54 protein-coding genes, 1 tRNA gene and 1 pseudogene (2 of these 56 only partly in view) are annotated in these 56,636 nt (G+C 56.8%); 31 read left to right on the top strand and 25 right to left on the bottom strand.

Going from position 1 to position 56,636, the window contains the following annotated elements:
• Positions 1-874, top strand: the 3' portion of a protein-coding gene (locus tag ACLEXF_RS13185; RefSeq protein WP_032455647.1) for an inosine/guanosine kinase. Its footprint begins 431 nt before the window's first position; only the last 874 of its 1,305 coding nucleotides appear in the window; the start codon falls outside the window, past its left edge; the stop codon is at positions 872-874.
• Between the two features lie 34 nt (positions 875-908).
• On the opposite strand, the gene ybaL is transcribed toward ACLEXF_RS13185, so the two are convergent.
• Both ybaL and ACLEXF_RS13175 read right to left on the bottom strand, forming a co-directional pair.
• Complete coding sequence (gene ybaL / locus ACLEXF_RS13180; RefSeq protein ID WP_004204732.1) at positions 909-2,585, bottom strand: YbaL family putative K(+) efflux transporter; 1,677 nt, start codon at positions 2,583-2,585, stop codon at positions 909-911.
• Between the two features lie 225 nt (positions 2,586-2,810).
• Positions 2,811-4,031, bottom strand: a complete 1,221-nt coding sequence (locus tag ACLEXF_RS13175) for an MFS transporter (protein ID WP_004204731.1) — start codon at positions 4,029-4,031, stop codon at positions 2,811-2,813.
• 268 nt (positions 4,032-4,299) lie between these two features.
• On the opposite strand from ACLEXF_RS13175, the gene ushA reads away from it, so the two are divergent.
• Positions 4,300-5,952 (top strand): bifunctional UDP-sugar hydrolase/5'-nucleotidase UshA, encoded by a 1,653-nt coding sequence (ushA, locus tag ACLEXF_RS13170; protein WP_135730535.1) that lies wholly within the window; start codon positions 4,300-4,302, stop codon positions 5,950-5,952.
• A 105-nt stretch (positions 5,953-6,057) separates the two neighbouring features.
• Here the strand turns inward: ushA and ybaK are convergent, their stop codons facing one another.
• From ybaK to copA, 3 genes are all read right to left on the bottom strand, one after another.
• On the bottom strand, positions 6,058-6,537 hold the full coding sequence (ybaK, locus tag ACLEXF_RS13165) for a Cys-tRNA(Pro)/Cys-tRNA(Cys) deacylase YbaK (RefSeq protein ID WP_080847332.1): 480 nt from the start codon (positions 6,535-6,537) through the stop codon (positions 6,058-6,060).
• 201 nt (positions 6,538-6,738) lie between these two features.
• A complete protein-coding gene (locus ACLEXF_RS13160) occupies positions 6,739-7,533 on the bottom strand; it encodes a TraB/GumN family protein (RefSeq protein WP_023319864.1) in 795 nt (264 codons plus the stop codon).
• 131 nt (positions 7,534-7,664) lie between these two features.
• The gene (gene copA, locus ACLEXF_RS13155; protein ID WP_407259907.1) at positions 7,665-10,166 is read right to left on the bottom strand and encodes a copper-exporting P-type ATPase CopA; all 2,502 of its coding nucleotides are present in this window, start codon (positions 10,164-10,166) and stop codon (positions 7,665-7,667) included.
• Positions 10,167-10,272: 106 nt separating this feature from the next.
• On the opposite strand from copA, the gene cueR reads away from it, so the two are divergent.
• Entirely contained in the window at positions 10,273-10,683 is a 411-nt protein-coding gene (gene cueR, locus ACLEXF_RS13150; RefSeq protein WP_004204725.1) for a Cu(I)-responsive transcriptional regulator, read from the top strand.
• Here cueR and ACLEXF_RS13145 read toward each other — a convergent pair.
• Together ACLEXF_RS13145 and ACLEXF_RS13140 are read right to left on the bottom strand one after the other, a co-directional pair.
• Entirely contained in the window at positions 10,680-11,138 is a 459-nt protein-coding gene (locus ACLEXF_RS13145) for an NfeD family protein (protein WP_151628475.1), read from the bottom strand. The genes cueR and ACLEXF_RS13145 overlap by 4 nt on opposite strands.
• The gene (locus ACLEXF_RS13140) at positions 11,135-12,052 is read right to left on the bottom strand and encodes an SPFH domain-containing protein (RefSeq protein ID WP_004204723.1); all 918 of its coding nucleotides are present in this window, start codon (positions 12,050-12,052) and stop codon (positions 11,135-11,137) included. The genes ACLEXF_RS13145 and ACLEXF_RS13140 overlap by 4 nt, the downstream gene beginning before the upstream one ends.
• 140 nt (positions 12,053-12,192) lie before the next feature.
• Here ACLEXF_RS13140 and fetA point away from each other — a divergent pair, with 140 nt between their 5' ends.
• Positions 12,193-12,870, top strand: coding sequence for an iron efflux ABC transporter ATP-binding subunit FetA (gene fetA / locus ACLEXF_RS13135; protein WP_004204722.1), 678 nt, complete (start codon positions 12,193-12,195; stop codon positions 12,868-12,870).
• A complete protein-coding gene (fetB, locus tag ACLEXF_RS13130; protein WP_004204721.1) occupies positions 12,857-13,639 on the top strand; it encodes an iron efflux ABC transporter permease subunit FetB in 783 nt (260 codons plus the stop codon). The genes fetA and fetB overlap by 14 nt, the downstream gene beginning before the upstream one ends.
• Positions 13,640-13,746: 107 nt before the next feature.
• Here the strand turns inward: fetB and ACLEXF_RS13125 are convergent, their stop codons facing one another.
• From ACLEXF_RS13125 to tesA, 3 genes are read right to left on the bottom strand one after another with little or no spacing between them, the layout of a single operon-like run.
• Complete coding sequence (locus ACLEXF_RS13125) at positions 13,747-14,601, bottom strand: co-chaperone YbbN (RefSeq protein WP_004204720.1); 855 nt, start codon at positions 14,599-14,601, stop codon at positions 13,747-13,749.
• A gap of 58 nt (positions 14,602-14,659) precedes the next feature.
• The gene (locus ACLEXF_RS13120; RefSeq protein WP_074186539.1) at positions 14,660-15,469 is read right to left on the bottom strand and encodes an SDR family oxidoreductase; all 810 of its coding nucleotides are present in this window, start codon (positions 15,467-15,469) and stop codon (positions 14,660-14,662) included.
• A complete protein-coding gene (gene tesA / locus ACLEXF_RS13115) occupies positions 15,459-16,082 on the bottom strand; it encodes a multifunctional acyl-CoA thioesterase I/protease I/lysophospholipase L1 (protein WP_025999119.1) in 624 nt (207 codons plus the stop codon). The genes ACLEXF_RS13120 and tesA overlap by 11 nt, the downstream gene beginning before the upstream one ends.
• Between tesA and ybbA the strand changes: the two genes are divergently transcribed.
• Together ybbA and ybbP are read left to right on the top strand one after the other, a co-directional pair.
• On the top strand, positions 16,053-16,739 hold the full coding sequence (gene ybbA, locus ACLEXF_RS13110) for a putative ABC transporter ATP-binding protein YbbA (RefSeq protein WP_004146399.1): 687 nt from the start codon (positions 16,053-16,055) through the stop codon (positions 16,737-16,739). The two genes, tesA and ybbA, sit on opposite strands and share 30 nt — an antisense overlap.
• On the top strand, positions 16,736-19,150 hold the full coding sequence (ybbP, locus tag ACLEXF_RS13105; protein ID WP_407259906.1) for a putative ABC transporter permease subunit YbbP: 2,415 nt from the start codon (positions 16,736-16,738) through the stop codon (positions 19,148-19,150). The genes ybbA and ybbP overlap by 4 nt, the downstream gene beginning before the upstream one ends.
• On the opposite strand, the gene ACLEXF_RS13100 is transcribed toward ybbP, so the two are convergent.
• On the bottom strand, positions 19,112-19,240 hold the full coding sequence (locus ACLEXF_RS13100; protein WP_032426074.1) for a hypothetical protein: 129 nt from the start codon (positions 19,238-19,240) through the stop codon (positions 19,112-19,114). The genes ybbP and ACLEXF_RS13100 overlap by 39 nt on opposite strands.
• Positions 19,241-19,331: 91 nt before the next feature.
• Here ACLEXF_RS13100 and ACLEXF_RS13095 point away from each other — a divergent pair, with 91 nt between their 5' ends.
• Positions 19,332-20,477, top strand: a complete 1,146-nt coding sequence (locus tag ACLEXF_RS13095; protein WP_049117067.1) for a porin — start codon at positions 19,332-19,334, stop codon at positions 20,475-20,477.
• Between the two features lie 108 nt (positions 20,478-20,585).
• Here ACLEXF_RS13095 and mnmH read toward each other — a convergent pair whose 3' ends face one another.
• Complete coding sequence (gene mnmH, locus ACLEXF_RS13090; protein ID WP_407260001.1) at positions 20,586-21,665, bottom strand: tRNA 2-selenouridine(34) synthase MnmH; 1,080 nt, start codon at positions 21,663-21,665, stop codon at positions 20,586-20,588.
• A gap of 87 nt (positions 21,666-21,752) precedes the next feature.
• Positions 21,753-22,676, bottom strand: coding sequence for an HTH-type transcriptional activator AllS (gene allS / locus ACLEXF_RS13085; protein WP_043521430.1), 924 nt, complete (start codon positions 22,674-22,676; stop codon positions 21,753-21,755).
• Positions 22,677-22,884: 208 nt separating this feature from the next.
• On the opposite strand from allS, the gene allA reads away from it, so the two are divergent.
• From allA to glxK, 10 genes are all read left to right on the top strand, one after another.
• A complete protein-coding gene (gene allA, locus ACLEXF_RS13080) occupies positions 22,885-23,367 on the top strand; it encodes an ureidoglycolate lyase (protein WP_025714052.1) in 483 nt (160 codons plus the stop codon).
• A 91-nt stretch (positions 23,368-23,458) separates the two neighbouring features.
• Positions 23,459-24,277 carry an HTH-type transcriptional repressor AllR gene (allR, locus tag ACLEXF_RS13075; RefSeq protein WP_012737529.1) on the top strand — a complete coding sequence of 273 codons (819 nt, stop codon included), beginning with the start codon at positions 23,459-23,461 and terminating at the stop codon, positions 24,275-24,277.
• An 87-nt stretch (positions 24,278-24,364) separates the two neighbouring features.
• Entirely contained in the window at positions 24,365-26,146 is a 1,782-nt protein-coding gene (gcl, locus tag ACLEXF_RS13070) for a glyoxylate carboligase (RefSeq protein WP_155009438.1), read from the top strand.
• A 13-nt stretch (positions 26,147-26,159) separates the two neighbouring features.
• Positions 26,160-26,936, top strand: a complete 777-nt coding sequence (gene hyi / locus ACLEXF_RS13065; RefSeq protein ID WP_155009439.1) for a hydroxypyruvate isomerase — start codon at positions 26,160-26,162, stop codon at positions 26,934-26,936.
• A 119-nt stretch (positions 26,937-27,055) separates the two neighbouring features.
• On the top strand, positions 27,056-27,934 hold the full coding sequence (glxR, locus tag ACLEXF_RS13060) for a 2-hydroxy-3-oxopropionate reductase (protein ID WP_025714214.1): 879 nt from the start codon (positions 27,056-27,058) through the stop codon (positions 27,932-27,934).
• A gap of 54 nt (positions 27,935-27,988) precedes the next feature.
• Positions 27,989-29,245, top strand: coding sequence for an MFS transporter (locus tag ACLEXF_RS13055; protein ID WP_407259905.1), 1,257 nt, complete (start codon positions 27,989-27,991; stop codon positions 29,243-29,245).
• 77 nt (positions 29,246-29,322) lie between these two features.
• The gene (locus ACLEXF_RS13050) at positions 29,323-30,777 is read left to right on the top strand and encodes an allantoin transporter (RefSeq protein ID WP_407259904.1); all 1,455 of its coding nucleotides are present in this window, start codon (positions 29,323-29,325) and stop codon (positions 30,775-30,777) included.
• 129 nt (positions 30,778-30,906) lie between these two features.
• Positions 30,907-32,268 carry an allantoinase AllB gene (allB, locus tag ACLEXF_RS13045; RefSeq protein ID WP_043521427.1) on the top strand — a complete coding sequence of 454 codons (1,362 nt, stop codon included), beginning with the start codon at positions 30,907-30,909 and terminating at the stop codon, positions 32,266-32,268.
• Between the two features lie 183 nt (positions 32,269-32,451).
• A complete protein-coding gene (locus ACLEXF_RS13040; RefSeq protein WP_043521426.1) occupies positions 32,452-33,762 on the top strand; it encodes a uracil/xanthine transporter in 1,311 nt (436 codons plus the stop codon).
• 17 nt (positions 33,763-33,779) lie between these two features.
• The gene (gene glxK, locus ACLEXF_RS13035; protein WP_043521425.1) at positions 33,780-34,925 is read left to right on the top strand and encodes a glycerate 3-kinase; all 1,146 of its coding nucleotides are present in this window, start codon (positions 33,780-33,782) and stop codon (positions 34,923-34,925) included.
• A gap of 219 nt (positions 34,926-35,144) precedes the next feature.
• Here glxK and allE read toward each other — a convergent pair whose 3' ends face one another.
• Genes allE through allD form a run of 3 tightly spaced genes read right to left on the bottom strand, consistent with a single transcriptional unit; the run spans position 35,145 to position 38,244 of the window.
• Positions 35,145-35,927, bottom strand: coding sequence for a (S)-ureidoglycine aminohydrolase (gene allE, locus ACLEXF_RS13030; protein ID WP_407259903.1), 783 nt, complete (start codon positions 35,925-35,927; stop codon positions 35,145-35,147).
• 10 nt (positions 35,928-35,937) lie between these two features.
• Positions 35,938-37,173 (bottom strand): allantoate deiminase, encoded by a 1,236-nt coding sequence (allC, locus tag ACLEXF_RS13025; RefSeq protein ID WP_062914527.1) that lies wholly within the window; start codon positions 37,171-37,173, stop codon positions 35,938-35,940.
• 21 nt (positions 37,174-37,194) lie between these two features.
• Positions 37,195-38,244 (bottom strand): ureidoglycolate dehydrogenase, encoded by a 1,050-nt coding sequence (gene allD / locus ACLEXF_RS13020; protein ID WP_043521422.1) that lies wholly within the window; start codon positions 38,242-38,244, stop codon positions 37,195-37,197.
• A 314-nt stretch (positions 38,245-38,558) separates the two neighbouring features.
• Between allD and ACLEXF_RS13015 the strand changes: the two genes are divergently transcribed.
• The 4 genes from ACLEXF_RS13015 to ACLEXF_RS13000 are packed head-to-tail and all read left to right on the top strand — an operon-like array spanning position 38,559 to position 43,209.
• Positions 38,559-40,226, top strand: coding sequence for an acyl-CoA synthetase FdrA (locus tag ACLEXF_RS13015; RefSeq protein ID WP_407259902.1), 1,668 nt, complete (start codon positions 38,559-38,561; stop codon positions 40,224-40,226).
• A gap of 9 nt (positions 40,227-40,235) precedes the next feature.
• Positions 40,236-41,495, top strand: a complete 1,260-nt coding sequence (locus ACLEXF_RS13010) for a DUF1116 domain-containing protein (RefSeq protein ID WP_057213745.1) — start codon at positions 40,236-40,238, stop codon at positions 41,493-41,495.
• An 8-nt stretch (positions 41,496-41,503) separates the two neighbouring features.
• A complete protein-coding gene (locus ACLEXF_RS13005; RefSeq protein WP_064794524.1) occupies positions 41,504-42,307 on the top strand; it encodes a DUF2877 domain-containing protein in 804 nt (267 codons plus the stop codon).
• Between the two features lie 8 nt (positions 42,308-42,315).
• On the top strand, positions 42,316-43,209 hold the full coding sequence (locus ACLEXF_RS13000; RefSeq protein ID WP_094311741.1) for a carbamate kinase: 894 nt from the start codon (positions 42,316-42,318) through the stop codon (positions 43,207-43,209).
• Between the two features lie 148 nt (positions 43,210-43,357).
• Here the strand turns inward: ACLEXF_RS13000 and purK are convergent, their stop codons facing one another.
• The 5 genes from purK to ppiB all read right to left on the bottom strand — a co-directional run bounded on the left by purK (position 43,358) and on the right by ppiB (position 46,694).
• Positions 43,358-44,425: a 5-(carboxyamino)imidazole ribonucleotide synthase gene (purK, locus tag ACLEXF_RS12995; protein ID WP_057213751.1), complete on the bottom strand. Its 1,068-nt coding sequence runs from the start codon at positions 44,423-44,425 to the stop codon at positions 43,358-43,360.
• The gene (gene purE, locus ACLEXF_RS12990; RefSeq protein WP_004204711.1) at positions 44,422-44,931 is read right to left on the bottom strand and encodes a 5-(carboxyamino)imidazole ribonucleotide mutase; all 510 of its coding nucleotides are present in this window, start codon (positions 44,929-44,931) and stop codon (positions 44,422-44,424) included. The genes purK and purE overlap by 4 nt, the downstream gene beginning before the upstream one ends.
• Before the next feature lie 96 nt (positions 44,932-45,027).
• Entirely contained in the window at positions 45,028-45,366 is a 339-nt protein-coding gene (locus tag ACLEXF_RS12985) for a hypothetical protein (RefSeq protein WP_407259901.1), read from the bottom strand.
• Positions 45,367-45,473: 107 nt separating this feature from the next.
• On the bottom strand, positions 45,474-46,196 hold the full coding sequence (lpxH, locus tag ACLEXF_RS12980; protein WP_004204708.1) for a UDP-2,3-diacylglucosamine diphosphatase: 723 nt from the start codon (positions 46,194-46,196) through the stop codon (positions 45,474-45,476).
• Between the two features lie 3 nt (positions 46,197-46,199).
• Positions 46,200-46,694, bottom strand: coding sequence for a peptidylprolyl isomerase B (ppiB, locus tag ACLEXF_RS12975; protein ID WP_004151319.1), 495 nt, complete (start codon positions 46,692-46,694; stop codon positions 46,200-46,202).
• A gap of 175 nt (positions 46,695-46,869) precedes the next feature.
• On the opposite strand from ppiB, the gene cysS reads away from it, so the two are divergent.
• Positions 46,870-48,255, top strand: a complete 1,386-nt coding sequence (cysS, locus tag ACLEXF_RS12970) for a cysteine--tRNA ligase (RefSeq protein WP_114506120.1) — start codon at positions 46,870-46,872, stop codon at positions 48,253-48,255.
• Positions 48,256-48,300: 45 nt separating this feature from the next.
• Here the strand turns inward: cysS and ybcJ are convergent, their stop codons facing one another.
• On the bottom strand, positions 48,301-48,513 hold the full coding sequence (gene ybcJ, locus ACLEXF_RS12965; protein WP_004143016.1) for a ribosome-associated protein YbcJ: 213 nt from the start codon (positions 48,511-48,513) through the stop codon (positions 48,301-48,303).
• A gap of 1 nt (position 48,514) precedes the next feature.
• A complete protein-coding gene (gene folD, locus ACLEXF_RS12960) occupies positions 48,515-49,381 on the bottom strand; it encodes a bifunctional methylenetetrahydrofolate dehydrogenase/methenyltetrahydrofolate cyclohydrolase FolD (RefSeq protein WP_004143017.1) in 867 nt (288 codons plus the stop codon).
• A 339-nt stretch (positions 49,382-49,720) separates the two neighbouring features.
• Here folD and ACLEXF_RS12955 point away from each other — a divergent pair.
• A tRNA-Arg gene (locus tag ACLEXF_RS12955) sits at positions 49,721-49,797 on the top strand.
• A gap of 11 nt (positions 49,798-49,808) precedes the next feature.
• Here ACLEXF_RS12955 and ACLEXF_RS12950 read toward each other — a convergent pair.
• Positions 49,809-49,961, bottom strand: a pseudogene (locus tag ACLEXF_RS12950) (hypothetical protein); the annotation flags it as partial.
• Between the two features lie 298 nt (positions 49,962-50,259).
• Here ACLEXF_RS12950 and ACLEXF_RS12945 point away from each other — a divergent pair.
• From ACLEXF_RS12945 to ACLEXF_RS12930, 4 genes are all read left to right on the top strand, one after another.
• Complete coding sequence (locus ACLEXF_RS12945) at positions 50,260-50,553, top strand: hypothetical protein (RefSeq protein ID WP_049092949.1); 294 nt, start codon at positions 50,260-50,262, stop codon at positions 50,551-50,553.
• Between the two features lie 392 nt (positions 50,554-50,945).
• Complete coding sequence (gene uraH / locus ACLEXF_RS12940) at positions 50,946-51,347, top strand: hydroxyisourate hydrolase (protein ID WP_002892366.1); 402 nt, start codon at positions 50,946-50,948, stop codon at positions 51,345-51,347.
• A gap of 368 nt (positions 51,348-51,715) precedes the next feature.
• Positions 51,716-51,856 carry a hypothetical protein gene (locus ACLEXF_RS12935; RefSeq protein WP_032446989.1) on the top strand — a complete coding sequence of 47 codons (141 nt, stop codon included), beginning with the start codon at positions 51,716-51,718 and terminating at the stop codon, positions 51,854-51,856.
• A gap of 45 nt (positions 51,857-51,901) precedes the next feature.
• Positions 51,902-53,206, top strand: a complete 1,305-nt coding sequence (locus tag ACLEXF_RS12930; RefSeq protein WP_032455652.1) for a citrate synthase — start codon at positions 51,902-51,904, stop codon at positions 53,204-53,206.
• A gap of 72 nt (positions 53,207-53,278) precedes the next feature.
• Here ACLEXF_RS12930 and ACLEXF_RS12925 read toward each other — a convergent pair whose 3' ends face one another.
• Positions 53,279-54,145, bottom strand: coding sequence for a GNAT family N-acetyltransferase (locus ACLEXF_RS12925; protein ID WP_004202384.1), 867 nt, complete (start codon positions 54,143-54,145; stop codon positions 53,279-53,281).
• A 508-nt stretch (positions 54,146-54,653) separates the two neighbouring features.
• On the opposite strand from ACLEXF_RS12925, the gene ACLEXF_RS12920 reads away from it, so the two are divergent.
• From ACLEXF_RS12920 to cadC, 3 genes are all read left to right on the top strand, one after another.
• Positions 54,654-55,574 (top strand): Kdo(2)-lipid IV(A) acyltransferase, encoded by a 921-nt coding sequence (locus tag ACLEXF_RS12920; RefSeq protein WP_017898813.1) that lies wholly within the window; start codon positions 54,654-54,656, stop codon positions 55,572-55,574.
• A gap of 100 nt (positions 55,575-55,674) precedes the next feature.
• Positions 55,675-55,947: a DUF1471 domain-containing protein gene (locus ACLEXF_RS12915; RefSeq protein ID WP_004202387.1), complete on the top strand. Its 273-nt coding sequence runs from the start codon at positions 55,675-55,677 to the stop codon at positions 55,945-55,947.
• 289 nt (positions 55,948-56,236) lie between these two features.
• Positions 56,237-56,636, top strand: partial view of a lysine decarboxylation/transport transcriptional activator CadC gene (gene cadC, locus ACLEXF_RS12910; RefSeq protein WP_017898812.1) — the 5' end (the start) only. The gene runs 1,169 nt beyond the window's last position; only the first 400 of its 1,569 coding nucleotides appear in the window; its start codon is at positions 56,237-56,239; its stop codon lies beyond the right edge, outside the window.

The following is a 56,636-nucleotide window of genomic DNA, read 5'->3' as shown; positions in this document are numbered from 1 at the left end:
CGTTGACGGCGCCATTGGCCGCTGCTTCACCCTGATCAGCGATAGCGGCGAGCGCACCTTCGCCATTAGCCCGGGTCATATGAACAAGCTGCGCCCGGAAAGCATTCCGGAAGCGGTGATCGCTGGCGCCTCGGCGCTGGTGCTGACCTCCTACCTGGTACGCTGCAAGCCGGGCGAGCCGATGCCGGACGCGACGATGAAAGCCATCGAGTATGCCAAAAAGCATGATGTGCCGGTGGTGTTAACTCTTGGTACCAAATACGTGATTGCCGATAACCCGGCGTGGTGGCAGCAGTTCCTGCAGGATCATGTCTCGATTCTGGCGATGAATGAAGAGGAAGGGGAAGCGCTGACCGGTTTTGCCGATCCGCTGTCGGCGGCGGACAAAGCGCTGGACTGGGTCGACCTGGTGCTGTGCACCGCCGGACCGGCGGGGCTATATATGGCGGGCTTCACCGAAGAAGAGGCGAAGCGTAAAACCCAGCATCCGCTGCTGCCGGGGGCGATCCCGGAATTTAACCAGTTTGAATTCAGTCGCGCGATGCGTCACCAGGACTGCGTCAATCCGCTGCGTATTTATTCGCACATCGCGCCGTATATGGGCGGCCCGGAGAAGATCATGAACACCAACGGCGCAGGCGACGGCGCGCTGGCGGCGCTGCTGCATGACATCACCGCCAATAACTACCATCGCAATAACGTACCCAACTCCAGCAAACACAAATGCAAATGGCTGACCTACTCCTCGCTGGCGCAGGTGTGTAAATATGCCAACCGCGTGAGCTATCAGGTGCTGAACCAGCACTCGCCGCGTTTAACCCGCGGCCTGCCGGAACGTGAGGACAGCCTGGAAGAGGCGTACTGGGATCGATAAGCGAGTCCCTCTCCCGATGGGAGAGGGCTGTACATCAGCCAGTGACCACTTCACCGGCGGGTGGCGTTTCCAGAAGCTGCAGCATGGCGCGGGCAATTTCCCGCTCGCCCATCACCACCTGATTGGCCCCACGGTCGATAATGTAATCCACTTCATCATCGTAATGGGCGCGGGCGATAATCTCGATATTCGGACATTTTTCCCGTGCGGAGGCGACAATCTCGCCGGCCTCATAGCCGTTGGGAATGGTCAGCAGCAGCCAGCGAGCGCAGTCGAGATGCGCCAGCTCCATGATCTCTTCATTGGCGGCATTGCCCAGCACCGCGCTGATCCCGCGCTCGCGTAGCTCATCCACGCGGGTGCGCGAGGTTTCAACCACCACCAGCGGGATCCCCTGGGCCATCAGCTTCTCGCCCAGCAGGCTGCCGACGCGGCCGAAGCCGACCAGCAGCGCGTGGTTGCAGATATCGACCGGCACCTGCTTCTCGTCTTCCAGCACCTCTTCCAGGGTCTGCTCGTCGAGGGTTTCGGTTTTATCGAGATATTTCTCCAGCAGGGTAAACAGCACCGGGTTGAGCATAATCGAGATGATCGCCCCGGCCAGCACCAGGTTTTGCCCGGCCTGCGGCAGCAGGTTAAGCGCCATCCCCAGGCCGGCGAGAATAAAGGCAAATTCACCAATCTGCGCCAGGCTGGCGGCAATCGTCAGTGCGGTACGCGGCGAGTGGCCAAACATACGCACGAGGAAAAAGGCGGCTGCGGATTTACCAAAGATAATGATCGCCAGCGTCGCCAGCACCGCCAGCGGCTGCTGGACCAGCACCATTGGGTCAAACAGCATGCCGACGGAGACAAAGAACAGCACCGCGAAGGCGTCGCGCAGCGGCAGGGTGTCATGGGCGGCGCGGTGGCTCAGCTCGGATTCATTAAGCACCATGCCGGCAAAGAAGGCGCCGAGGGCGAAGGAGACATCAAACAGCTCCACGGCGCCGAAGGCGATGCCCAGCGCCAGGGCCAGCACCGACAGGGTGAACAGCTCGCGCGAGCCGGTGGCCGCGCTGCGGGACATGATCCACGGCACCAGCCGACGGCCGACCAGCATCATGATGGCGATAAAGGCCACCACTTTGCCAATGGTGATCCCGAGGTCGAGGGCGAGGGAAGCGAAGCCGACGTTGCCTTTCTCCGCCATACCGGCCACTGCCGGCAGCAGGACCAGCGTCAGGACCATCACCAGGTCTTCCACAATCAGCCAGCCGATGGCGATCTGCCCGCGCTGACTGTCAATCAGCTGTCGTTCCTCCAGGGCGCGCAGCAGCACCACGGTACTGGCGGTGGAGAGACACAGGCCAAAGACGATGCCGGTCATCAGCGACCAGCCAAGGGCGGCGGAGAGCGCCATACCCAACAGCGTCGCCACAGCTATCTGGGCGATGGCCCCGGGAATGGCGATCGACTTTACCGCCATCAGATCCTTGAGGGAAAAATGCAGCCCGACGCCGAACATCAGCAGGATCACGCCGAGTTCCGCCAGTTCCGGAGCCAGTTTGGTGTCAGCAACAAAGCCAGGGGTGAAAGGTCCGGCCAGCACGCCCGCTAAGAGATATCCCACCAGAGGAGAAATACGTAGCTTATTGGCAATCATGCCGAGAATAAAGGCGAGCACGAGGCCGCCGACAATGGTGGTGATTAGCGGTGTTGCGTGGTGCATTCCGTCTCCTTTCCAGTGGTGAATCGGTCCATTTTGCTACCCTGTCCGCGTAATAGTTTATGACAAAAACGTTCACTTTGTTTATGAATAATTCTTGAATTGTGCAAAAAAATGCAATTAGGGGATGAAAAGGCACAGAAGGGAAAATCGAGGGAGGAATGCGCGCATCAGGCCGATGGCGCAAGGGGTAACGGCGGCCAACGTTACACTTTGGCCGCCGGATAATCAGGCTTTTTGCCGGTTATCAGGAAGAAATATCGTCAGGAATCCCAGCAGCGGCAGGAAGGCGCAGATTTTATACACCAGGTCGATACTGGTATGGTCCGCCAGCAGGCCCAGCACCGCGGCGCCAAGGCCGCCCATGCCAAAGGCGAAGCCGAAAAACAGACCAGAAACCATACCGATACGTCCCGGCAGCAGCTCCTGGGCATAGACCAGGATAGCGGAGAAGGCCGAGGCGAGGATAAAACCAATGATCACCGTTAAAATCCCGGTCCATTCAAGGCTGGCGTAGGGTAAAACAAGGGTGAAGGGCGCCACGCCGAGGATAGAGCCCCAAATAACGTATTTTCGCCCAATCTTATCGCCAACGGGCCCGCCAATCACCGTCCCGGCGGCCACCGCGAACAGGAAGGCAAACAGATGCAGCTGGGCATTTTGCACCGATAAGCCGAACTTATGCATCAGATAAAACGTGTAATAGCTGCTGATGCTCGCCATATAGAAATATTTCGAGAAAATCAGCATCAGCAGAATACCTACCGCCAGAATCACCTTATTGCGCGGCAGCGGATTGACGATCGCCGGCTTCGGTTTGCCCTTATTCATCCGGTGCTGTGCGGCGTACCAGCGGCTGATTTGCGACAGCACGACGATAGCCAGCAGGGCGGCCAGTACGAACCAGGCGACGTTGCCTTTACCATACGGGGCGATGATCACCGCCGCCAGCAGCGGACCAAGCGAACTGCCGAAGTTGCCGCCGACCTGGAACAGCGACTGGGCCAGGCCGTGACGGCCGCCGGAGGCCATCCGCGCTACGCGGGACGATTCCGGATGGAAAACCGAGGAACCGGTACCCACCAGCGCGGCGGCCAGCAGCACCATACCGAAGCTACCGGCCAGCGCCAGGAGGATCAAACCGCAGAGGGTAAAGCACATGCCCACCGGCAGCGACCACGGCATCGATCGTTTATCGGTAATATAGCCAATCACCGGCTGGAACAGCGATGAGGTGAGCTGGAAGGTGAGAGTGATCATCCCGATCTGCACAAAGGTAAGGGAGAACTCGGCCTGCAGCAGCGGGTAGATCGCGAGAATGAGCGACTGGATCATATCGTTAAGCAAATGGGACAGGCTGATCGCGCCTAAGATGCCAAACGAGGTGCGCGCTTTTTGCGGCGGCGCAGCGGGGCCGGACACGGGTTGAGCGGTCTGATTGATTGCCATAGGTTCACGTCACTTTTTTATATAGCTTTCGTTATTTGTACGCCATGCGACTGCCCTGATTTTCCCGGCTACTGCATGGGAAATATGACGAACGGGCTAACGCACTGCCATACAACGCGAAGGCGTATAGAGGATGCAGGTGGAATTATTATCCAACTAACATACCTGCTGACAAGGTTTGAAGGAAGTCGCAATTCTGAAAACATATTTGTCAATGCGGCTAACTCGCTATACTTTCGGCACTTGGGATTAAGTCAGGGAGTGAAGCATGCATTGTTTAAAACACAGCGTGGCGCTGGCGTTATTCGCCGCGTTATCGCTGGGCAGCCTGTCCGCGCAGGCCTATGAGCAGGATAAAACCTATAAAATTACCATCCTGCACACCAACGATCACCACGGCCATTTCTGGCGCAATGACTACGGCGAATATGGCCTCGCGGCGCAGAAAACGCTGGTGGACGGTATTCGTAAAGAGGTGGCGGCTGAAGGCGGTAGCGTTCTGCTGCTGTCCGGCGGGGATATCAATACCGGGGTGCCGGAGTCTGATTTACAGGATGCAGAGCCCGATTTTCGCGGCATGAACCTGATCGGCTACGACGCGATGGCGGTGGGGAACCACGAGTTTGATAATCCGCTGAGCGTGCTGCGCCAGCAGGAAAAGTGGGCGAAGTTCCCGTTCCTGTCGGCCAATATTTATCAGAAAAGCACCGGCGAACGGCTGTTCAAACCCTGGGCGCAGTTTAAGCGCGGCGGGTTAAAAATCGCGGTGATTGGCTTAACCACTGACGATACGGCCAAGATTGGCAATCCAGAATATTTCACCGATATCGAATTCCGCAAACCGGCGGAAGAGGCGAAGCTGGTGATCCAGGAGCTGCAGCAGAATGAAAAGCCGGACGTGATCCTGGCCACCACCCATATGGGCCACTATGACAACGGCAACCACGGCTCTAACGCGCCGGGGGATGTCGAGATGGCGCGGAGTTTACCCACGGGCTCGCTGGCGATGATCGTCGGCGGTCACTCGCAGGATCCGGTGTGCATGGCGTCGGAAAATAAAAAGCAGGTCGACTATGTGCCAGGGACGCCGTGCGCCCCGGATCGTCAGAACGGCATCTGGATCGTCCAGGCGCATGAGTGGGGCAAATACGTCGGCCGCGCCGATTTTGAGTTCCGCAACGGCGAGATGAAGCTGGTGCACTATCAGCTGATCCCGGTCAACCTGAAGAAAAAAGTGACTTACGATAACGGCCAAAGCGAGCGGGTGCTGTATACGCCGCAGATCGCGGAGAACCCGCAGATGATGTCGCTGCTGACGCCGTTCCAGAACAAAGGTAAGGCGCAACTGCAGGTCAAGATCGGCAGCGTGAATGGTCATCTGGAGGGCGATCGCAGTAAAGTGCGTTTCGTGCAGACCAATATGGGCCACCTGCTGCTGGCGGCGCAGATGGCGCGCAGTAATGCGGATTTCGCGGTGATGAGCGGCGGCGGGATCCGCGACTCCATTGAGGCGGGCGATATCACCTACAAGGATGTGATGAAGGTCCAGCCGTTTGGCAATGTGCTGACCTATGTCGATATGAGCGGCAAGGAGGTGGTGGATTACCTGACCGCCGTCGCGCAGATGAAGCCAGATTCCGGCGCCTATCCGCAGTTTGCCAACGTCAGCTTTGTGGCCAAAGACGGCAAGTTGAACGATCTGAAAATCAAAGGCGAACCGGTGGATCCGTCGAAGACCTATCGGATGGCGACGCTGAGCTTTAACGCCACCGGCGGCGATGGTTACCCGAACATCGCCGATAAACCTGGGTATGTGAATACCGGCTTTATCGATGCCGAAGTGCTGAAAGAGTATATCGAGAAGAACTCGCCGCTGGATGCCGCCGCCTATGAGCCGAAAGGCGAGGTGAGCTGGCAGTAAGCCTGGGTTTCGGGTGAGCTATTTCCACGGTGGCGCTACGCTTACCGTGGCTATGAGTTGGGGAGCCCGGATAAGGCGCGTGCGCCGCTATCCGGGATAGTGTTATCAATCGCGGCGGGCGATATCGGCGAACTTCGCATCCAAAAGCTGCGCCAGATCGCTGGCCGCCAGCTCAATATCCAGCCCGCGTTTGCCGCCGGAAATATAGATAGTGGCAAATTCCTGCGCCGGGGAGTCAATCACCGTCGGCAGGCGCTTCTTCTGCCCCAGCGGACTGATACCGCCTACCAGATAGCCGGTGATACGCTGCGCCACCATCGGGTCGGCCATGTCGACTTTCTTGGCGCCCAGCGCTTTCGCCACTTTCTTCAAATCCAGTTGCCCGGCGACCGGGGTGACAGCGACCGCCAGATGCTTCATATCGCCATTAACGGCGACCAGCAGGGTCTTGTAAACCTGATCGGCATTGAGGCCGAGCTTGCGCACCACTTCATCACCGAAGTTGGTCTCATTGGGATCGTGATCGTAACTGTGGATCTGAAAGGGAATTTTGTTTATTTCGAGTAATTTAACGGCGGGAGTCATAGCTATCCTTCTTACCAACCGGTTTTGCGTGACGTCAGAATACGCCCGCAGGTTGTCTAAAAAATAGTACCATCTTGCGCAATAGTGTTGGCAGTGATGGTCACTTTGAGCGACAATCAGACGATCCGGGATACAAATCCCGGGATAATAATAATGATGAAATTCCTCTTTGACGGGCCAATAGCAATATTGGCCATTTTTTTATGTCAGCATATCCGGCAGATTCCCTTCGCCATACAGATGCAGCGCGCCGACGGCGACCACGTAGCGCCCCGGCGGCAAGGCCAGCAGCGTCTCGCGCCAGGCGAGATTGCGCTGATGCATCAGCACATCATATAAAGACTGGCTGAAGGTCGTCGGCAGCGATACCGCACCGCGCGACGGCGGTTGCTCCAGCCACCAGCCGATCATGACCTGCAGTAAACGGGCGTTGGTGCGCCAGTGGGTCAGCGTATCTTCCAGCAGCGCCATTCCGCCATCGGGCAGGTCGCGCAGCAGCGCGATCTGGCTGTCGGCGCCTTCCAGCTCCATCACCGCTATGTTGCTCTCGCGGGCGGCCATCAGCAACTGATAATCGATACCGTAATCCGGCCGCAGCCCCAGCTTCTGCGCCTGGGTGGCCTGCAGAACCATCGCCACCTGCCACAGCGGCTGGCTGTCGAACAGCTCGACCGACAGGCCCAGCTCGCCGGCTCGCGCTTGTAGCTCGCTCAGCTGCGCGTCGCTCAGGCGCTCCGCCAGCGGCGGATAAGCGGGGAGATTGCTAAACGGGGTTTCATTGCCGCTGATATCGGCCTCGACGATTAACGCATCGGCCTGACGTATTTTTTTCAGCAGTTTCGCTGGCGGCGGCGCCATGTCGCGGGTGCCCATATGGATGCTGCCGACGAGGTGCAGATAGCGTTCGCCGGGCAGGACGATATCCATCGCAGGCCAGGAATAAGACGAGCCGACGGCGGCTCGCCACAGCATTTTTATCCGGTTTAACAGGCCCATACGCGCTCCGAAGTGTGAGGCATTCATGCTAGCGCATATGGTGATACACGTCACCCTTCCGGCGGGCTTTTCTTGTCCCGGAAAAAAAGCGGGCGCCGATCCTGTCAGCGTCCGCTTTCCTGCAGCAGCGTTTACTCTTTTGGTTTAAAGCGCAACAGGCGGTTAGCGTTACTCACCACGGTGATCGACGATAGCGCCATCGCCGCGCCGGCGACCACCGGATTGAGCAGCGTGCCGGTCAGCGGCCAGAGGATCCCGGCGGCAATCGGGATGCCCAGCGAGTTGTAGACAAAGGCCCCCAGCAGGTTCTGCTTCATATTGCGTAAGGTCGCCTTCGAAATCGCCAGCGCATCGGCCACGCCGTGAAGACTATGGCGCATCAGGGTGATCGCCGCGGTTTCAATAGCGACATCGCTGCCGCCGCCCATGGCGATCCCGACATCCGCCTGCGCCAGCGCGGGGGCATCGTTAATCCCATCGCCAACCATCGCCACTTTGTGTCCCTGGCTCTGCAGACGCTTAATGGCGTCGGCTTTACCGTCCGGCAGCACGCCGGCAATCACTTCATCAATGCCGGCTTCTTTGGCGATGGCATTCGCGGTAGTGGGGTTATCCCCGGTGAGCATCACCAGGCGGTAGCCCTGACGATGCAGGCGCGCCAGGGCGTCGACGCTGTCTTCGCGCAGTGGGTCATGGATGGCGAACAGCGCGGCCGCCTGACCATCCACCGCCAGCAGCACCGGCGTAGCGCCGCGCGAGGCCTGCGCCATCATCTCGCTTTCTATATCGCTGGTGGCGATATGCTGCTCGTTGAGCAGCGCCTGGTTGCCGAGCAGCAGGCGATGACCTTCCGCCTCACCGCTAACGCCAAGGCCGCGCAGGGTGCGGAAGCCGCTCACTTCCGGCAACGGGCTGTCTCCGGCTTTATCGAGGATCGCTCGCGCCAGCGGATGGCTTGAGCCCTGCTCGAGCGCGGCGGCAAGACGCAGCGCGGTAATCTCATCAACGCCAGCGAAAGTTTTCACCGCCACCACCTGCGGCTTACCTTCGGTCAGGGTGCCGGTTTTATCGAACACCAGGGTGTCGAGTTCACTGGCGCGCTGCAGCGCATCGGCGTCGCGCACCAGTACGCCGTATTCCGCCGCCCGGCCAACGCCGGAGATGATCGACATTGGCGTCGCCAGCCCTAAGGCGCACGGACAGGCGATAATCAGCACCGTGGTGGCGATCACCAGGGTATAGACGATCTGCGGCGCCGGGCCGAAGAAGTACCAGATCGCCGCGCTAATCAGCGCAATGGCGACCACCGCCGGGACAAACACCGCGGAGATTTTATCCGCCAGCTGGCCGATCTCCGGCTTGCTGCTCTGCGCCTGGCGCACCATGCGGATAATACGTGCCAGCGTGGTCTGGCTGCCGACGGCGCTGGCGGTGAACAGCACGCTGCCGTCCTGCACCACGGTGCCGGCGTGAATGGCATCGCCATCGCCTTTTTGCTGTGGTACCGGTTCGCCGGTGAGCATCGCTTCATCAAACCAGGCTTCGCCCTGGCTTATCACGCCGTCAACCGGAACGCGATCGCCAGTGGTCAGGCGCAGCGTCATGCCGGCCTGAACTTCAGCGAGCGGCAGATCCTTTTCTCCCTCAGGGGTCACCACGCGGGCTGAAGGCGGCGTCAGGTCGAGCAGTTTTTCCAGCGCTTTTGAGGAGCGCTGGCGGGCGCGGGCCTCCAGCATATGGCCGAGGTTAATCAGGCCGATAATCATTGCGCTGGCTTCGTAATAGAGATGGCGGGCTTCCATCGGGAACCACTGTGGCCACAGGTTGACGCTCATCGAGTACAGCCAGGCGACGCCGGTACCGAGGGCCACCAGCGTATCCATGGTGGCGGTGCCGTTTTTCAGGCTTTTCCACGCGCTGCGGTAGAAGTGCCCACCGGCGAAGACCATCACCGCAAGGGTGACGAGGCCGATGACCAGCCACAGCGAACGGTTGTCGTCGCTGACCATCATGTTATCGCCGATCATGCCCCAGACCATCACCGGCACGCCGACCAGCAGGGCGACAATCGCCTGCCAGCGAAAACGTTTCATGGTGGCGATGGCGGTTTCCTGCTGACGTTCGCGGCGTTCCAGATCGTCCTCGATCGCCTCCGCGCCGTAGCCCGCTTTCTCCACCGCCTGCACTAATTCTGCGGCGGACGCACTGCCCATCACCAGCGCCGTGCGTTCCGCCAGGTTAACCCGCGCCTGTGAGACGCCCGGCACCGCGGCAAGCGCGTTCTGTACCCGGGAGACGCAGCTGGCGCAGCTCATGCCGTTGATCAGCAGCTGTTGACTGTCATCTTCGTCATGGGCTGCCGGAAGCTCAGGAGTGGCCGCTGTCAGTGCTTCCGACGGGATTGATGATTCTGCCAGCGGTTTAGCCTTTGGGTGGCTGAGCTCCGCGCCGTATCCGGCTTGTTTAACGGTTTCAATCAGCGCTTGTGCGCTGGCGCTGCCCGTCACATGGGCTTCAGTGAGGGTGACTTCCGCTTGCTCAACGTCAGGACGCTGCTCCAGACTCTCTTTCACGCGTTTGACGCAGTGGCCGCAGGAGAGGCCATCCAGCGTCAGGTCGATAGTGTTAGACATAAATAACTCCTGAATAATTTTCCGGTCAACGATTGACCAGAACCACTCTTTCATCGAGTATTAAGAAGGTTAAACCTTCCAGCAAGGGGAAGGTCAAGGAGAAAAAATGAATATCAGCGATGTGGCGAAAAAAACCGGCTTAACCAGCAAAGCGATTCGTTTTTACGAAGAAAAGGGGCTGGTGACGCCGCCGTTGCGCAGCGAAAACGGCTACCGCACCTACGGTCAGCAGCATCTCGATGAACTGACGCTGCTGCGCCAGGCGCGGCAGGTGGGGTTTAATCTGGAAGAGTGCCGCGAGCTGGTGGCCTTGTTCAACGACCCGTCGCGGCACAGCGCCGATGTGAAAAAACGCACGCTGGAGAAAGTGGCGGATATCGAGAACCATATCCGCGAGCTGCAAAATATGCGCGCGCACCTGCTGGCGCTGGCCGAATCCTGTCCCGGCGACGACAGCGCGGAATGCCCGATTATCGATAATCTTTCCGGCTGCTGTCATCGCAAGGCGCAGGCTTAACGAACGACGGGTCTGATCCGTAGCGTAATCCCTTCCACGGCGACCACTTCGACTTGACTGCCTGGGGTGAGGTCCTCGTCAGCCATCACCGGCCATGAGCTGTCGCCCACGCGCACGTGGCCGCGGCCGTTTACCAGCGGGGCATCCAGCGTCAAACGGCGGCCTATCAGCTGCTGCCCGCGCTGGTTGAGTTGAGCATCGGCAGGACGCTGCAGTTTGACGCGCTTGCGCAGCCACTTCGACCACAGCCACGCCGCCAGCAGAGTGAGGACGGCAAACAGCGTGCCTTGCCATTCCCAGCTCAGCGGCAGGAGCCAGGTCAGGGCGCCGGTCACCACGCCGGCGACGCCGCTCCACAGCAGGTATCCGCTGCCGCCCAGCATCTCGGCCGCCAGCAGCAGCCCGCCGAGGCTTAGCCAGAACAGATGAGGGTGGGCGAGGATCATGTCGATCATGATTTTTTCCGATCGCCAGCGCCTTCTTTGATCAGCTCGCTGATCCCGGCGATCGATCCCATCAGGCTGCTGGCATCCAGCGGCATCAGCACCACTTTACTGTTGTTGGCGGCGCCAATCTGCTGCAGCGCATCGGTGTATTTCTGCGCCACGAAGTAGTTGATCGCCTGAATATCGCCTGAGGCGATCGCCGAGGAGACCATCTGGGTGGCGCGGGCTTCCGCTTCAGCGGAACGCTCGCGGGCCTCCGCCTGCAGGAAGGCGGACTGCCGCTCGCCCTCCGCCTTGAGGATCTGCGACTGCTTTTCCCCTTCCGCTTTCAGAATTTCCGCCTGACGCACCCCTTCGGCCTCAAGGATATAGGCGCGTTTGGTACGTTCGGCTTTCATCTGGGCGTTCATCGAGGCGATAAGCTCCGCCGGTGGGCGAACGTCGCGAATTTCGACGCGGGTGATTTTCACCCCCCACGGGTTGGTGGCGTCGTCAACGATATGCAGCAGGCGGGTGTTAATGCTGTCGCGCTGGGAGAGCATTTCGTCCAGCTCCATCGAGCCGAGCACGGTACGAATGTTGGTCATCGTCAGGTTGACGATCGCCTGCTCAAGATTGCTGACCTCGTAGGCGGCCTTTGGCGCGTCAACCACCTGAATAAAGCAAACGGCGTCGATGGTGACGTTGGCGTTATCTCTGGAGATAACCTCCTGTGAGGGGATGTCGAGCACCTGCTCCATCATGTTCACTTTGCGGCCGATGCGGTCCATAAACGGCACGACTAAGCTTAATCCCGGCTGCAGCGTCTGGGTAAAACGCCCGAAGCGCTCCACCGTCCACTGGTAGCCCTGCGGGACGATTTTCACCGCCGCGGCCACAATGACCAGCGCGACGAAAATAAGGATAGGAATAAAAATCAGCATCAAAAACCTCCTGTCTTGTTGCCTGGTGAAGCGCTACAAAGAAATAGCGCGTGTTTAAACTGAGTATATCTTTCTCCACCACCGGGAGAAAGGAAAGTGCGGTAAACTAGCGGTGTTTCAGAAAATAATCAGGAAGCCTCATGAAGGAAAATAACGCGCTTTTGCGTCTCGAGGGTGTGGGATTTAAGACCGACGACGCAGTTATTTTACACAATATCAATCTTGAGCTCAGACCCGGGGAATTTAAGTTGATTACCGGGCCTTCCGGCTGCGGGAAAAGCACCTTGCTGAAAATTATCGCCTCGCTGCTCAGTCCGACCTCCGGACGCCTGTTTTTCGACAATGCCGATGTCGCGACGCTGTCGCCGGAAAGGTATCGCCAGCAGGTCTCTTACTGTGCGCAGACGCCGGCGCTGTTCGGGGATTCGGTTTACGATAACCTGATTTTTCCGTGGCAGATCCGCAATAAACAACCGGATCCGCAGGCGCTGGTGGCCGACCTGCAGCGCTTTGGTCTTGGCGAAAATATGCTGGAAAAATCGATTAATGAACTATCCGGCGGGGAAAAGCAGCGCGTCTCGCTGATCCGCAATTTACAATTTCTGCCGCGCGTGCTGCTGCTGGACGAAATTACCAGCGCGCTGGATGACAGTAATAAACAGAATGTGAATGACATTATTCATGGCTATGCGACGGAAAAGCAGGTCGCTGTTCTGTGGGTCACCCACGATCGCAACGAAATTTCGCATGCCGATGAAGTGATTACCTTGCAGCCTGCCGGCGGAAACATGCAGGAGGTACGGCATGAACGGGCATAACATTACGAACGAATCGCTGGCGCTGTCGATGGTGCTGGTGCTGATCGCTATTCTGGTGAGCTATCGGGAAAAGCTGGCGCTGGAAAAAGATATTCTCTGGAGCATCTGCCGGGCGATCGTGCAGCTGATTATCGTCGGCTATGTATTGAAATATATCTTTAACGTCAATCATGCGGTTCTGACGCTGTTGATGGTGCTGTTTATCTGCTTTAACGCGGCGTGGAATGCCAAAAAGCGCAGCAAGTATATCGATAAGGCTTTTGTCTCGTCATTTATCGCCATCACCACCGGCGCCGGGCTGACGCTGGCGGTGCTGGTGTTCTCTGGCTCGATAGCCTTTGTCCCGATGCAGGTGATCCCGATTGCCGGGATGGTGGCCGGGAACGCCATGGTAGCGGTGGGACTGTGCTACAACAATATGGGCCAGCGCTTCAGCAGCGAGCAGCAGCAGATTCAGGAGAAGCTGAGCCTCGGCGCGACGCCGAAAATGGCCTCGGCGCGGCTGATTCGCGACAGCATTCGCGCGTCATTGATACCCACCGTCGATTCAGCGAAAACGGTCGGCTTGGTGAGCTTGCCAGGGATGATGTCGGGGCTAATTTTTGCCGGTATTGACCCGGTAAAGGCGATTAAGTACCAGATCATGGTGACCTTTATGCTGCTGTCGACCGCCAGTCTGTCGACGATTATCGCCGGCTATCTGACCTACCGGAAGTTCTTCAACGCCCGCCATCAGCTGGTGGTGACGCAGCTGAAAAAGCGCCCGTGAACGATCCCGGGTTGCGGCGTTCACGCCTCACCCGGGCGACTAAGGCTAGGTTCCGCATCGTTCGCGTAGCCCGGATAAGCGCAGCGCTATCCGGGGCTGGCAACGGATTAGTACAGCAGCGAATAGAGCTGACGGCGGTATTTGGCGGCCAGCGCATCGCCGGTACCGAGGGCGGCGAGGATCTCCTGCAGCATCTTGCGCGCCTGGCCGTCGCCAGCGCCTAAATCCTTCTGCAGATGGCTGAACAGCAGCGCCAGCGCTTCTTCGTTACGCCCGACCTGATGCAGCTGTAGCGCCAGCTGGGAGGCCAGCTGCGCGTCCTCCGGATTCTGTTCCACCTGCTGCTGCAGCTGCTGGATTTCCGGCGTGTCGGCGGCCTGTTTGAGTAGCTCAATCTGCGCCACCAGACCCTGATAGTGGGTATCCTGATCCTGCAGCGGAATAGTCTTCAGTACGTTTTCCGCTTCATCGGAACGGTGCAGAGCAATCAGCGTTTCCGCCAACAGCAGGCCAATCTGGCTGTCCTGATTCGACAGCTGCCAGGCCTCCTTCAGCAGCGGCAGGGCATCGGCGTATTTTTCTTCCTGCATCAGGGCCAGGGCCTGCTGCGCTTTCAGCTCCTCTTCGCGAGGCAGGACTTTATCCAGCAGGGCGCGGATCGCTTCTTCCGGCTGCGGGCCTTCAAAACCGTCCACTGGTTGGCCGTTCTGGAACAGATAAACCGTAGGGATGGCGCGCAGACCAAACTGTGAAGCGAGCATCTGCTCGGCGTCGCAATCGACCTTCGCCAGCGTAAACTGGCCGTTGTATTGAGCGGCCAGGCGCTCAAGAACCGGGGTCAGCTGTTCGCAGTGCTGGCTGCGGGCAGACCAGAAGTAAAACAGCACCGGGACGTTCATGGACTGCTGTAGCGTCTGCTGCAGGTTCGCTTCGCTAATGTTGACAATATTCTGTTCGGACATGGGCATTTCTCGTTAGTCGATTTCTGTTTTACATGGGGGCGGCATGCCGCGCTTCAACTCAGCCGTGGATAATTTTGTCCATCGCGCGGGCTGGCAGCAGGCGTTTGAGCAGCGCCACCGCGTGGGTGACCAGGGTGACCGGGTAGCGCAGCTTCGGCTTATCGCTGATAAAAGCGTGGCGCACTTTTTCCACTACCGCCTCCGGCCCGAGGGTAAAACGGGCGGCGATGCCCGGGTTTTCAACGGGCTTGTCGCTTTGCGTCTGGTTGACGTTATCGGTAAAGCGGGTGCGGATCGGGCCCGGCTCAATCAGGCTGACCTTGATACCGCTGTGACGCAGCTCCATGCGCAGTGCGTCGGACCATGCCTCGAGGGCGTATTTACTGGCGGCGTAGGCGCCGCGGCCGGGGCTGGCGATAAGCCCCATCACCGACGAGGTCATCACGATGCGACCTTCGCCGTGCGGCGTCATCGCTGGCAGCAGCAGCATGGTGAGCTGATGGGCACCGAAAAAGTTAGCGGAAAACTGCTGTTCCATCTGCTGGCGGCTGATGGTGTTCAGCGGGCCATAGACGCCGTATCCGGCGTTATTGAACAGGCCGTAGAGACGATTATCGGTCAGCGCAAGCACCTCCGCCGCCGCGCGCTCCACGCTCTGCGGGTCGTCCAGATCGAGCAAAATACCGGTTAGCCCCAGCTCCTGCATCCGCGCCACGTCCTCTGCCTTGCGGCAGGCCGCCAGCACGCGAAAGCCCTGGCGGGTTAAATCCAGTGCGCTTTCCAGACCAATTCCGCTGGAACAGCCTGTCACTAAAACCGTTTTTTGCATAACTTTACCTGTCAGCGACCCCTGGCGTTCAGGAGTCATGATTAACTAAGGGAGCCAGCCGGTTCGCCATCCACTCGGCGATAAACGGCTGCGCGTCGCGATTCGGGTGAATGCCGTCGTCCTGCATCCACTGGGGTTTCAGATACACCTCCTCCATAAAAAAGGGCAGGAGAGGAATAGCGAACTCTTTGGCCAGGGCCGGGTAAATCGCGCCGAAGGCTTCATTATAGCGGCGGCCATAGTTCGCCGGCAGGTGAATTTGCATCAGCAGCGGCTCGGCGTTGGCCGCTTTGATATCCTTAATAATGGTGCGCAGCGTCTGCTCGGTCTGCTGCGGCGGAAAGCCGCGTAGCCCGTCATTGCCGCCGAGCTCAACCAGCACCCAGCGCGGCTGATGCTGTTTAAGCAGCGCAGGCAGACGGGCCAGCCCTTGCTGGGAGGTATCGCCGCTGATGCTGGCGTTCACCACTGGCGTTTTCGCCTGCCACTTCTCATTGAGCAGCGCAGGCCACGCGGCGTTGGCCGCCATCCGATAGCCAGCGCTCAGGCTGTCGCCGAGGATCAGCAGCGTATCCGCCGCCATCGCGCGGCAGGTAAACAGGAACAAAAACAGGAAAGGCACATGCCAGCGGAAAACATACTTGAAGTTCATCATCTTAAGAAGTCCGTCGGTCAGGGGGAGCATCAGCTCTCCATCCTTACCGGAGTTGAGCTGGTTGTCAAACCGCGGCAGACCATCGCCCTGATCGGCGAGTCGGGCTCCGGTAAATCGACCCTGTTGGCGATCCTCGCCGGCCTGGACGATGGCAGCAGTGGGGAAGTATCGATGCTGGGCAAACCGCTGCATCGGATGGATGAGGAGGCGCGGGCGGCGCTGCGGGCGCAGCACGTCGGTTTTGTCTTTCAGTCGTTTATGCTGATCCCGACGCTCAACGCCCTGGAGAACGTCGAGCTGCCGGCGCTGCTGCGTGGCGCCAGCGATAGCCAGAGCCGGGGCGATGCCCGCGCGCTACTTGAGCAGCTGGGGCTTGGCAAACGCCTGCACCACCTGCCGGCACAGCTCTCCGGCGGTGAACAGCAGCGGGTCGCGCTGGCCCGGGCCTTCAATGGTCGTCCGGCCATTCTGTTCGCCGATGAGCCCACCGGCAACCTCGATCGCCAGACCGGGGATAAAATTGCCGATCTGCTGTTCTCGCTTAATCGCGAACACGGCACCACCCTGATCCTCGTCACTCACGATCCGCTGCTGGCGGCGCGCTGCGACCGTCGTCTGCGCCTGGTGGATGGCCAGCTGCGGGAGGAAGCATGATCGCCCGCTGGTTCTGGCGCGAATGGCGCTCGCCGTCGCTGCTGATCGTCTGGCTGGCGTTAAGCCTCGCCGTGGCCTGCGTGCTGGCCCTGGGGTCGATAAGCGATCGGATGGAGAAAGGCCTCAGCCAGCAAAGCCGTGAGTTTATGGCAGGCGACCGCACGCTGCGCAGTTCGCGCGAGGTGCCCGCTGAGTGGATCGCGCATGCGCGCCAGTCAGGGCTGAGCGTCAGCGAACAGCTGAGCTTCGCCACCATGACCTTTGCGGGCGATACGCCGCAGCTGGCGGACGTCAAGGCGGTGGATGACCGCTATCCGCTGTATGGCACTCTCGAGACGCAGCCGCCGGGGCTGAAGCCCCAGGCGGGCAGCGTGCTGCTGGCGCCAAGGTTGATGGCGCTGCTGAACCTGAAAACCGGCGATACGATTGACGTTGGCGACGCCACGCTGCGCATTGCCGGGGAAGTGATTCAGGAGCCGGATGCGGGGTTCAACCCCTTCCAGATGGCGCCGCGGCTGATGATGAATATGGCCGACGTGGCAAAGACCGGCGCCGTGCAGCCCGGGAGTCGCGTCGCATGGCGCTATAAGTTCGCCGGCGACGCTGAACAGCTGGCCAATTATGAGCAGTGGCTGCTGCCGAAACTCGGCCCGGAGCATCGCTGGATTGGTCTTGACCAGGACGACAGCGCGCTGGGCAAATCCCTCGAACGCTCGCAGCAATTCCTGTTGTTATCCGCGCTGCTGACGCTGCTGTTGGCCGTCGCGGCGGTGGCCGTGGCGATGGGCCACTACTGCCGCAGCCGCTACGATCTGGTCGCCATACTCAAGACGCTGGGCGCCGGACGGGCGCAGCTGCGCAAGCTGATTGTCGGCCAATGGCTGCTGCTGTTGACGCTGTCGCTGATAACCGGCGGGGCAGCAGGGCTAGCGCTGGAGCGCCTGCTGTTGCTGATGCTCAAACCGGTTCTGCCCGCCGCGCTCCCGCCGGCCAGCGGCTGGCCGTGGCTGTGGGCGGTGGGCGCGACCGGCGTGATTTCCCTGCTGGTGGGCCTGCGCCCCTATCGGCTGCTGCTGGCGACCCTGCCGCTGCGGGTGCTGCGCCAGGACGTGGTGGCTAACGTCTGGCCGCTGAAAATCTGGATCCCGACGGTCAGCGCCGTGGTGGTGGGCCTGCTGGCGTGGCTGATGGGCGGCAGCCCCCTGCTGTGGTCGGTGCTGGCCGGGGCGGTGGTGCTGGCGCTGCTGTGCGGCCTGGTGGGCTGGGGATTGCTGTGGCTGCTCAAACGCCTGACGCTCAGCGCCTTGCCGCTGCGTCTGGCGGTGAACCGCCTGCTGCGCCAGCCGTGGTCGACCCTCAGCCAGCTGGCGGCGTTTTCCCTGTCGTTTATGCTGCTGGCGCTGCTGCTGGTGCTGCGCGGCGATCTGCTCGACCGCTGGCAGCAGCAGCTGCCCCCGGAGAGCCCAAACTACTTCCTGATCAATATCGCCCCTGAGCAGATAATGCCGGTGAAGACCTTCCTCGCCGAACATCAGACGCGGGCGGCGGAATTTTATCCGATCGTCCGGGCTCGTCTGACGCAGATCAACGGCCACTCCACGGACGGGAACAAAGACGAAGCGCTGAATCGCGAGCTTAATCTCACCTGGAGCGAACAGCGTCCGGATCATAATCCGCTGGTGGCCGGCAGCTGGCCGCCGAAGCCGGGCGAGGTATCGATTGAGGAGGGGCTGGCGCAGCGGCTGGGGGTGAAGATCGGCGATACGGTGACCTTTACCGGCGATACTCAGGACTTCAGCGCGAAGGTGAGCAGCGTGCGCAAAGTTGACTGGGAGAGCCTGCGGCCCAACTTCTTCTTTATTTTCCCCTCCGGGGCGCTGGACGGGCAGCCGCAGAGCTGGCTCACCAGCTTCCGCTGGGATAACGGTCCCGCGATGTTGACCCAGTTGAACCGCGAGTTTCCTACAGTCAGCCTGCTGGATATCGGCGCCATCCTGCGTCAGGTCGGCCAGGTGCTCTCCCAGGTCAGCCGGGCGCTGGAGGTGATGGTGGGCCTGGTCACGGCCTGCGGCGTGCTGCTGTTGCTGGCGCAGGTCCAGGTCGGTATGCGCCAGCGGCATCAGGAGCTGGTGGTCTGGCGCACGCTGGGGGCCGGAAAATCGCTGCTGCGCGCCACGCTGTGGGCGGAGTTTGCCCTGCTGGGGCTGGTCTCCGGCCTGGTGGCGGCGGTAGGCGCCGAAGTGGCGCTGGCGATGCTGCAGACGAAAGTCTTTGATTTCCCCTGGACGCCGGACTGGCGGCTGTGGGTGATGCTGCCGCTGACGGGGGCGGTGTTGTTATCCCTGTGCGGCGGCGGGCTGGGGCTGCGTTTGTTAAAAGGGAAAGCGTTGTTCCGTCAGTTTAGCCAGTAAGATTATTGCATTTTGATGATGCGCCGCCGTTTTTGGCGGCGCTTTTATTTTAAGCGCACAAATTGATAACTCGTTGATTTTTAAGCGCACAAAACATTAAAAAACCGACAACACGCTGTACTGATTCGCGGTTAATATTCAGCTGGTAAATATAAGGTTGCTTATTAATCAAGGAAAAACTATGGCACATAAAATAAAAGCGCTGGCGATCTCGATCGGCGCAACACTGGTGTTCGCTTCATTTGCTTCTCACGCGGAGATCACGCTGCTGAAACAAGATCCGCAGGCGGGCGATCCGTTAAGCCGGCTTAACTTTACCGTCGGCGGGAGTATTCGTCCGCAATTCAACATGATGACCGGCGATGGCGATAAAGGCTCCTATAAGCGTAACGGTTTCGACGGCGGCACTCGTTTCCGCTTCGCGGCGGATTACTACCTGTTCGATGATATTAGCTGGATCAGCTACTACGAACTGGGGGTGAACATTCCGGCGCTGTTTGACTGGGATAACCACTACGCAGAAGGGGCGAACAATACTACCCGCCGCATGCTGTATACCGGCCTGAAAAGCGATACCTGGGGGACGTTAACCTACGGGCAGCAGAACAGCATTTACTATGATGTGGTGGGGGTGAAAACCGATATCTGGGACTACGACATGATCGGCCAGGCCCCGGGCAACGGTATTAACGGCGATTACGATGGTTCTTATCGTTCACGTAATATGCTGAAATATAAGAAAACCGTTGGCGATGTCGATCTTTACGGCTCTTATCTGTTCGAAGACAGCGAATACCTGCCGGGTAACGGTCTGCGCTATAAACGTAAAGGCGGCGGTTCTGTTGGCGCGGACTACCACATCATGAAGGATCTGACCTGGGGGACTGCGTGGAACTACACCCGCGCCGAAATGCGCGACCCGTCAACTTCCGACAGCAAAACCTATGACCAGAACATCGTCGGTACCGCGCTGAGCTGGACCCCGGATAACTGGACCTTCTCCTTCGGCGGCGGCTGGTATCAGAACTTCCTCACCACCAAAAAAACCGATGTGCATAATTACTTCGCCGGCGACGCCTGGGGGATTGAATATTTTGCGGGCTATAAATTCCCGATCAATCAGTATGCCGTTAAATCTATTCAGCCGTACTTTATGGGCGACCGCCTGCAGTATGTGAATGGCCGCAACTACCAGCGTATCGATAACGGTCTGGGGATTAGCTTCCAGCTGGATTATGGTTTCCGCGTTGACTACGAGCACGTGTTTACCTCCAGCACCGACAATCTGGGCGATATGAACCTGGTGCGTCTGCGCTACGACTTCTAAGCGGTCACATCTCCCCGGTCGCGATGCGCTCACCGGGGCTACAAATCATGCCGACCGGTAGCCCGGCTAAGGCGTTTACGCCGCAAGCCGGGACAATCGAGCATGCGATTACTTCTCCAGCCAGGCGGCGACCTCCTGCCAGCTGCCGCGAAAAATAATCTTCCCGGCTTTTTTCCCCAACTGATAGCGATACATCGGGTCGTAGTATTCTTCCAGTAGCGGCACCAGCCAGGCGAAGTGCGCCTCGGTGCTGGCGGTGCGCTGCTGCTGCGCCAGCGCCTCATCGAGGCGTTCAGTGAGCTGGGCAAAACGCTGCAGCCCCAGGCGACGGCGGATGGCAAACAGGCCGTGATGCAGATACTCGCCGTATGCCTGCCAGCCTTTCTCTTCGCCATACGCGGCGATAAAGTCGCGATACATGCGATCGAAATACTCCTCGCGCAGCCGTTCGAGGCGAACGTCAAACGGATCTTCCACCACCGCCAGCGGCGATTGCGCCATGCGGATGCGCAGGCACTCCGGCAGATGGTTGGCGCCGATCATATGGCCTTCATCTTCCAGCACCCAGCGCGTCTGCTGTTCGGCTTTTTTGAGCAGGCTGACCGCCAGGTGGTTTTCAAAGGTGGCTTGCGGATGCTGCGGCTGTAGCGTGCGGCCAAACGAAGAGCCGCGGTGGTGGGCATGGCCCTCCAAATCGATACCGTCCGGTCGCGAGCAAACCAGCTGGGTTTTGCCGTTGCCGGTGCAGCCGCCAATCAGCACGATCGGCCGCTGTACCAGCGCGTCGGTAGCCTGGATCGCCGCCTGGCGCAGCGCTTTATAGCCGCCGACGATCAGGGGGTAATCCACGCCAGCTTCTTTCAGCCACTGCTGGACAATATGCGAGCGCTGGCCGCCGCGGGCGCAGCACAGGTAACCGTGCGGGTAACGGGCGCATGCTTCCAGCCATGACCGGATCCGGCTGGCGCGCAGATCGCCCTGAACCAGCTTATGGCCGAGCGCCAGCGCCGCTTCCGGCCCCTGGCGCTTGTAGCAGGTGCCGACCGCGGCGCGTTCTTCATCATTCATCAGCGGCAGGTTGATCGCCGCCGGCATCGCGCTTTGGCTAAACTCCACCGGGGCGCGTACGTCAATCAGTGGCGTATCGCTGGCGAGGATGTGCAGAATATTTTTTAGTACTGATTCCATCATTTAAACCGTTAGGCAATCCAGACGCGTCGCTCGACGCGATAATTCTCCTATTGTACGCGGTGAGCGCTCGGGAGGATTGATTTTTCACGGTGTATTGCTGAATAGCGTCAGGAACCCCGTTATTTCCGGCGCAGAATGGCTGAACAGCGAGGCGATATCCTGCACCGCTTTACCATGATGATCTTTGCGCCAGGCGAGACTCAATGGCGAAGGGGGACGCATGGTCGGAATGTGTCGGGCGATCAGCTTGCCCTGAGCGATAAGCGGCAGGCAGAGCGGTTCCGGTAAAAAGCCGATGCCGACGCCGGCGAGATGGGCGGCAACTTTGGTTTCGATATCGGGAACCACTATCTCTTTTTGCCCGGGCAGACGCCAGGCGACGCGCTTCGTCAGCCGTCGGGCGCTGTCCTCAATATTCACCGCCGGATAGCGCCGCAATTGCGCCTCTGATAGCGGGTCGGGTTGCTGGCTTAGCGGGTGATGCGGCGACATCACGAAGAGCCAGGTCACCTCACCCAGTGGGTAGACGGCCATGTTTTCCGCTAACGGTTCGGTGCCGGTCACGCCAATCGCCAGGGAGAAGTCGTCATGCAGCAGCGTATCCCAGACGCCCATATAGATTTGTCGTGAAAAATGAAATTGCGTAAAAGGGTAGCGCTGGGTGAGCCAGGCCAGCAGCCGGGCAATGGCCTGCGGGTCGTACATCAGGTTATTCACCACAATATTGACCTGGCGCTCTACCCCGTCGTTTATCTGCTGAAGCTCACCGGGCATACTATCAATCCACCCCAGCCACTCTCTGGCTTGCGCCAGCAGGTGCATCCCGGCCGGCGTCAACAGTACGCTGCGCGTTGTGCGGGAAAAGAGTGCGACACCGGTGTTGTCCTCCAGTAATTTGATGCGATAGCTGATGGTGGCGGTTGTTTTATAAAGTTTTTCCGCTGCTCTTGAGAAGCTGCCGGTCTCAGCGACGCTGACAAAGGTGCGTAGTGTTTCGGGATCGAGCATCGCCATATTCCTCGTTATTTAATAATTCACCCATGATTTTTAAGTATTTTTTCATAATAACCTTTTCAATAATGTGGGTTAAATCAGATTTTGGAAAATTATTCCAACTTATAGTGTTGTCACGCTTAGATGGCTGTGGATTGTGCAGCTTCTCTACCCCCTTCAACGTTAGGAAGGGGAACGGTTTTAAATGAATAAGGAACAGCTCATGAAGCTTGAAGTATTGCCCCTGACGCGAGATGCATTCCGCCCGTATGGGGATGTTATCGAAACGGAAGGACAGGATTTTTTTCACATCAATGATGGAAAAGTACAGCGTTTTCACGATCTGGCGATGGTGGAGACGTTACAGCAGGATCGTACGCTCATCAGCATTAATCGTGCGCAACCCGCCGCGCTGCCGATTATTGTCACCGAACTGGAGCGCCATCCGCTGGGTACCCAGGCGTTTGTGCCGATGCGGGGGGAGGCCTTTGTCGTGGTGGTCGCGGCAGGCGGCGATGAGCCGGACATGAACACGCTGCGTGCGTTTATCTCAAATGGCCGTCAGGGGGTGAATTACCACCGTAATGTCTGGCACCATCCGCTGTTTGCCTGGCAGACGGAAACCGATTTTTTAACCGTCGATCGCGGCGGAAAAGACAACTGCGATGTCGTAAAGATCCCGACCGTGGAGCTGAGCTTTGCGTGAGGTTACACGTGACGCTGTCGATTATCTTGCATAACATGTGGGCGCTTACACACTATTTATGCTCAGGTTTTGAGCCGGAGATAATCGAGGTATGACAGAAGTGAGAAGGCGTGGAAGGCCTGGCCAGCAGGAGCCTTCCGCGCAAAAAGGCGCACAGGCGCTGGAGAGAGGGATCGCGATATTGCAATACCTGGAAAAGAGCGGCGGCAGCTCGTCGGTTAGCGATATTTCCCTGAATCTGGACTTACCGTTATCGACCACCTTTCGCCTGCTAAAAGTGCTGGAAGGCGCGGATTTTGTCTATCAGGACAGCCAGTTAGGTTGGTGGCATATCGGTCTTGGCGCGTTCAATATCGGCTCGGCCTACATCCATAACCGGGACGTTTTATCCGTCGGCGGGCCCTTTATGCGGCGGCTGATGCTGATGTCGGGGGAGACAGTCAACGTGGCGATTCGCAACGGCAACGAAGCAGTGCTGATTGGTCAGCAGGAGTGTAAGTCGATGGTGCGAATGTGCGCGCCGCTCGGCAGTCGACTCCCGCTCCATGCTTCAGGCGCCGGGAAAGCGCTGTTGTATCCGCTCCCTGCGGAAGAGCTGGTGGATGTGATTGTGAAGACCGGCCTGCAGCGGTTTACGCCGACGACGATTGTGGATTTGCCGGTCCTGCAGCGAAATCTGGATGAGGCGCGAGCCTGCGGCTACAGCATTGACCAGGAGGAGCATGTGACAGGATTAAACTGTATTGCTTCAGCGGTTTACGATGATGTGGGCTCTGTGGTAGCGGCAATTTCGATTTCCGGACCTGCGTCCAGGCTAACCCCGGACCGTTTTGTCAGCCAGGGCGAGCTGGTAAGGGAGACGGCAAGGAATATCAGTACCGCGCTGGGCCTTAAACCCCAGGCCGACTGATCGCCGATCCAACCCGCTCTCTTGAGCGGGACTTTTTTGGTTATGTTTAAATTTGGAAAAATTTTCCAATACAGTGAGGTTGTAAAAATGGCAAAAATGAGAGCCGTTGACGCGGCAATGTATGTTCTGGAAAAAGAAGGGGTTAACACAGCATTTGGCGTGCCTGGCGCGGCTATTAACCCGTTCTATTCTGCGATGCGTAAGCACGGCGGGATCCGCCATATTCTTGCCCGCCATGTTGAAGGCGCGTCTCATATGGCTGAAGGCTATACCCGCGCGACTGCCGGTAATATCGGTGTCTGTCTGGGGACCTCCGGCCCGGCCGGTACGGATATGATCACCGCTCTGTATTCTGCCTCCGCGGACTCGATTCCCATTCTGTGCATCACCGGCCAGGCGCCGCGCGCGCGTCTGCATAAAGAGGACTTTCAGGCGGTGGATATTGAATCCATTGCTAAACCGGTCACCAAGATGGCGGTGACGGTGCGTGAGGCGGCGCTGGTTCCGGGCGTGCTGCAGCAGGCTTTCCATCTGATGCGCTCCGGCAGACCGGGACCGGTGCTCATCGATCTGCCTTATGATGTCCAGGTGGCAGAAATCGAATTCGACCCTGAGCTTTACTCGCCGCTGCCGGCTTATAAACCGGTCGCCACGCGTCCGCAAATTGAAAAGGCACTGGCGCTGTTAGTCCAGGCGGAACGCCCGGTGATTGTTGCCGGTGGCGGGGTGATTAACGCCGATGCCGCCGCGCTGCTGCAACGATTTGCGGAAATCACCCATGTCCCGGTGATCCCGACCCTGATGGGCTGGGGCTGTATACCGGACGACCATGAACTGATGGCCGGAATGGTCGGCTTACAAACCGCGCATCGCTACGGCAACGCCACGCTGTTGGCCTCAGATCTGGTGTTCGGGATCGGCAACCGCTTTGCTAATCGTCATACCGGCTCGGTCGAGAAGTACACCGCAGGCCGCAAAATTATTCATATCGACATTGAACCGACGCAGATTGGCCGTGTACTGTGCCCGGACTTAGGCATTGTCTCCGATGCCAAAGCGGCGTTAATTCAGCTGGTAGACATTGCGCAGCAGATGCAAAAAGAGGGTCGCCTGCCACGTCGCGAGAGCTGGGTTAGCGAGTGCCAGGCACGCAAGCGTACGCTGCTGCGTAAAACCCACTTCGATAACGTGCCGGTTAAACCGCAGCGCGTCTATGAAGAGATGAACAAAGCGTTTGGCCGGGACGTATGCTATGTCACCACCATTGGCCTGTCGCAAATCGCCGCCGCGCAGATGCTGCATGTGTTCAAAGACCGCCACTGGATCAACTGCGGTCAGGCGGGGCCGCTGGGCTGGACGCTTCCCGCCGCGCTGGGCGTTTGCGCTGCCGATCCTGAGCGCAACGTGGTCGCGATTTCCGGCGACTTTGACTTCCAGTTTCTGATTGAAGAGCTGGCGGTAGGCGCCCAGTTCAATATTCCCTATATCCATGTCCTGGTGAACAACGCCTATCTCGGCTTGATCCGCCAGTCGCAACGCGCCTTTGACATGGACTACTGCGTTCAGCTGGCGTTTGAAAATATTAACTCCAGCGAAGTAAACGGCTACGGCGTCGATCATGTGAAGGTCGCGGAGGGACTCGGTTGTAAAGCCATTCGCGTCTTCAAGCCTGAGGATATTGCTCCCGCGTTTGAGCAGGCCAAAGCCTGGATGAAAGCCTATCGCGTGCCGGTCGTTGTGGAAGTGATCCTCGAGCGCGTAACCAATATCTCCATGGGCAGCGAACTGGATAACGTCATGGAGTTCGAAGACGTTGCCGATAGCGCCATTGACGCACCAACCGAAACTTGTTTCATGAAATATGAATAAATGAGGTGACATTATGTTGCGCTTTTCTGCCAACCTTTCCATGTTATTTCAGGAATATGATTTTCTGGATCGCTTTGAGAAAGCGGCGGCCTGTGGTTTTCGCGCTGTCGAATTTATGTTTCCCTATGACTATGCGCCCGAGCTATTAAAGCAAAAGCTGAGCGACAACCAGCTGGAGCATACTTTACACAATTTACCCGCTGGCGACTGGGCGGCAGGGGAACGCGGCATCGCCTGTATTCCAGGCCGCGAAGCGGAGTTTCGCGAAGGTGTCGACGCCGCAATCCGCTACGCCAAAGCGCTGGGCAATCGTAAAGTTAACTGTCTGGTCGGCAAAACGCCGGTGGGCTATCGCGAAGAACATATTCGCTCAACGCTGGTGGCGAATCTACGTTTTGCCGCCGCCGCGCTGGCCCAGGAAGGTATTCTGTTGCTAATTGAGCCGATCAATTACTTCGACATGCCGGGCTTTTATCTGAATACCACGCATCAGGCGTTGGCGCTGCTTGATGAAGTGGGTAATGATAATCTGAAAATTCAGTACGATATTTACCATATGCAGCGTATGGAGGGGGAATTAACCCATACGATGCAAACATATGCTAATCGTATTGGTCACTTACAGATCGCGGATAATCCGAATCGAGGCGAACCCGGGACCGGTGAAATTAATTATGAGTATCTTTTTAATTTCATCGATAAATCAAATTATGACGGTTGGGTAGGTTGTGAATATAAACCATTGACCACCACCGAAGCGGGACTGACTTGGTTTAATCGCTACCGCTAATTTTTAATTTATCGTTGGGCAGTATTTATTATTCCAGACTCAGGGATTTTATTTCCTGACAACAGGAAGGGATAGCTATTGCCCAGATAAATCAAAATACACATTGTGAGAGGACACTTATGAAGCTGGGATTTATTGGTTTGGGGATTATGGGCACCCCGATGGCGCTCCGTCTTGCTAAAGCAGGGCACGCACTGCACGTTACCACCATTGGGCCTGTTGCTGACGAATTGCTCAAGCACGGGGCACAACATCTGGCCTGCGCGGAACAGGTGGCGGAGCAGTCAGACATTATTTTTATTATGGTACCCGATACCCCGCAGGTTGCCGAGGTGCTGTTTGGCGAACATGGTTGTGCTAAAGCGGCGCTGAAGGGCAAAATTATCGTGGATATGAGCTCTATCTCACCGATAGAAACCAAACGTTTTGCGCAGCAGGTGCGGGATCTGGGCGCCGATTACCTTGATGCCCCGGTCTCCGGCGGCGAAATTGGCGCACGTGAAGGCACCCTCTCCATTATGGTTGGCGGCGATGAAAACATCTTTGCCCGCGTAAAACCGCTGTTTGAGATTTTGGGTAAAAATATCACCCTCGTCGGAGGAAACGGCGACGGTCAGACCTGTAAAGTCGCCAATCAGATTATCGTCGCGCTGAATATTGAAGCGGTGTCCGAAGCGCTGGTTTTTGCCTCTAAAGCCGGGGCGGACCCCGCTCGCGTTCGTCAGGCGTTGATGGGCGGTTTCGCTTCCTCACGTATTCTGGAAGTGCATGGTGAAAGAATGCTTAACCGCACCTTTAATCCAGGCTTTAAAATTTCTCTGCACCAGAAGGATCTCAATCTGGCTCTGCAGAGCGCTAAAGCCCTGGCGCTTAATCTGCCGAATACAGCTACCTGTCAGGAGCTATTTAATACCTGTGCCGCGAATGGCGGCAGCGAATTAGATCACTCGTCTCTGATTCAGGCTCTGGAATTAATGGCAAATCATCAAATAGCATAATAAGCGTAAAGCTGCCGAAATCGGCAGCTTTATTTGAACCTCACAGGTGACTTTATGGATACGATCAATAAAAAAGGTGTCGACTATTGGAAACAAATAGTCGTGGTAATGAGTCTGGGCTGGGTGGCAATTTGGATCTATCGTACCGTGTTAACGCCGATTTATCCGGAGATTCAGGCGTCATTGGGTAACGTCAGTAATGCTGAAATTGGCGCGATTGCCAGCTTCTATTTTCTGGCCTACTGCGGCATGCAGATCCCCTGCGGCATTCTGGTGGATAAACTGGGCCAGAAAATTATGCTGATGTGCGGTTTTTCGCTATTTATTATCGGTACCCTGAGTATCGCTAATGCCGGAAATCTGACGCTGATTTATATCGGCTCGCTACTGGCCGGCGCCGGTTGTGCCTCCTTCTTTAGTTCCGCCTATTCGCTCTCCTCGGCCAACGTGCCGCAGGAACGCCGGGCGCTGGCGAATGCCATCATCAACAGCGGCTCTGCCATTGGCATGGGGATTGGCCTGATTGGCTCAAGTATTCTGGTCAAGAGCATGCACATGGCCTGGCAAAATGTGTTGTTTATCGTCGCTGCGATTTTACTGGTGATGCTCTGCGTGTTTACCCTGGTCATTCGCCGCAAACTGAAAGAACCCGCCACGGCGGAAAATAAAACGAGCGCAGCGGCGTCAGCGCCGGTTGCGGAAGAGAAATCGACGCCGCTGTTCTCGCCATTACTGTGCAGCGTGTACTTTCTCTATTTCTGTACCTGCTACGGCTACTATCTGATTGTAACCTGGCTGCCCTCTTATCTTCAGACCGAACGCGGGTTTGACGGTGGGGCGATTGGTTTTGCTTCCGCGCTGGTGGCGGTGGTCGGGGTACCGGGCGCGCTGTTCTTTAGCCATCTCTCGGATAAATTCCGTGACAGTAAAGTCAAAGTTATTCTCGGGCTGGAGATAGTCGCAGCGGCCATGTTGATGTTTACCGTTCTGTCGCCGAATACCACCATGCTGATGATTAGCCTGGTACTGTACGGGCTGCTGGGCAAAATGGCCGTTGATCCGATTCTTATCTCGTTCGTCTCCGAGCAGGCGTCAGCGAAAACGTTAGGCCGCGCCTTCAGCTTATTTAATTTCTTTGGTATGAGTTCTGCGGTAGTTGCACCGACGCTCACCGGCTTTATTTCCGACCTGACCGGATCGAAAGAAATTAGTTTTGTGATGTCTGCCGGATTGGTTGTTACCGGGACGATACTTTTTGCTCTGATCACCTTGCGCAAGAATAAAATACCGTCAAAGACCATCACCGTATAATAAAAATAAATAATAAAAATTGTTGTTCCACATAGCTAAACCTACAAACGTAATCCGATGCGTATTAAGAGGGAATTATGGAACAAACTCAAGACCTATACAAAACCAGGGGCTATAGTGATGATCTATTGCCGAAATCAGACACTCAGCGTAACTGGAAAACATTCAATTATTTCACGTTGTGGATGGGTTCTGTACACAACGTACCAAATTATGTGATGGTGGGTGGTTTTTTTATCCTTGGACTTTCCACTTTTAGCATCATGATGGCGATAATATTAAGTGCCTTTATTATTGCCCTGGTCATGGTGTTTAATGGTGCTGCCGGAAGTAAATATGGCGTACCCTTCGCGATGATATTAAGAGCCTCATATGGAGTACGCGGTGCATTATTGCCCGGACTGCTCAGAGGCGGTATCGCGGCGATTATGTGGTTTGGCTTGCAATGCTACGCCGGATCGCTGGCATTTCTGATCTTATTAGGCAAATTATGGCCTGCGTTTCTGACGCTTGGCGGTGATTTTAAGCTGCTGGGGCTGTCGTTGCCGGGGTTGATCGCCTTTCTGGTGTTCTGGTTGATTAACGTCGGGATTGGCTTTGGTGGCGGAAAAGTGCTGAATAAATTTACCGCAATCCTCAACCCCTGCATCTATATTGTCTTCGGCGGCATGGCTATCTGGGCCATTTCGCTGGTAGGATTCGGCCCGATCCTCGACTACCTGCCTACCGGGGTGGCAAAAGCGGAACATACCGGTTTCTTGTTCCTGGTGGTGATCAACGCGGTGGTGGCCGTCTGGGCCGCTCCGGCTGTCAGTGCCTCGGATTTCACCCAGAACGCGCGCTCATTTCGCGAGCAGGCTATTGGTCAGACGCTTGGACTCGTGGTGGCTTATATTTTGTTTGCGGTCGCCGGCGTCTGTATTATCGCCGGGGCAAGTATCCACTATGGTATGGATACCTGGAACGTGCTGGATATTGTGCAGAAATGGGACAGCCTGTTTGCCTCGTTCTTTGCGGTGTTGGTGATATTGATGACCACGATCTCCACCAATGCTACCGGTAATATTATACCGGCAGGTTATCAGATCGCGGCGATCGCCCCAGCCAAACTGACCTATAAAAATGGCGTGCTTATCGCCAGTATTATTAGCTTGCTGATTTGTCCATGGAAATTAATGGAGAATCAAGACAGTATTTATCTCTTCCTCGATATTATTGGCGGGATGTTAGGGCCGGTTATTGGTGTAATGATGGCGCACTATTTCATCGTTATGCGTGGGCAAATAAATCTTGATGAACTTTATACCGCGCCAGGAGATTATAAATATTTTGATAATGGTTTTAATGTTACCGCATTCCTGGTAACCATTGTGGCGGTCATTTTATCGCTCGGTGGAAAGTTTATTGCTTTGCTGGAACCCTTCTCCCGTGTGTCATGGTTTGTCGGTGTTATTGTCGCTTTTGTTGCGTACGCGTTGCTGAAGAAACGGGCGCAACCCAATAATCTGACACGGCCAAATACGGTTAGTTAAGTTAATTTTAACCAGGAAAGTTTATTTCATGGATGAAGCATTACCGGCCAAAGCCATTGTTATTGCGGCACGCAATGTCGCAGCAGAAGTATGGCGGCTGACCCATCTGTACACATACAAGGAGTTATTATGTCTTTTGATTTAATCATTAAAAACGGCACTGTTATTCTGGAAAACGAATCCCGGGTAGTCGATATCGCGGTGAACGACGGCAAAATCGCCGCTATCGGTGAACACCTGGGCGAGGCGAAGCAGGTCATGGATGCCACGGGCCTGATCGTTTCGCCGGGCATGGTCGATGCGCATACGCATATCTCTGAACCTGGCCGTACCCACTGGGAAGGTTACGAAACCGGGACCCGCGCTGCGGCAAAAGGCGGCATCACCACGATGATCGAAATGCCGCTGAATCAGCTACCGGCCACCGTCGACCGGCAGACCATTGAGCTGAAATTCGACGCGGCGAAAGGCAAATTGACCATCGATGCTGCGCAGCTTGGCGGCCTGGTCTCTTATAACCTCGACCGACTGCATGAGCTGGATGAAGTGGGGGTAGTGGGATTCAAATGCTTCGTCGCCACCTGCGGAGACCGCGGGATCGATAACGACTTCCGCGACGTCAACGACTGGCAATTCTTCAAAGGCATACAAAAGCTGGCCGAAATGAAGCAGACCGTGCTGGTGCACTGCGAAAACGCGCTGATCTGCGACGAGTTGGGCGAAGAGGCGAAAAGGGAAGGCCGCGTGACGGCGCATGATTACGTAGCCTCTCGTCCGGTCTTCACCGAAGTGGAAGCCATTCGCCGCGTTCTGTATCTGGCGAAAGTCGCCGGTTGCCGCTTGCACGTGTGTCATGTCAGCAGCCCGGAAGGGGTCGCCGAAGTGACCCGCGCCCGTCAGGAAGGGCAGGACGTCACCTGTGAATCCTGCCCGCACTACTTTGTGCTCGATACCGATCAGTTCGAAGAGATTGGTACCCTGGCGAAGTGCTCTCCGCCGATCCGCGATGCGGAAAACCAGAAAGGCATGTGGGAAAAGCTGTTCAACGGAGAAATCGACTGCCTGGTCTCCGACCATTCGCCGTGCCCACCGGAGATGAAGGCTGGCAATATCATGCAGGCCTGGGGCGGGATTGCCGGTCTGCAAAACTGCATGGACGTGATGTTTGATGAAGCGGTGCAGAAACGCGGTATGTCTCTGCCGCAGTTTGCCCGTCTGATGGCGACCAACGCCGCCGATATTTTCGGCCTGAAGCATAAGGGCCGCATTGCCCCGGGTAAAGATGCCGACCTGGTGTTTATTCAGCCGAACAGCAGCTACGTCTTACGAGCAGAAGACCTCGAATATCGCCATAAAGTCAGCCCTTACGTTGGTCGCAAGATTGGCGCTCGGATTGCTAAAACCATCCTGCGCGGCGAGGTGATCTATGACATCGAACAGGGCTTCCCGCGCGCACCGAAGGGGAAATTTATCCTTAAGCATCAGCAGTAACGGGTGAATAAACAGTTGGGATGGTTTTCTCCCTCTCTCTTTGGGAGAGGGCCGGGGTGAGGGCATAGGTGGGTACATTTCGCCTCACCCTATCCCTCTTCCCAAAAGGGAGAGGGGACCGTTTCTCGCCCCATTCCATATTTAGCGCCTGTTTAACGGCAGGCGCTTTTTCAGGATTTCATCATGGTGGTATTGCCGCTAAATAAACGTAACACCCTGGCGGGGTTTCAATGGTTCTTCTTTATTTTCTGCAACACCGTTGTGGTACCGCCAACATTACAGTCTGCTTTTCAGCTCCCTGCCAGCGCGTTAATTACGCTTACCCAGTACGGGTTTATCACCACCGGGTTGGCCTGTCTGGCACAGGCGTTACTGGGACATCGTCGGGCGATTATGGAAGGACCGACGGGCCTGTGGTGGAGCACCATTCTGACGGTCACCGTGGGCGAAGCCGCACGGGGGACGCCGTTCGACAGCATCGCCTCCAGCCTGGCTGTCGGCATATTTTTCTCGGCGGTGCTCACCATCATCATTGGCGTAAGCGGCATTGGCCATCGCCTGGCTAAGCTCTTCAGCCCAACGGTAATGGTCTTTTTCATGCTGCTGCTGGGCGCGCAGCTGACTACCATCTTTTTTAAAGGCATGCTTGGGCTGCCCTTTAGTTCGACGCAGGTTAATCCGGGTATTCAGCTGGCGCCATTTTGCCTGGCGCTGTCGGTGATGATTCTGGTGCTGGGAATGATCATTTTTCTCCCGGATGGTATCGCTCGCTACGCCCTGCTGATCGGCACTCTGGCGGGCTGGGCAGGCTGGTATCTGCTGTTTCGCATACCTCCCGCTACGGTAGCCTCAGGCCCCATTCACTGGCAGTGGTTCCCGCTGGGTTATGGCGGCCAGCTACGACCCGGCATCATTTTAACCGCCCTGCTGGCGGGACTGGTTAATATTACCAATACCTATGGCGCCATTCGCAGCACCGATGTTTTTTACCCCCAACAGGGGGCCAGTAATACCCGCTATCGACGCAGCTTTATGATCTCCGGTTTGATAACATTAATAACGGTTCCGCTCAACGTGGTGCCATTTTCCCCGTTTGTTTCGTCGACAGCTTTATTAACTCAAACGGGCGACACCTCGCGCCGGCCATTTATTATCGGCTGCTTGTGCTGTCTGCTGGTTGGATTATTTACGCCGCTGACCCACTTTTTTACCACCCTGCCTTTACCGATCAGCAGTGCGGTTATGCTGGTCTCTTATCTGCCGTTGTTATATTCCAGTTTATCTTTCAGTAAGCAAATTACCTTTACCGCGCGAAATATCTATCGGCTGGCTCTACCGTTATTTGTCGGCATTTTTTTGATGGGACTACCGCCGGTTTATCTCCAGACGTTGCCTCTGACAATCAGACCCCTCGTAGGTAACGGCTTACTAATCGGGGTGCTGCTGGCGGTAGCCATGGAGAATCTCATTCCCTGGGATCGTATTAAGTCATGACATTAAAAGGATGAACAATGAAAATTATTATTGCACCAGACTCGTTCAAAGAAAGCGTCAGCGCCAGTCGCTGCGCTCAGGCGATTAAGGCGGGCTTCGTCTCCATTTTCCCTCAGGCGGAGTGCATCTGCCTGCCGATCGCCGACGGCGGCGAGGGGACGGTTGAGGCAATGGTTGAGGCGACCGACGGCAAAATGGTGATGCTGCCGGCGATGGGGCCGCTGGGGGAGGTGGTAGGCGCCTTCTATGGCCTGAGCGGCGACGGGCAAACCGCGTTTATTGAAATGGCGGCAGCCAGCGGGCTGATGCTGGTTCCCGCCGGGAGACGCGATCCCTTGCGGGCCACCAGCTTCGGGACCGGGGAGTTGATTCGCCACGCGCTGGACGCCGGCGTTCGCCATATTATCCTCGGTATAGGCGGCAGCGCCACGGTAGATGGTGGAATGGGCATGGCGCAGGCCCTGGGGGCACGTTTTCTTGACGAGCGCGGCGAGAGCGTAGGATTCGGTGGCGGCGCGCTGGCTCGGTTGGCGAGCATTGACTTACGCGACCTCGATCCGCGCCTGCGCAAATGCCGGATTGATGTGGCCTGCGATGTGGATAATCCACTGCTCGGCGAACGCGGCGCGGCGGCGGTCTTTGGCCCGCAAAAAGGAGCCAGCGCAGAGATGGTCGCTGCCCTCGAGCGCGGTTTGCAAAATTACGCGCAGGTGCTGCTCATGGCAACGGGTGCGGAGGTGACGAAGATTGTCGGCGGCGGCGCGGCGGGCGGAATGGGCGTGGCGGCCTGCGTATTCCTTAACGCGGCGCTGAAGCCGGGTATCGATATCGTGATTGAGGCGATGCAACTGGAGGAGGCGCTGCGCGACGCGGATCTGGTGATTACCGGTGAAGGGCGAATGGATTCGCAAACCGTCGGCGGCAAAGCGCCGATTGGCGTGGCGCGGCTTGCGAAAAAGCATGGCATCCCGGTGATCGGTATCGCTGGCGTTCTGGGGGACGGCGTGGAAGCGGTGCATCAGCATGGCATTGATGCGGTATTCAGCATTCTGCCCGCGCTGGCGCCGCTTGCCGAAGTGCTGGATCGCGGTGAGCAAAATCTGTATGCCTGCGCGCGCAATATTGCCTGTGCTATCAAGCTCGGCCAGAACATTCCCGCCTGAATAAAAAATGCCACGGTTCTCACCGTGGCAAAATCCAACATAGCTAAACAAAAAAGAATGTTATGCGATGGGTAACAAATCCGCCTTTACCGTTGTGTCCGCATTTCACCGGGTGGCGGATGACGCCTTACCCGGCCGACGAAAGCGGCGAGATGTACCCGTAGGAACACGCAAGCAAAGCGCCGCCGGGCAATACCAACGAGCGCAGATTGTTAGCAATCAGATCTCAACGTCACGGTTGCAATCTTTCGAGTAGATATAGCTGAACGCCTCGCGCCCAACGCCGTATCCCGCCTGTAGGGAATAAGCGCCCATAAAGATATAGTCGCCTTTCTTCACCGGAACCCAGTTGTTATCGAGGTTATACACGCCCTGGCCGGAAAGAATATAGGCGCCGTGCTCCTGCACATGAGTTTCGATATAGCCGTGGCTGGCGCCCGGCTCGAAAGAGAGGATATGCATATTCATATCGAAGCCCAGCTCTTTTGGCAGGAAGTCGATCAGAATAACGTCTTCCATTCCTTCATAATGAATACGCTCCAGCTGGCTGACGTTGCCGGTGACCAGATAAGGCGCACGGCCCTCTGTCGGAATATAGCGGCGCTTATAGAGAAATAGCTGACTGTCGGCTGAATGGCTATTACTGAACGTCATCCGTTCACCCGGTGGGCAGTAAAGATAGCCGCCTTCGGTCAGCGCAAAGGTTTTACCCTGCGCCCCGGCGGTGATTTCCCCCTTTATGACATACAGGAAGGTTTCAATGCCTTCGCCGCCAAACCCGCTTTGATTGCCGCCGTTTTCATGCAGCGTCACCAGATAATCAACGAAGGATGCGCCTAATTTCGGCGTCGACAGAATAGTCACATCACAGTTAGCAAAACCCGGAATAATATTTTTGACCAGACCGTCCGGCGTCAGCAGGGCATAATTACCGTGGCGCACGATGGAACGGCTGGCCAGTAAATCATCGCGATAACCCACGACATTATTTAAATATCCCATTATCTTTTCCTTATTCAGTCCAGGCCAGTTGGTGCAGCATTAAGGCGAGCGTTTTTACGCCTTCCGCCAAATCGTCGATATGCGTACTCTCCGCCGGGTTATGGCTAATACCTTTAATGCTCGGCATAAAGATCATGCAGGTCGGGAAGCAGGGGGCGAAAATTTGCGCGTCGTGCCCCGCGCCGCTGTGCATCACGCGGAAATTCACCTTCTCCTTTTCGCACAGGGCAGTGAGCTGGGCGACCAGCCTCTTGTCCATGGGAACCGGAGCTTCATCCATCCACAGGTCGATTTCAATGCCAATATCCATTTCCTTGCAGATCCGCCGCATATCGCCTTCGATCACTTCAGTAAATGCCGTTAATGCAAGGGCATCGGTGTGGCGGCAATCCATGGTAAAGACCGTTTTACCCGGCACCACGTTGACCGTATTCGGCTGCGGGTCGACTTTACCGAAAGTGAGCACCAGCGGGTCGCCGTGGGCTTTCGCTTTGGCGATAGATTCGCAGCAGATGCGGCTGAAAGCATGGACGGTGTCGCGGCGGTAGCCCATTGGGGTGGTGCCGGCATGGTTAGACTCGCCGTTGAGGGTAATGGTGTAGCGGCGCTGACCGACGATGGCGTTGACCACACCGATGGACTGCTTGTTGGTTTCCAGCACGCGGCCCTGTTCGATATGCAGTTCAACGAAGGCTTTAATATCCCGGCGCGGCGCCAGCGGGGCGGCGGGCAGGCTGAAACCGCACTGCTTCATCGCATCGACAAACGCCACGCCTTTGGCGTCTTTAATCTCACGCACGTCCGCCGGGTTAGCGATGCCGACGATATTTTTGCTGCCCCAGAAGACGTAAGGGAAGCGGCTGCCTTCTTCTTCCGCTAACGCCAGCACCTCCACGGTACGCAGCGGCGCCCCGTAGGTCTCTTTTAGCCAGCGGACCGCCAGCCAGGCCGCCAGCGCGCCAAACTGACCGTCAAGATTACCGCCGTTGACGACGCTATCAATATGCGAGCCGCTGAGGATAACGTCGTCGGGAAAACGGCTACCGGGCAGGCGGCCATAAAGGTTACCCACTTCATCGAAGCGTGTTTCCAGCCCGCTGTCGCTCATCTTTTGTTTAAACGCCTGCTGCGCCTGCAGCCACTCCGGCGAATAAAGCAAGCGGGTGAGTCCGCCGGTAGGATCGGCGCCGAAGGATGAAAGCCAGGGCAATGTTTCTTCAATTGCCTGTCGAAAAGAATGAGTCATACATAACTCCTGTTACTTATTTTATTGAGCAAAAGGGGAATTGGTTTCATAAGAGCGGTTATATAAAGCGTCTGAAACCAGATAGTCATAAATCTCATCAACGATTTCGATCCCGTTGACCGCGCTGTTTTTCTCATTGATATCCAGATTCTGCCCCGGGTAATAAACCTGACTAAATCCAGGCGCTGGCGTAATGGCGCTTAATTCGCGCATGGTGTCGCTAATGTGCTGGCGAAATAAGGCGCTGGAGGAGAAAAAGTCAGGATTAATCACAATATGCAATTGTCCTAACTCACGCCCCTGGCTCAGGTTGTCGTACATCGAGCTGACCTGGCGACCAAAAGGAAGGTTGAGCAAAATGCCGGATAGGACGTCAATCATCATCATCAGCCCGTAACCTTTCGGGCCGGCGGCAGGAAGCAGAGCATGGACGGCAAAGGGATCCGTGGTTGGGGCGCCGTTTTTGTCCACCGCCCAGCTATCGGGAATGCTTTCATGGCGAGAACGAGCATCAAGGATCTTTCCCCACGCCTGGACGGTGGTGGCCATATCGAAGGTGATGATATCGTCGCCCTCGCCGGGGGCGGCGAAGGCCAGCGGGTTTGTGCCGTAGTAGATCTCCGCCCCGCCAAAAGGGACGACCATCGGGTCTGACTGACACAGCGAGAGGCCAATCAGCCCGGCGCGAGCCGCCTGCTGTGTGAAGTACGAGATGGCCCCGCTGTGTCCCATGCGGCGGATACCCACTACGGCTACGCCATTTTGCCGGGCGATCTCAATGGCATGTTCCATGCCCATTTTGGCGGCGACCTGGCCGGCGGCGTTATCGGCATGCAAAATGCCGCTGCAGGGGCCGGTTTTTTCAAAGCTAAAGGTGGGATGACGATTGGTGCCGCCTTTTGAAATTCGTTCAGCATAATATTCAACACGAACCGCGCCGTGCGAATGAATGCCTCTGGCATCAGCATAAACCAACACATCGGCAATAATATCCGCGTGATTATGAGTAAGTCCTGCTGCGTTCAGCTTATTAGCAATAAGCTGATGAAGTGTTTCCCGACTGACTTTCATCTGTCTTCCTTTTAACGACGGTGTAGAGCCTGACTGCTGATTAAAATACGGGGAAAAGAAACTGAAATTGTGATCTGTATAGTTAAATGACCAGTGTTAGATTTTATTTGATAATCGTAACGGATTTATCATAAATGGCCGTGTAATCGATTTATTAAAAAATCACTGCTAATGTCAGGTGGTTTGTTTGAAAGCCTGTGGTAATAATCCTCATGTGATTTTGGTCACACCATTAAGAATTTCATCTCGTTAGCCTGATGGCAGATTAACCATGCTCATTCAATTGCAATGGGTGCAATTATTGGGGAGTTATTATGATCCATGCCTTTATTAAAAAGGGCTGTTTTCAGGATTCAGTCAGTTTAATGATTATTTCACGCAAGCTGAGTGAGTCAGAAAATGTCGACGATGTTTCGGTCATGATGGGCACGCCGGCAAATAAAGCGCTGCTGGAAACTACCGGTTTTTGGCATGACGATTTTGCCACGGCGACGCCGAATGATATTTGCGTGGCGATCCGTACCGATTGCGTAGATGCGTCGGTGACGGAAATGATTATCGCCCTTCTGGATGAAGCCTTATCCGCCCTGGCGCAGGGAAGCGGACAAAGTCAGAGTCTGAACGTGGTTCGCCGCTGGCAAAGTGCGATGCAAAAACTGCCGCAGGCCAATATGACCTTAATTTCCGTTGCCGGAGAATATGCCGCGGAGCTGGCCCATCAGGCGCTCAGTAGCGAGAAAAACGTGATGATCTTCTCCGACAACGTCACCCTGGAAGATGAAATTGCCCTCAAAACCCGTGCCCGTGACAAAGGATTGTTGGTGATGGGGCCGGACTGCGGCACCGCCATGATCGCCGGCACCCCGCTGGCCTTCGCCAACGTCACACCGGAGGGCAACATCGGCGTGATTGGCGCTTCCGGTACCGGTATCCAGGAACTGGTCTCGCAAATTGCCCTCGGCGGCGAAGGGATCAGCCATGCGATTGGTCTCGGCGGCCGTGACCTGAGCGCGGAAGTGGGGGGGCTTAGTGCGCAAACGGCGCTGGAAATGCTAACCCAGGATGCACAGAACCAGGTACTGGCCTTTGTTTCCAAGCCACCTGCTGAGGCGGTGCGCCTGAAGATAATTAACGCAATGAAACGCAGTGCTAAACCGGTGGTGGCGCTATTTCTTGGCTATGTCTCGCCAGTCAACCGTGATGAAAACGTCTGGTTTGCCCGCACGCTGGACGAGGCCGGTCGGCTGGCGTGTCTGTTAGCGCGAGTGGTACGCCATCAGGAAAATCTGACCGCAGTCGCGGGTAAGCATATTCGCGGTTTATACACCGGCGGCACGCTGGCGGCGGAATCCGCCGGGCTGCTGGCTGAGCGCCTGAACATCACTCCCGATGAGCATCACCCGCAGGGCATGATGCTCAACGCCCTAGGCCACCAGGTCGTCGACCTCGGCGATGATTTCTACACCGTCGGTCGTCCACACCCGATGATTGATCCCTCCCTGCGTAACCAACTGATTGCTGAACTCGGCGAGCAAACGCAGGTGGGTGTATTGCTGCTGGATGTGGTGATTGGCTATGGCGCCACCGCCGACCCGGCGGGATCGCTGGTGGAAGCATGCCGGCGGGCCTGGGCATTGAGGAGTGAAAGCCATCCGCTGCACGTTATCGCGACCGTGACCGGTACCGAAAATGACCCGCAGTGTCGTTCCCGACAGATTGCCGAGCTGGAAGATGCCGGCGTGGTGGTGGTCGATAGCCTCCCGGAAGCCGCGCTGCTTGCTGTTGCGCTGATTAGCCCTCAGCGGATGGCGGAGCCCGCACCGCGTTCCAGTCTGCTGGACGGGGTGGCGGTAATTAATGCCGGTCTGCGCAGTTTTGCGATCGATTTACAGTCCGCCGGAACGCCGGTTGTTCACTATCAGTGGGCGCCGATTGCCGGAGGAAATAAAAAACTGGCTCGTTTATTAGAGCGTTTGCAATAAGAGGTCCCTATGTTTACATCAGTGGCGCAGGCCAATGAGGCAGTAATTGAACGAATTCGGAATGCACGTCCGCACTGGCTGGATGTGAAGCCGGCAGGTGCGCTAATCGGGGCGCTGAATCAGAACAAAACGTTGCTCCACGCCGGGCCGCCGATGCGCTGGCAGGCGATGACCGGCCCAATGAAAGGGGCCTGCATTGGCGCATGCCTGTTCGAAGGCTGGGCGCAGGATGAAAAAACCGCCCATGCGATGCTGGAAAGCGGCGAAATTACCTTTATCCCATGCCATCACGTTAACGCCGTGGGGCCAATGGGCGGCATTACTTCGCCGAACATGCCGATGCTGGTGGTGGAAAACATCGCTGAAGGCAACCGCGCCTATTGCAACCTGAACGAAGGAATTGGCAAGGTGATGCGTTTCGGCGCTTACGGTGAAGATGTGCAGCAGCGCCTGCGCTGGATGCGCGATGTGCTGATGCCGGTGCTTAGCGCAGCGCTGAAACAGATGGAGCGCGGTATCGATTTGACGGCGATGATGGCGCAGGGCATCACCATGGGGGATGAGTTTCACCAGCGTAATATCGCCACCTCCGCGCTGCTAATGCGCACGCTGGCACCGCATTTGGCGCGCCTAAATCACGACAAACAGCAGATAGCTGAAGTGATGGATTTCCTCGCCATTACCGACCAGTTCTTCCTCAACCTGGCGATGGCCTACTGTAAATCGGCGATGGATGCCGGGGCGCAGATCCGCGCGGGCAGTATCGTCACCGCGATGACCCGCAACGGCGATATGTTCGGTATTCGCGTCAGCGGGCTGGGCGACCGTTGGTTTACCGCGCCGGTCAATACGCCGCAGGGGCTGTTTTTCACTGGCTTCTCGCAGGAGCAGGCCAACCCGGATATGGGCGATAGCGCCATTACTGAAACTTTCGGCATCGGCGGGGCGGCGATGATCGCGGCCCCGGGCGTGACTCGCTTTGTCGGCGCGGGTGGGATGGAGGCGGCGAAATCGGTCTCCGAGGAGATGGCGGAAATCTTCCTTGAACGCAATATGCAACTGCAAATTCCGGGCTGGGATTTCCAGGGCGCCTGTCTGGGGTTGGATATTCGCCGGGTGGTTGAAACTGGCATTACACCGCTTATCAACACTGGTATCGCGCATAAAGAGGCGGGGATCGGCCAGATTGGCGCCGGAACCGTCAGAGCCCCACTGGCCTGCTTTGAACTGGCGCTGGAAGCGCTGGCGGACGAGCTGGGCGTGAGCTGAGGCACACAATGGATAAGATCCGTCCGCTAACAGGCAGCATTGACGCGCCGGACCATCGCCAGCCATGGCGAACCGGCGGCCTCTGGCAGCGCACCATCAATCTCTATGTTGCAGACGGCGCGCTGCTGACGCTGCATCATCGGGGACAAGGCGTGAGCCCCGGCGGATGGGTATTACGTCACCATGATTTTATCCGTTTACACGCGGCGCTGAAGGCGGGGGGGCTGCCGATAGCACGGGATGACGGCATTCAGGTCGATAACCTGTTGCTGTTACCACCGCGAAGGCGCTGCTCCCTGCGGCCTCGATATCAGCCTGGTGGCCCTTATCTACCGACAGCGCTCATGAAGCGCCCGGAAGAGACGGGCCTGTTCGGGCCGCTGTCACAGGCTATCCATCTGCCGCATCATCCTGAGTTGCGGCAATTACGCCACTGTTTTGCTTCTGCGTTGGCCGGGAGCGCCGTTGACTGGCGGCTGTGGCTGGGGAAGGGGCCAGGCCTGACGCCGAGCATGGACGATATGCTGATCGGCATGATGCTGTCCGCGTGGTGTTCTGGACTGATGTCGCGCAACAGCGGACACCATTTCTTTCGTGCCTCCGGCGATCTGCATGCCGCCACAACGCAGGTCAGCGTCAACTATTTACGCTACGCCAGTAAGGGATGCTTCGCTTCACCGCTACTGCATGTTGTTAACGCGCTTCAGTGCGGACGACGAATTGAACCTGCCGTCGAAGCCCTGCTGGCGATGGGGCACACCTCTGGTGCCGACACGCTTCTGGGGTTCTGGCTGGCGCAACAAATAATGTAAGGACTTTTATGAAAACGCTGGTTGTTGCCCTCGGGGGTAACGCTTTATTACAGCGCGGAGAAGCGCTGACGGTAGAAAATCAATATCGCAATATTCACAGTGCCGTTCCCGCGCTGGCGCGTCTGGCGCAGCATTACCGTTTGGCCATTGTGCACGGCAACGGGCCGCAGGTAGGCCTGCTGGCGCTGCAAAATCTGGCCTATAGCGACGTCGAACCTTACCCGCTGGACGTGCTGGTGGCGGAGAGCCAGGGCATGATTGGCTATATGCTGGCCCAATGCCTGGCGCAGGAATCGTCGGTACCGCCGGTATCGACAGTGATGACGCGTATTACTGTGGCATCGAACGATCCGGCCTTTTCGGCGCCGGAGAAATTTATCGGTCCGGTCTATGACCCTGAGTTACAGCAGCAGCTGGAAGAGGAGTACGGCTGGACGATGAAGCGCGACGGCAAATACTTGCGTCGGGTTGTCGCCTCGCCACGGCCGGTGAGAATTGAGGAGAGCGACTCGATTGAGCGTCTGCTGAATGAGGGGCATGTCGTGATCTGCTGTGGCGGCGGAGGCATTCCGGTGCTCGAGAGCGGGCAGGGCGCAGAGGCGGTTATCGATAAAGATTTGGCCGCAGCGCTACTGGCGGAACAGATTGATGCCGATGGTCTGGTGATCCTCACCGATGCGGATGCGGTATATGAACACTGGGGCACCCCAATGCAGCGACCGATCCGTGAAGCGACCCCGGAGGCGCTGGCGCCTTTTGCTCGCGACGATGGCGCGATGGGACCGAAAATTTCGGCAGTCAGCAGCTATGTTCGCCGCAGGGGCAAGCGGGCGTGGATTGGCGCGTTATCACGCATTGAGGAGACTCTCGCCGGTCAGGCGGGAACCTGTATCAAGCCCTGACGGGGGACTACTGTCGGTGAGGATGCCTGAATATCGTGCATTCTGCCCCGCGACGGCGACGCGTTGCCAGGGCGACGAATTCTGAATAGCTGGGCTTTTATCGGCCGGGCAAGCGTCAGCCGCCGCCCGGCAAGACAAAGGTGAGGCGTTACGCCAGTTGCGATTGCGCCCAGAACAGACCGCTGGTGTACTCCGCTGGCAGCAGCGGCTTGATCGCTTCCAGCGTCGCGCTCAGACGGTCAGTATCGCTGTCGGTCAGGTTCAGGTGGCCGACTTTACGACCCGGGCGCACCTCTTTATCGTACCAGTGCAGGTGGACCAGCGGCAGCTTCAGCCAGTCGTAATTGAGATCGGTGCCGATCAGGTTGATCATTACCGACGGGCTGTTAACCACTGGCGGCGGCAGCGGCAGGCCGGTAATCGCTCGCAGATGCAGCTCAAACTGGCTGATGGAGGCGCCATTTTGCGTCCAGTGGCCGCTGTTGTGCACGCGCGGCGCCAGCTCGTTGATCAGCAGTCCCTCGGCAGTGACGAAGCACTCCATCGCCATCACGCCGACGTAGTTCAGCTCGTTCATGATCGCCGTCAGCATGCTTTCCGCTTGCTCCTGCTGGCGGACATTGGCCTGCGGGAAGGCGACGCTGGCGCGCAGAATACCGTCCTGATGCAGGTTGCGGGTCAGCGGGTAGAAGACGGTGCTGCCGTCATGGGCGCGGGCACCCACCAGCGACACTTCGCCGGAGAAGTTAATCCCCTGCTCGACGATGCACTCGCCGTAGTTATCGGCCGGTAGCTGATCGATCTCGTTTTCCCGCAGACGCCACTGGCCGCGGCCGTCGTAACCGCCAACGCGACGCTTAACGATCGCCAGTTCGCCAAGGCGGGCAAACACCGCCGGCCACTCGCTTTTATCCGCCAGCAGCTGCCACGGGGCAGTGGCGAGACCAAGCTTGTCAAACAGCTGCTTTTGCGTCAGGCGATCGGCGATAATTGGGAAGACGTCGCGGTTGACGAACGCCGGGTGGCGGGCCAGCTCGCGGGTGAGGGCGGTTTCCGGCCAGCGTTCAATTTCTGCCGTGATGACGCTCTGCTGGAATGGCACCGCTTCCGGATCGGCTTCCAGCCCCACCGGCCAGACGGCGATACCCAGCGGCTCGCCGGCCTGGCGCAGCATACGGCCTAACTGGCCGTTGCCGAGTACGCATACCTGTTTCATGCCGCACCCCGCGGGTCCGGGTTATCCAGCACTTCATCGGTTTGCGCCTGGCGCCAGGCGCTCAGGCGCTGGTGGAGTTCAGCATCATGCTGGGCGAGGATCTGCGCGGCAAGCAGACCGGCGTTCGCGGCGCCGGCTTTGCCGATGGCCAGTGTGCCGACCGGAATACCGCGCGGCATCTGAACAATGGAGTAAAGGCTGTCGACACCGCTTAAGGCTGCGCTCTGAACCGGTACGCCGAGCACTGGCACCAGGGTTTTCGCCGCAATCATGCCCGGCAGATGCGCCGCGCCGCCTGCCCCAGCAATAATCACCTGATAGCCATTGCTTTCGGCGCTTTCAGCGAAGCTGAACAGCTTATCGGGCGTGCGATGGGCGGAGACCACTTCGACATGGTACGGAACGTTCAGGGCATCAAGAATTTCTGCGGTAAATTGCATGGTAGCCCAGTCGCTTTTGGACCCCATCACGATGGCGATACGCGCCGAATTATTGCGGGAAGACATGCGTCTTAAAACTCCTGTGGGTGTGTTTCACACTGCTTTAGAGGCCACAGAGAATAGCATGAACTGCCGGCAAGGAAAACGGTTGCGTGTGCATGGTTAGCCGTCTTTTGTCTCACTCTGCGATGACGACGATCGCGGCTTATCGGCCTTGATCTCATTCATGCAACAAGTGATAAGCAGTACTAACCCCCAGGGGAGCATCAGGGTGCCCATCATCAGTAAATAGATTTGTACCAGTCGGCTCTCGTGAGGGCGGGTACAGAGCAAATAAATGGCATAGAAATAAATAACCCACGCCAGCATCGCACACCAGACAAACGTCAGCGTGTTGCCGAGAGCGACGCCGATTAAGGCGATATAACTTATCCCTAACGGATTGAGGATCGCGATGATCATTCCCCAGATCAGCGGCTGGCTCCACTTTTTCCTGCTCATGCTCGTTCCTTGAGAGTGATGTTGTGGAAGACTAGCATGCGCAATGCCGGCAGGAGCATATCTCCGTCCAGGCGAGAGGGGATTTCAGAATTGTGCTCGCGCAGGAATTAGAACGGGAAATGGATCAGTTCGACGTCGTCCGGCGTCACCTTCACCATCGAACCTTCGCTGTGCCAGGCGCCGAGTACCACGCGCCATGCGGGCTGGCCGTTGGCCTGCAGGTCATGGACCGCCGGGCGATGGGTATGGCCGTGGATCAGCCACTGCACGTGATGCCGCTCCATGGCGTTAACCACCGCCTGTGGATTCACATCCATAATTTCCATTGATTTGCTGCTATTGGCGGCTTTGCTGTCGGCGCGCATGCGGGCGGCGATGCGGCGGCGGACAAACAGCGGCAGAGCCAGGAATAGACGCTGGATCCACGGGGTGTGGACTTTCGCGCGAAACGCCAGATAGCCTTGGTCATCGGTGCACAGCGTGTCGCCATGCATAATCAAGACGTCACGGCCATAGAGGTCCAGTCGCTCTTCTTCGGCGAGCAGGATCATCCCGCTCTGACGGGCGAAGCGCTGGCCGACGAGAAAATCACGGTTGCCGTGAATGAAGTAGCAGGGCACGCCGGCGTCGACGACGGCTTTGATTGCCGTAGCGATTTGCTGATGCAACGGGTTGGGATCGTCATCGCCGATCCACGCCTCAAACAGATCGCCAAGGATATACAGGGCGTCCGCCTGACGGGCTTCCCCCTGTAAAAAACGCAGAAAACCGGCGGTGATCGCCGGTTCTTCTGTTTGCAGGTGCAAATCTGCAATAAAAAGTGTCGCCACGAATTACTCGCTGACGGTGACGCTTTTGATGATCACATCGTCTTTCGGCACATCCTGGTGCATGCCGCTGCGGCCGGTGGCAACCGCTTTGATTTTGTCAACCACGTCCATGCCTTCAACCACTTCCGCGAAGACGCAGTAGCCCCAGCCCTGCAGGCTTTCGCCGGAGAAGTTCAGGAAGTCGTTGTCAACCACGTTGATGAAGAACTGCGCGGTGGCAGAGTGCGGCGCCTGAGTACGGGCCATCGCCAGCGTGCCGCGGGTGTTTTTCAGACCGTTGTTCGCTTCGTTCTGAATCGGAGATTTGGTCGCTTTTTGTTTCATGCCAGGTTCAAAACCGCCGCCCTGAATCATGAAGCCGTTGATAACACGGTGGAAAATGGTGTTGTCGTAGAAACCTTCGCGGCAGTAGTCCAGGAAGTTTTTAACTGTTTCCGGCGCTTTGTCGTCAAACGTTTTGATTACGATATCGCCATGATTGGTGTGGAAAGTAACCATTTTTGCATCCTGTTCCGATGAGTGTGGTGCCAGCACCCGGTGTCGGGTGAGATATAGGGGGGTGTTATAGCATAACCGCGGGGGTCGATGCACCTTGCAATGTGTGCTGCGTCCTGTCTGAATTATGGGTATTATAGAGGCTTCATTACCCACACACGTCTACACGGAATCTTCGATGTTAAAAATTTTTAATACACTGACGCGCCAGAAAGAGGAATTTAAACCTATCCATGCCGGGGAAGTCGGCATGTACGTGTGTGGTATTACCGTTTACGATCTCTGTCACATCGGCCATGGGCGTACCTTCGTCTCCTTTGACGTTGTGGCGCGTTATCTGCGTTTTCTCGGCTATAAGCTGAAGTACGTGCGCAATATCACCGATATCGACGACAAAATCATTAAGCGCGCTAATGAAAACGGCGAAAGCTTTGTCGCGCTGGTCGATCGGATGATCGCCGAAATGCACAAGGATTTTGACGCCCTGAATATTTTGCGTCCCGACAGCGAGCCGCGCGCGACGCATCATATTGCGGAGATCATAGAGATTACCGAGCAACTGATCGCCAAAGGCCATGCCTATGTGGCGGATAACGGCGACGTAATGTTCGATGTGCCGACAGACCCGAACTACGGTTTGCTGTCGCGTCAGGATCTCGATCAGCTGCAGGCGGGGGCGCGCGTCGACGTGGTTGACGTCAAGCGTAATCCGATGGACTTCGTCCTGTGGAAGATGTCGAAAGAGGGCGAGCCAAGCTGGCCGTCGCCGTGGGGCGCAGGCCGTCCGGGATGGCATATCGAGTGCTCGGCGATGAACTGCAAACAGCTGGGCAACCATTTTGACATTCACGGCGGCGGTTCCGATCTGATGTTCCCGCATCACGAAAACGAAATCGCTCAGTCCACCTGCGCCCATGACGGCGAGTACGTTAACTACTGGATGCACTCCGGCATGGTGATGGTCGACCGCGAGAAGATGTCGAAATCGCTGGGCAACTTTTTTACCGTCCGCGACGTGCTGAAGTATTACGATGCCGAGACCATTCGCTACTTCCTGATGTCCGGCCACTATCGCAGCCAGCTGAACTATAGCGAAGAGAACCTCAAGCAGGCGCGTTCGGCGCTGGAGCGTCTGTACACCTCGCTGCGCGGTACCGACAAATCCGTCGACGCGGCGGGTGGCGAAGCCTTCGAAGCACGCTTTATCGAGGCGATGGACGATGACTTCAACACCCCGGAAGCCTACTCGGTGCTGTTCGATATGGCTCGCGAAGTGAACCGTCTGAAAACCGAGGACGCGGTCGCGGCGAACGCCATGGCGGCCCACCTGCGTAAGCTTGCGTCGGTGCTGGGGCTGCTGGAGCAGGAGCCGGACGCTTTCCTGCAGAGCGGTGCGCAGGCTGACGACGCGGAAGTGGCGGAAATTGAATCGCTTATCCAGCAGCGTCTGGACGCGCGTAAAGCGAAAGACTGGGCGGCGGCGGATGCGGCGCGCGATCGTCTTAACGAGATGGGTATCGTGCTGGAAGATGGCCCGCAGGGCACCACCTGGCGCCGGAAGTAAGCCATAAAAAAACGCCCGCAAAAGCGGGCGTTTTTCTTTTCGCTGTCAGGCCGTGACGGTCACGCTCTGGCCTTCAAAGCTCACCGTCTGACCAGCGACGATTTTGCAGCGTTTGCGGGTTTCCACCGCGCCGTCGACTTTTACCAGCCCGTCGGCGATGGCGATCTTCGCCTGGGCGCCGCTTTCGCTCCAGCCTTCGAGTTTCAGCAGATCGCACAGCTCAACGTGCGGGTGTTTTCCTAAGGAAAATGTCGCCATCTCAGGCCTCCTCAACGTCGTGGTACTCTTCGCACGCCTGCAGCGTGTTCTGAATCAGAGTGGCGACGGTCATCGGGCCAACGCCGCCGGGAACCGGGGTGATGTAGGAGGCGCGTTCAGCGGCATCTTCATACACCACGTCGCCGACCACTTTGCCGCTTTCCAGACGGTTAATGCCGACATCGACCACAATCGCCCCTTCTTTGATCCATTCGCCAGGAATAAAGCCCGGTTTACCCACCGCGACGATCAGCAGGTCGGCGTTTTCGACATGATGGCGCAGGTTTTTGGTAAAGCGGTGGGTGACGGTGGTGGTGCAGCCGGCCAGCAGCAGCTCCATGCTCATTGGGCGGCCAACGATATTGGAGGCGCCAATGACCACCGCATTCAGGCCGTAGGTGTCGATATTGTAGCGTTCCAGCAGCGTCACGATACCGCGTGGGGTGCACGGACGCAGGCGCGGCGCCCGCTGGCACAGGCGGCCAACGTTGTAAGGATGGAAGCCGTCAACGTCTTTATCCGGCGCGATGCGCTCAAGAACTTTGACGTTATCTATCCCTGCAGGCAGGGGCAGCTGAACCAGAATACCGTCGATGGTCTTATCGGCATTCAGGGTGTCGATAAGCTCCAGCAGCTCGGCTTCGCTGGTGGTTTCCGGGAGATCGTAAGAGCGGGAGACGAAGCCCACTTCTTCACATGCTTTGCGCTTGCTGCCGACATAAATCTGCGAGGCCGGGTTGCTGCCGACCAGCACGACGGCCAGCCCAGGGGCGCGTTTTCCGGCCGCAACGCGAGCCTTCACTTTTTCCGCAACCTCAGAGCGTACCTGCTGCGCAATCGTTTTACCGTCAATAATTTTTGCTGCCATCAGAGAGAGGATTCCATCTGTATCTTTACGAAAGGGGGATGAGGATATTTTGTCAGAAGCCGGCCTCGCTGTCAGTCCTCGTTTGCTGTTTTATCCTGTCCGGGGCGAATTTAGCCTGTTTTGACCCTGGTTATTACATGGTTATTGGTGCGTTGCGCCTGGCCACTTAGTCGATTTACTGGCGTAAGAGCCCCGCTGGTACGCTTCTTGTACAGTTGGTGGAGGATATTTCGCCAGCGTCGTATAAGCTCCACAGTTTCCTGGCAAAATGGATTGACTCAACCGACGTGGACCGTATAATTCCAGGCGTTTCACTCCGCGAAGCACTCGCTTCTCAGGGCGCCCTTAGCTCAGCTGGATAGAGCAACGGCCTTCTAAGCCGTAGGTCACAGGTTCGAATCCTGTAGGGCGTGCCATTAATAATCAATCACTTAATTACTTCCTCCAGTCGCTGATTTTTTCTTGTGGGACATATGTGGGACATATGTGGGACATCTTCTGCAAAAATCGAGTCAATTTTCCGTGCGTGTTCAGTCAGGTGGTTTGGCGCCAGGTGAGCATAGCGACGGACCATTTCGATGATTCTAATGTCTTGCAGTATCTGTCGGACGATGGCCAGTGAGAGTACAGCATTACGGCTCTGTAATATCGAACAGAATAGTTAATGCTGGTTATAGCTGAGTGCAGAATAAGCGCTCTGCAGGAATGTGAAAATATGTTGACGATAACAGGCTAATAGTCATTATAGCTTTAGGTTATGTCTGACTGGGTTAAGTATCGCATTTTAAGCTGGCGTGAAGTACAGTTGTTAAAGATCAATATTGAACACTATTTGAAAGCATACCCTCGATGTTCATCCACTGCCTGGAAAGATCCAAATGAACATCAAATTCGTCGTCATCTCCGTATTCGCTGTTGTGTGTGTCTTTGCATCAGATATTTCCATCGCCAAATCGAATTCCTTAAGCGATGATCAGGTCAGGCAAAGAATTATTGATGACTCTGTCGCATCCTATCCCGGTACCTGTGCCTGTCCCTTCAATACCGCCCGGAACGGCAGCTCGTGCGGTGGCCGCAGTGCCTGGAGCAAAGCTGGTGGGTACTCACCTATTTGCTACAAGAAAGAGGTAACAAAGGAGATGGTGAAGGCGTGGCGACAAGAGAATCAATGATACTAATCATTATCTGAACCAGGTGATTACTTACACTGGAATAGTAGGTGAAATAATATTAAATGATTATTTCGAATACGGCAGGCCATTTGCAGTAAGCACTGTTCTGTTAGAGGCGGCAGAGGCCACGGCATATATTATTTAACCTTGTGATATTTGACCCCAGCTAATCTTTTTCCCTCTCTGACGGATTAAGTGCCACGTATCCTGTTACGAAGAGCACCGGATTACTCACACATCAGATACTCCCTCTTCTCACGACAAAACCGGTTCAGCGTGTTGTGTGTGGAGACAGTACCCATCAACTCAATCTGATAACAAAAAGTTTAATTTTTTTCCCCGCCGCCCTGACTATAGTTAGGGCACTTTCACTTGCCCAAAAGGTCACGATTATGAAATTAGTTATCGCCTCCGTAATTTCCCTTCTCAGCTTCAGCGCGCTGGCGGCGCCAGAGGGCACGCTCAGCGTACACATTCTTAATCAGCAAACCGGGCTCCCTTCGCCGGGGGTGCAGATTGAGCTGGATAAGCAGCAAGGGGAGAGCTGGCAGCATATCGCCACCGGCAAAACGGATGCCGATGGGCGGATTAAATCGCTCTATCCGCAGGCGGAGAATATGGAGCCGGGGGTTTATAAAGTGACGTTTAAAACCGGTGACTATTTTAAAAGCCAAAACATGAATACGTTCTTCCCGGTGATTCCGGTTATTTTCAATGTAACAAAGCAAAATCAAAAACTGCATATCCCGCTGCTGCTCAGTCAGTACGGATACTCTACCTACCGCGGCAGCTGATGACCCAAGCCGCTATCCAGCCAACGCCTGCGCGTCTCCCGCAGGCGTCACCCTTTCCCCGCACAACGACCTCCACGCCTAACGCTCGGTCTCTTCCTCTTTTACGTGTTAATGGCCTCGCCGGACATCGCTGGCAGGGTGGGAAATCCTCAGATACGCAGACCGTGAGGAAAGGTCAATACCAGGGATAAATCTCTGGCGGGCCGGAAAGCGCTGCGCCTACACCGGCAGGAGGCTCATCATCAGCCAGGCGATGGCGATGCAGATAAGCGTCATCGACAGCACAAAATTCATGGTAGCTCCTCTTCATCCTTTCTGTACTCAGCGTAAATTTTGACAGCGCTGATCGCCTTTATCCTTGGCGATTTGTGCCGCTATCCGACGATGGGGTGGGGAAAGATGGCCTGTTTCCCCGGGAAGGCCAGCAAAATATCCTCTTTGTCAGAGTTATAGTGATGACATCAATGAATAAGCTGCATCACATTGGTTATGTTGGTCTTTCCGCCTGAAGAATGACTTCAGGTCGCTGATAAGCTGCTGGGGGAACTGACAGGATGAGCACCACACCGTTAACGCTTTCTATTGCCGGGCAACCGACGCCCATCACCCTGCCGCAGGTGCCGGGAACCCGGGGCCATGTGGGAGTCGACATACGCGAGCTGAATCACTCCGGATTCTGCAGCTACGACCCCGGCTTCGCCAACACCGCCGGATGCCAGTCGGCGATCTCGTGGATCGATACGGAAAACAGCGTGCTGCTGCACCGCGGCTATCCGGTGGATCAGCTGGCTCGCCAGTGTGATTTTCTCGAGGTGGCGTACATCATGCTGCGGGGCGACGCGCCGGATGAGGCCAGCTATCAAACGTTTCGCGAGACCATCACCCGCCATACCCTGGTGCACGAGCAGATAGCCCGCATGTGCAGCGGCTTTCGCCGCGATTCGCACCCGATGGCGCTGATGTGTGCTCTGGTGGGGGCGCTGGCGGCGTTCTATCATGATGTTCTGGACGTGGAAAATCCGCAGCACCGGGCGCTGGCCGCCACGCGGCTGCTGTCGAAAATGCCCACTATCGCCGCCATGAGCTACAAGTACACCATTGAACAACCCGCCGCCTATCCGCGCAACGATCTCTCCTATGCCGGAAATTTCCTGCAGATGCTGTTTGCTATCCCGGCCGAAAAGTACGTCCTCAATCCGGTTATCGAGCAGGCGATGAACCAGATCCTGGTCCTGCATGCCGATCACGGGCAGTGCGCCTCCACCACCACGGTGCGCGCGGCGGGCTCCTCCGGAGCGAACTTATTCGCCTGCGTCGCCGCCGGGCTGGCATCATTATGGGGACCGATGCACGGCGGCGCCAATGAGTCGAGCATGCGGATGCTGGAGGAAATTGAAAGCGTCGATCAGGTTCCGGCGTTTCTGCGTCAGGCAAAGCGCGACCCGCAGGCATTTCGCCGCCTCGGTTTTGGCAACTCGCGCTACCGTCACCGTGACCCGCGCGCCGATATCCTGCGTGAAACCAGCCATCGGGTCCTGGCGGAGGTAGGCATGTCTGACCGTCTGCTGCAGGTGGCGATGGCCCTTGAGGACGTGGCGCTGACCGACCCCTATTTTGTGGACAATGGCCTGTCGCCGAGCGTGGATTTTTATACCGCGGTGATCCTCAAGGCGATGAATCTGCCTTCGTCGATGTTTGCGGTGGTCACCGCGGTCGGTCGGACGGTCGGCTGGGTGGCGCACTGGAACGAGATGCACCAGGCGCCGCTGACCATCTACCGGCCACGGCAGATTTACGTTGGCGAGGGCTATCGGGATTACGTCTCCCGACGCGGCGAGCGGTCAACGGGCCCGCAGTGACAGCGGGTGAGGCGAACGCCAGCGCGACCTTCGTGGTGACCTATAACTGATCGGCCTGACGGCGCGGCGCCGTCAGGCATGCGCCAGTAAAGGAAACATCAACTTCCTGTCTTTAAACAAGTTTTCCTTCTGATCATAGACAAAGAGGATATCTTCTCCTTCAATCTTCTCGTACTCGCCGAGCCGGTCTTCATTGGGGGTAAAGCCGAGGATAGCCTGGTAAACATGGTCATCGGCCAGCTCGTTGACCAGCGTCGACAGGCTTTTGCCCGCATCGCAGAACAGGTCAAAGCAGATCAGCACCGGACCGTTTTGCATGGCGATAACCACTGCCTCATTTTTTGCCGAATAGTAAACGAAATGCTTCATAAAGGCTGAGCAATAAAACATCAGCAGGCCAAAGTTGTGCTCCACCCGCAGCGGTGAGAACGGGTTGGATTTTTCATAGTAATGGCGGAGCAGGGCGACATCGTCAGCGCTGTCCATATCCAGTTTGCGAAAATCACCAGCGCGCGGAGCGACCGGCATAATATATTGATGCTCTTCGCTGCGGGTGAAACCAAATTTGGGGTAAAAATCCACCGTGGTGGGATTGGCAAATAAAAAGAAGGCGTCCGCCTCCTGCTGCCAGTCCTGCAGAATATGGTGGATAAGCTGGCCGGCTAATCCCTTATTGCGGTGGTCCGGTTCGGTCATCACGGTACCAATCTGAATATACCGCCGGGGCTCGCCCTGCCAGCGCAGATCGATGATGTTGGCCGAGGCGTTAGCGATAATTTTATTACGTTCGACAAAGGCGTAGGGGATATAGGCGTCGGTCCAGTAACCTTGCTGATACCACTCTTCAAAAGACAGGTCGAAAGTCTTAACGGCAAGGTCAATGAAGCTTTTTCTTAATATGTTATTTTCTCTGACTTGCTTCACTAATTGATAATTCATTGTCATAGTTCCTTCTCACTATGGCTTCTGAAAGCGACGACGTCGGCAAAGGCACTTGCGTCGAATGAGCGCTGTAAACGTAGCATATCTGGGAAAAGGATCCGCAATGTCGATGCTTAACCTTTGCCCGAGTCACAAATAACCGCATGAAGGCGTCACAAATGACGTTGAACATCCCGCCGCGCAGCACGTTATCTCCGTGCTGCAGAGCAACCACGGGGCCAATGCAACAGGCGATGAGAAAATATGCTGTTTGTTTTTTGGGCAACCAGTCGCGGTGTAGAGGTCTGGTTTATTTTTTTATGCATAAAAAAGGAAGTTTTACGCGAAGTGGCTAATAATAGAGTAGCCGCAATCACAAGACTGAAATTAGTGATTGAACAACGTATAATATCGTGCTTTGTGTCTTAGTGTTACCGCACAAATTGGAAAAATACAACCGGCAGGATCCGCTACTTTATTTCGCGGTTTTTGCTCAGCTATTATTGAGTGAATTAACAGGATTACTATGTCAAATTTACCCAAATTTTCCCGCGCGCTGTTGCACCCGCGTTACTGGCTGTTATGGCTGGGAATTGGCCTCTTATGGCTGCTGGTGCAATTACCGTATCCGGTGATCTACCGACTGGGCACTGCGCTCGGGCGGCTGGCAATGCGGGTGATGAAAAGCCGCGCACGGATTGCCAGACGTAATCTCGAACTCTGCTTTCCCGCGATGAGCGTCGCCGAGCGTGAGGCACTGCTGGTGAAAAACTTTGAATCGCTGGGCATGGGGCTGATGGAGACCGGCATGGCCTGGTTCTGGCCGACGCACCGGGTGGCGCGCTGGACCGAGACCAGCGGCGTAAACGAGGTGGTCGAACTTCTGGAACAAAAGCAGGGCATCTTACTGATCGGTATCCATTTTCTGACCCTCGAAATGGGGGCGAGAATGTATGGCATGTTTACCCCGGGGATCGGCGTCTACCGGCCCAATGATAACCCGCTGATTGACTGGCTGCAGACCTGGGGACGCTTGCGCTCGAACAAGACCATGCTGGATCGAAAAAATCTGAAAGGCATGGTCAGGGCGCTGAAAGAGGGAGAGATCCTCTGGTACGCGCCGGATCATGATTACGGGCCGGCCAGCAGCGTTTTTGCGCCGCTGTTTGCTGTCGAGCAGGCGGCGACCACCACCGGCACCTGGATGCTGGCGAAGATGTCCGGGGCGACGATTGTGCCGTTTGTTCCGCGACGCAAGCCTAACGGTATGGGATATGAGCTGATCTCCCTGACGCCGGAGCGCACGCCGCCGCTAGCCAGCGCCGAGGTTACCGCGGCGTGGATGAACCAGATTATCGAACAGTGCATCCTGATGGCGCCTGAACAATATATGTGGCTGCACCGGCGCTTTAAGACCCGCCCGGAAGGGGTGCCGCCGCGTTACTGAACGCTGCGGCCAAAAAATCAGCGCACCGGTAGCACGCTTATTAAATCGCCGTCTATACTGAAAGAGCCTGATCTAAGGCCCATTCCAAGGAGATTGCAGGATGAAAAAAGTGATAGTCGCGTTAGCCCTTTCCGCCGTTGCGTTTGGCGCGTCCGCCGCGCAGTTGATCACCAAAGAAGAAGCTAAACACTTTAAACTGACCAAGGTCGGACCGATCTCGGTGGGGCCGTCAGGTGGGCAGTTCTCTTCACCTTCCGATCTGCACGATCAGCTCTCCAAGCTGGCCGATGAGAAAGGCGGAAAGTACTACGTGATTACTGCTGCGCGTGAGCATGGTCCTAACTTTGAAGCCACAGCGGAAGTGTATAAATAATCGATTCTTCCGCGTGCCATAACGGCACGCCACTGACTGAGCCTGGAGCGCATTACGCCTCCGGGCTTATTTTTTTCCGCTGCCCACGTTCCGACGGCTAAGCGGAAGCGAAAACGTTTTTTATCGCTATATATCAATTTGATGATCACGATGTTAATGAAATATTGCTTTTTATTGTCGCTAAAAGGCGAATTCCAACCTAATGCCTGAGGGAGTGACCCCTGGCAAAAATAGGTAGGACAAATGTGTTATCATCGCGCCTTTCCCTTTTTGTCTGGGGCTTTCTTGTATGCTACAACCTGTTGTTCGCGTCGGTGAATGGCTGGTAACCCCCTCTGTAAACCAAATCAGCAGGAAGGGGCGCCAGCTTACCCTTGAACCGCGTTTAATCGACCTTCTGGTCTTTTTCGCTCGCCATCCGGGGGAAGTGCTTAGTCGGGACGAGCTTATCGAAAACGTCTGGACCCGGAACGTTGTGACCAGCCACGTCGTCACGCAGAGTATTTCTGAACTGCGCAAGTCGCTCAAAGACGGCGACGACGTTAGCCTTGAGTACATCGCGACGGTACCCAAACGGGGGTATAAGCTCACGGTGCCGGTGATCTGGTGCACCGAAGAAGGGGAGGAACTCGCCCCACAGATGGAGGCGCTGACGCCTTCGCCTTCGGTCGCCGCGACCGCGCCGCCGG

The organism is Klebsiella pneumoniae complex sp. WS1778, from assembly GCF_049472055.1.
Lineage (GTDB): Bacteria > Pseudomonadota > Gammaproteobacteria > Enterobacterales > Enterobacteriaceae > Klebsiella > Klebsiella quasipneumoniae.
The sequence above is the reverse complement of the archived record's forward strand: the minus strand, read 5'-3'. Positions and strand labels throughout refer to the sequence as shown.

Coding starts and splice junctions, on each gene's coding strand:
- ybaL (WP_004204732.1), bottom strand. CDS start 2,585: ATGCACCACGCAACACCGCTAATCACCACCATTGTCGGCGGCCTCGTG.
- ACLEXF_RS13175 (WP_004204731.1), bottom strand. CDS start 4,031: ATGGCAATCAATCAGACCGCTCAACCCGTGTCCGGCCCCGCTGCGCCG.
- ushA (WP_135730535.1), top strand. CDS start 4,300: ATGCATTGTTTAAAACACAGCGTGGCGCTGGCGTTATTCGCCGCGTTA.
- ybaK (WP_080847332.1), bottom strand. CDS start 6,537: ATGACTCCCGCCGTTAAATTACTCGAAATAAACAAAATTCCCTTTCAG.
- ACLEXF_RS13160 (WP_023319864.1), bottom strand. CDS start 7,533: ATGGGCCTGTTAAACCGGATAAAAATGCTGTGGCGAGCCGCCGTCGGC.
- copA (WP_407259907.1), bottom strand. CDS start 10,166: ATGTCTAACACTATCGACCTGACGCTGGATGGCCTCTCCTGCGGCCAC.
- cueR (WP_004204725.1), top strand. CDS start 10,273: ATGAATATCAGCGATGTGGCGAAAAAAACCGGCTTAACCAGCAAAGCG.
- ACLEXF_RS13145 (WP_151628475.1), bottom strand. CDS start 11,138: ATGATCGACATGATCCTCGCCCACCCTCATCTGTTCTGGCTAAGCCTC.
- ACLEXF_RS13140 (WP_004204723.1), bottom strand. CDS start 12,052: ATGCTGATTTTTATTCCTATCCTTATTTTCGTCGCGCTGGTCATTGTG.
- fetA (WP_004204722.1), top strand. CDS start 12,193: ATGAAGGAAAATAACGCGCTTTTGCGTCTCGAGGGTGTGGGATTTAAG.
- fetB (WP_004204721.1), top strand. CDS start 12,857: ATGAACGGGCATAACATTACGAACGAATCGCTGGCGCTGTCGATGGTG.
- ACLEXF_RS13125 (WP_004204720.1), bottom strand. CDS start 14,601: ATGTCCGAACAGAATATTGTCAACATTAGCGAAGCGAACCTGCAGCAG.
- ACLEXF_RS13120 (WP_074186539.1), bottom strand. CDS start 15,469: ATGACTCCTGAACGCCAGGGGTCGCTGACAGGTAAAGTTATGCAAAAA.
- ybbA (WP_004146399.1), top strand. CDS start 16,053: ATGCCAGCGGAAAACATACTTGAAGTTCATCATCTTAAGAAGTCCGTC.
- tesA (WP_025999119.1), bottom strand. CDS start 16,082: ATGAACTTCAAGTATGTTTTCCGCTGGCATGTGCCTTTCCTGTTTTTG.
- ybbP (WP_407259906.1), top strand. CDS start 16,736: ATGATCGCCCGCTGGTTCTGGCGCGAATGGCGCTCGCCGTCGCTGCTG.
- ACLEXF_RS13095 (WP_049117067.1), top strand. CDS start 19,332: ATGGCACATAAAATAAAAGCGCTGGCGATCTCGATCGGCGCAACACTG.
- mnmH (WP_407260001.1), bottom strand. CDS start 21,665: ATGGAATCAGTACTAAAAAATATTCTGCACATCCTCGCCAGCGATACG.
- allS (WP_043521430.1), bottom strand. CDS start 22,676: ATGCTCGATCCCGAAACACTACGCACCTTTGTCAGCGTCGCTGAGACC.
- allA (WP_025714052.1), top strand. CDS start 22,885: ATGAAGCTTGAAGTATTGCCCCTGACGCGAGATGCATTCCGCCCGTAT.
- allR (WP_012737529.1), top strand. CDS start 23,459: ATGACAGAAGTGAGAAGGCGTGGAAGGCCTGGCCAGCAGGAGCCTTCC.
- gcl (WP_155009438.1), top strand. CDS start 24,365: ATGGCAAAAATGAGAGCCGTTGACGCGGCAATGTATGTTCTGGAAAAA.
- hyi (WP_155009439.1), top strand. CDS start 26,160: ATGTTGCGCTTTTCTGCCAACCTTTCCATGTTATTTCAGGAATATGAT.
- glxR (WP_025714214.1), top strand. CDS start 27,056: ATGAAGCTGGGATTTATTGGTTTGGGGATTATGGGCACCCCGATGGCG.
- ACLEXF_RS13055 (WP_407259905.1), top strand. CDS start 27,989: ATGGATACGATCAATAAAAAAGGTGTCGACTATTGGAAACAAATAGTC.
- ACLEXF_RS13050 (WP_407259904.1), top strand. CDS start 29,323: ATGGAACAAACTCAAGACCTATACAAAACCAGGGGCTATAGTGATGAT.
- allB (WP_043521427.1), top strand. CDS start 30,907: ATGTCTTTTGATTTAATCATTAAAAACGGCACTGTTATTCTGGAAAAC.
- ACLEXF_RS13040 (WP_043521426.1), top strand. CDS start 32,452: ATGGTGGTATTGCCGCTAAATAAACGTAACACCCTGGCGGGGTTTCAA.
- glxK (WP_043521425.1), top strand. CDS start 33,780: ATGAAAATTATTATTGCACCAGACTCGTTCAAAGAAAGCGTCAGCGCC.
- allE (WP_407259903.1), bottom strand. CDS start 35,927: ATGGGATATTTAAATAATGTCGTGGGTTATCGCGATGATTTACTGGCC.
- allC (WP_062914527.1), bottom strand. CDS start 37,173: ATGACTCATTCTTTTCGACAGGCAATTGAAGAAACATTGCCCTGGCTT.
- allD (WP_043521422.1), bottom strand. CDS start 38,244: ATGAAAGTCAGTCGGGAAACACTTCATCAGCTTATTGCTAATAAGCTG.
- ACLEXF_RS13015 (WP_407259902.1), top strand. CDS start 38,559: ATGATCCATGCCTTTATTAAAAAGGGCTGTTTTCAGGATTCAGTCAGT.
- ACLEXF_RS13010 (WP_057213745.1), top strand. CDS start 40,236: ATGTTTACATCAGTGGCGCAGGCCAATGAGGCAGTAATTGAACGAATT.
- ACLEXF_RS13005 (WP_064794524.1), top strand. CDS start 41,504: ATGGATAAGATCCGTCCGCTAACAGGCAGCATTGACGCGCCGGACCAT.
- ACLEXF_RS13000 (WP_094311741.1), top strand. CDS start 42,316: ATGAAAACGCTGGTTGTTGCCCTCGGGGGTAACGCTTTATTACAGCGC.
- purK (WP_057213751.1), bottom strand. CDS start 44,425: ATGAAACAGGTATGCGTACTCGGCAACGGCCAGTTAGGCCGTATGCTG.
- purE (WP_004204711.1), bottom strand. CDS start 44,931: ATGTCTTCCCGCAATAATTCGGCGCGTATCGCCATCGTGATGGGGTCC.
- ACLEXF_RS12985 (WP_407259901.1), bottom strand. CDS start 45,366: ATGAGCAGGAAAAAGTGGAGCCAGCCGCTGATCTGGGGAATGATCATC.
- ppiB (WP_004151319.1), bottom strand. CDS start 46,694: ATGGTTACTTTCCACACCAATCATGGCGATATCGTAATCAAAACGTTT.
- cysS (WP_114506120.1), top strand. CDS start 46,870: ATGTTAAAAATTTTTAATACACTGACGCGCCAGAAAGAGGAATTTAAA.
- ybcJ (WP_004143016.1), bottom strand. CDS start 48,513: ATGGCGACATTTTCCTTAGGAAAACACCCGCACGTTGAGCTGTGCGAT.
- folD (WP_004143017.1), bottom strand. CDS start 49,381: ATGGCAGCAAAAATTATTGACGGTAAAACGATTGCGCAGCAGGTACGC.
- ACLEXF_RS12945 (WP_049092949.1), top strand. CDS start 50,260: ATGAACATCAAATTCGTCGTCATCTCCGTATTCGCTGTTGTGTGTGTC.
- uraH (WP_002892366.1), top strand. CDS start 50,946: ATGAAATTAGTTATCGCCTCCGTAATTTCCCTTCTCAGCTTCAGCGCG.
- ACLEXF_RS12930 (WP_032455652.1), top strand. CDS start 51,902: ATGAGCACCACACCGTTAACGCTTTCTATTGCCGGGCAACCGACGCCC.
- ACLEXF_RS12925 (WP_004202384.1), bottom strand. CDS start 54,145: ATGAATTATCAATTAGTGAAGCAAGTCAGAGAAAATAACATATTAAGA.
- ACLEXF_RS12920 (WP_017898813.1), top strand. CDS start 54,654: ATGTCAAATTTACCCAAATTTTCCCGCGCGCTGTTGCACCCGCGTTAC.
- ACLEXF_RS12915 (WP_004202387.1), top strand. CDS start 55,675: ATGAAAAAAGTGATAGTCGCGTTAGCCCTTTCCGCCGTTGCGTTTGGC.